The sequence below is a fragment of the Pseudoalteromonas sp. 1181_04 genome, from assembly GCF_052850545.1.
This window is the reverse complement of record NZ_VXCS01000013.1, coordinates 57672-115342: the sequence shown is the minus strand read 5'-3', so window position 1 is coordinate 115342 and position 57671 is coordinate 57672. Positions and strand designations below refer to the sequence as shown.

The 57671-nt window shown below is 41.1% G+C and carries 48 protein-coding genes and 1 pseudogene (2 of these 49 cut by a window edge); 35 read left to right on the top strand and 14 right to left on the bottom strand.

Features of this window, described 5'->3' with window-relative positions; all coding sequences use genetic code 11:
- Positions 1-2378: the 5' portion of an efflux RND transporter permease subunit gene (locus FW757_RS12435; RefSeq protein WP_182718581.1), read on the bottom strand. The gene continues 796 nt to the left of window position 1, outside the view; the window shows 2378 of its 3174 coding nt (coding positions 1-2378); its start codon is at positions 2376-2378; its stop codon lies beyond the left edge, outside the window.
- A 14-nt stretch (positions 2379-2392) separates the two neighbouring features.
- On the bottom strand, positions 2393-3589 hold the full coding sequence (locus FW757_RS12430; protein WP_446441270.1) for an efflux RND transporter periplasmic adaptor subunit: 1197 nt from the start codon (positions 3587-3589) through the stop codon (positions 2393-2395).
- 484 nt (positions 3590-4073) lie between these two features.
- Between FW757_RS12430 and FW757_RS12425 the strand changes: the two genes are divergently transcribed.
- Genes FW757_RS12425 through FW757_RS12415 form a run of 3 tightly spaced genes read left to right on the top strand, consistent with a single transcriptional unit; the run spans position 4074 to position 8744 of the window.
- On the top strand, positions 4074-4631 hold the full coding sequence (locus FW757_RS12425; protein WP_446441276.1) for an RNA polymerase sigma factor: 558 nt from the start codon (positions 4074-4076) through the stop codon (positions 4629-4631).
- Positions 4628-5704 carry a FecR family protein gene (locus FW757_RS12420; protein ID WP_145233555.1) on the top strand — a complete coding sequence of 359 codons (1077 nt, stop codon included), beginning with the start codon at positions 4628-4630 and terminating at the stop codon, positions 5702-5704. Before FW757_RS12425 ends, FW757_RS12420 begins: the two co-directional genes overlap by 4 nt.
- A 40-nt stretch (positions 5705-5744) precedes the next feature.
- Positions 5745-8744 (top strand): TonB-dependent receptor plug domain-containing protein, encoded by a 3000-nt coding sequence (locus FW757_RS12415; protein ID WP_404936438.1) that lies wholly within the window; start codon positions 5745-5747, stop codon positions 8742-8744.
- Between the two features lie 57 nt (positions 8745-8801).
- Here the strand turns inward: FW757_RS12415 and FW757_RS12410 are convergent, their stop codons facing one another.
- The 7 genes from FW757_RS12410 to FW757_RS12380 form a co-directional block, all read right to left on the bottom strand.
- Positions 8802-9197, bottom strand: a complete 396-nt coding sequence (locus tag FW757_RS12410) for an ExbD/TolR family protein (RefSeq protein ID WP_145233557.1) — start codon at positions 9195-9197, stop codon at positions 8802-8804.
- Positions 9198-9412: 215 nt separating this feature from the next.
- Positions 9413-9856 (bottom strand): ferritin-like domain-containing protein, encoded by a 444-nt coding sequence (locus FW757_RS12405; RefSeq protein ID WP_145233559.1) that lies wholly within the window; start codon positions 9854-9856, stop codon positions 9413-9415.
- Between the two features lie 167 nt (positions 9857-10023).
- A complete protein-coding gene (locus FW757_RS12400) occupies positions 10024-10962 on the bottom strand; it encodes a LysR family transcriptional regulator (RefSeq protein WP_145233562.1) in 939 nt (312 codons plus the stop codon).
- Positions 10963-10977: 15 nt separating this feature from the next.
- On the bottom strand, positions 10978-12696 hold the full coding sequence (gene aceK, locus FW757_RS12395; protein WP_446441269.1) for a bifunctional isocitrate dehydrogenase kinase/phosphatase: 1719 nt from the start codon (positions 12694-12696) through the stop codon (positions 10978-10980).
- A gap of 82 nt (positions 12697-12778) precedes the next feature.
- Complete coding sequence (locus FW757_RS12390; RefSeq protein WP_182740233.1) at positions 12779-13255, bottom strand: DUF4124 domain-containing protein; 477 nt, start codon at positions 13253-13255, stop codon at positions 12779-12781.
- 76 nt (positions 13256-13331) lie between these two features.
- The gene (locus tag FW757_RS12385; protein WP_446441268.1) at positions 13332-14828 is read right to left on the bottom strand and encodes a DUF3413 domain-containing protein; all 1497 of its coding nucleotides are present in this window, start codon (positions 14826-14828) and stop codon (positions 13332-13334) included.
- 5 nt (positions 14829-14833) lie between these two features.
- Positions 14834-15046 (bottom strand): DUF1414 domain-containing protein, encoded by a 213-nt coding sequence (locus tag FW757_RS12380; RefSeq protein ID WP_016707302.1) that lies wholly within the window; start codon positions 15044-15046, stop codon positions 14834-14836.
- Positions 15047-15108: 62 nt separating this feature from the next.
- Between FW757_RS12380 and yejK the strand changes: the two genes are divergently transcribed.
- From yejK to FW757_RS12345, 7 genes and pseudogenes are all read left to right on the top strand, one after another.
- Positions 15109-16122 (top strand): nucleoid-associated protein YejK, encoded by a 1014-nt coding sequence (yejK, locus tag FW757_RS12375; protein ID WP_149982371.1) that lies wholly within the window; start codon positions 15109-15111, stop codon positions 16120-16122.
- 298 nt (positions 16123-16420) lie between these two features.
- Positions 16421-17178, top strand: a pseudogene (locus tag FW757_RS12370) (alpha/beta fold hydrolase).
- Positions 17179-17553: 375 nt separating this feature from the next.
- A complete protein-coding gene (locus FW757_RS12365) occupies positions 17554-17895 on the top strand; it encodes a hypothetical protein (protein ID WP_446441267.1) in 342 nt (113 codons plus the stop codon).
- Between the two features lie 233 nt (positions 17896-18128).
- Complete coding sequence (locus FW757_RS12360; protein ID WP_182785077.1) at positions 18129-18431, top strand: hypothetical protein; 303 nt, start codon at positions 18129-18131, stop codon at positions 18429-18431.
- Positions 18432-18514: 83 nt separating this feature from the next.
- Positions 18515-18931 carry an SMI1/KNR4 family protein gene (locus tag FW757_RS12355; protein ID WP_182760807.1) on the top strand — a complete coding sequence of 139 codons (417 nt, stop codon included), beginning with the start codon at positions 18515-18517 and terminating at the stop codon, positions 18929-18931.
- 90 nt (positions 18932-19021) lie between these two features.
- Complete coding sequence (locus tag FW757_RS12350) at positions 19022-19780, top strand: alpha/beta fold hydrolase (protein ID WP_446441266.1); 759 nt, start codon at positions 19022-19024, stop codon at positions 19778-19780.
- Positions 19761-20219, top strand: coding sequence for a GFA family protein (locus FW757_RS12345; protein ID WP_145233578.1), 459 nt, complete (start codon positions 19761-19763; stop codon positions 20217-20219). Before FW757_RS12350 ends, FW757_RS12345 begins: the two co-directional genes overlap by 20 nt.
- Positions 20220-20434: 215 nt before the next feature.
- Here the strand turns inward: FW757_RS12345 and rne are convergent, their stop codons facing one another.
- Positions 20435-23821, bottom strand: coding sequence for a ribonuclease E (gene rne / locus FW757_RS12340; protein ID WP_446441265.1), 3387 nt, complete (start codon positions 23819-23821; stop codon positions 20435-20437).
- Positions 23822-24446: 625 nt separating this feature from the next.
- Between rne and rluC the strand changes: the two genes are divergently transcribed.
- Positions 24447-25406, top strand: coding sequence for a 23S rRNA pseudouridine(955/2504/2580) synthase RluC (gene rluC, locus FW757_RS12335; RefSeq protein ID WP_145233581.1), 960 nt, complete (start codon positions 24447-24449; stop codon positions 25404-25406).
- Entirely contained in the window at positions 25403-26047 is a 645-nt protein-coding gene (locus FW757_RS12330) for an HAD-IA family hydrolase (RefSeq protein ID WP_182718733.1), read from the top strand. Before rluC ends, FW757_RS12330 begins: the two co-directional genes overlap by 4 nt.
- An 18-nt stretch (positions 26048-26065) precedes the next feature.
- On the opposite strand, the gene FW757_RS12325 is transcribed toward FW757_RS12330, so the two are convergent.
- Entirely contained in the window at positions 26066-26659 is a 594-nt protein-coding gene (locus FW757_RS12325) for a Maf family protein (RefSeq protein WP_182718734.1), read from the bottom strand.
- Between the two features lie 142 nt (positions 26660-26801).
- Here FW757_RS12325 and yceD point away from each other — a divergent pair, with 142 nt between their 5' ends.
- The 14 genes from yceD (at position 26802) to FW757_RS12255 (ending at position 38600) form a co-directional block, all read left to right on the top strand.
- Positions 26802-27326 carry a 23S rRNA accumulation protein YceD gene (yceD, locus tag FW757_RS12320; RefSeq protein WP_145233584.1) on the top strand — a complete coding sequence of 175 codons (525 nt, stop codon included), beginning with the start codon at positions 26802-26804 and terminating at the stop codon, positions 27324-27326.
- A 9-nt stretch (positions 27327-27335) separates the two neighbouring features.
- The gene (rpmF, locus tag FW757_RS12315) at positions 27336-27506 is read left to right on the top strand and encodes a 50S ribosomal protein L32 (RefSeq protein ID WP_002962381.1); all 171 of its coding nucleotides are present in this window, start codon (positions 27336-27338) and stop codon (positions 27504-27506) included.
- 12 nt (positions 27507-27518) lie between these two features.
- Entirely contained in the window at positions 27519-28562 is a 1044-nt protein-coding gene (gene plsX, locus FW757_RS12310; protein WP_145233585.1) for a phosphate acyltransferase PlsX, read from the top strand.
- A 59-nt stretch (positions 28563-28621) separates the two neighbouring features.
- Positions 28622-29548, top strand: coding sequence for an ACP S-malonyltransferase (fabD, locus tag FW757_RS12305; RefSeq protein WP_145233586.1), 927 nt, complete (start codon positions 28622-28624; stop codon positions 29546-29548).
- Positions 29549-29560: 12 nt separating this feature from the next.
- On the top strand, positions 29561-30307 hold the full coding sequence (gene fabG / locus FW757_RS12300; RefSeq protein WP_145233587.1) for a 3-oxoacyl-ACP reductase FabG: 747 nt from the start codon (positions 29561-29563) through the stop codon (positions 30305-30307).
- 240 nt (positions 30308-30547) lie between these two features.
- Positions 30548-30784 carry an acyl carrier protein gene (gene acpP, locus FW757_RS12295; RefSeq protein WP_016707440.1) on the top strand — a complete coding sequence of 79 codons (237 nt, stop codon included), beginning with the start codon at positions 30548-30550 and terminating at the stop codon, positions 30782-30784.
- 118 nt (positions 30785-30902) lie between these two features.
- Positions 30903-32141 (top strand): beta-ketoacyl-ACP synthase II, encoded by a 1239-nt coding sequence (gene fabF / locus FW757_RS12290; RefSeq protein ID WP_149982366.1) that lies wholly within the window; start codon positions 30903-30905, stop codon positions 32139-32141.
- A gap of 53 nt (positions 32142-32194) precedes the next feature.
- The gene (pabC, locus tag FW757_RS12285; protein ID WP_259401903.1) at positions 32195-33037 is read left to right on the top strand and encodes an aminodeoxychorismate lyase; all 843 of its coding nucleotides are present in this window, start codon (positions 32195-32197) and stop codon (positions 33035-33037) included.
- Positions 33031-34032, top strand: a complete 1002-nt coding sequence (mltG, locus tag FW757_RS12280) for an endolytic transglycosylase MltG (RefSeq protein ID WP_446441264.1) — start codon at positions 33031-33033, stop codon at positions 34030-34032. Before pabC ends, mltG begins: the two co-directional genes overlap by 7 nt.
- A 54-nt stretch (positions 34033-34086) precedes the next feature.
- Positions 34087-34716, top strand: coding sequence for a dTMP kinase (gene tmk / locus FW757_RS12275; RefSeq protein ID WP_182793932.1), 630 nt, complete (start codon positions 34087-34089; stop codon positions 34714-34716).
- Between the two features lies 1 nt (position 34717).
- On the top strand, positions 34718-35614 hold the full coding sequence (gene holB / locus FW757_RS12270; RefSeq protein ID WP_149982363.1) for a DNA polymerase III subunit delta': 897 nt from the start codon (positions 34718-34720) through the stop codon (positions 35612-35614).
- 7 nt (positions 35615-35621) lie between these two features.
- Positions 35622-35948, top strand: a complete 327-nt coding sequence (locus tag FW757_RS12265; RefSeq protein WP_446441263.1) for a PilZ domain-containing protein — start codon at positions 35622-35624, stop codon at positions 35946-35948.
- A gap of 11 nt (positions 35949-35959) precedes the next feature.
- A complete protein-coding gene (locus FW757_RS12260) occupies positions 35960-36739 on the top strand; it encodes a TatD family hydrolase (protein WP_182739752.1) in 780 nt (259 codons plus the stop codon).
- 7 nt (positions 36740-36746) lie between these two features.
- The gene (locus FW757_RS12255; protein WP_149982362.1) at positions 36747-38600 is read left to right on the top strand and encodes a metallophosphatase; all 1854 of its coding nucleotides are present in this window, start codon (positions 36747-36749) and stop codon (positions 38598-38600) included.
- On the opposite strand, the gene FW757_RS12250 is transcribed toward FW757_RS12255, so the two are convergent.
- Both FW757_RS12250 and rsmF read right to left on the bottom strand, forming a co-directional pair.
- Positions 38597-39421: a polysaccharide deacetylase family protein gene (locus tag FW757_RS12250; RefSeq protein ID WP_446441262.1), complete on the bottom strand. Its 825-nt coding sequence runs from the start codon at positions 39419-39421 to the stop codon at positions 38597-38599. The genes FW757_RS12255 and FW757_RS12250 overlap by 4 nt on opposite strands.
- Positions 39422-39790: 369 nt before the next feature.
- Positions 39791-41227, bottom strand: coding sequence for a 16S rRNA (cytosine(1407)-C(5))-methyltransferase RsmF (gene rsmF, locus FW757_RS12245; RefSeq protein WP_182718766.1), 1437 nt, complete (start codon positions 41225-41227; stop codon positions 39791-39793).
- Between the two features lie 265 nt (positions 41228-41492).
- On the opposite strand from rsmF, the gene FW757_RS12240 reads away from it, so the two are divergent.
- The 8 genes from FW757_RS12240 (at position 41493) to FW757_RS12205 (ending at position 54782) form a co-directional block, all read left to right on the top strand.
- Complete coding sequence (locus FW757_RS12240; protein ID WP_145233596.1) at positions 41493-42197, top strand: GntR family transcriptional regulator; 705 nt, start codon at positions 41493-41495, stop codon at positions 42195-42197.
- Between the two features lie 71 nt (positions 42198-42268).
- Positions 42269-43147: a methylisocitrate lyase gene (prpB, locus tag FW757_RS12235; protein ID WP_145233598.1), complete on the top strand. Its 879-nt coding sequence runs from the start codon at positions 42269-42271 to the stop codon at positions 43145-43147.
- A gap of 25 nt (positions 43148-43172) precedes the next feature.
- Positions 43173-44297, top strand: coding sequence for a bifunctional 2-methylcitrate synthase/citrate synthase (prpC, locus tag FW757_RS12230; protein ID WP_145233600.1), 1125 nt, complete (start codon positions 43173-43175; stop codon positions 44295-44297).
- A gap of 146 nt (positions 44298-44443) precedes the next feature.
- A complete protein-coding gene (gene acnD, locus FW757_RS12225) occupies positions 44444-47050 on the top strand; it encodes a Fe/S-dependent 2-methylisocitrate dehydratase AcnD (RefSeq protein WP_182718740.1) in 2607 nt (868 codons plus the stop codon).
- An 11-nt stretch (positions 47051-47061) separates the two neighbouring features.
- Complete coding sequence (gene prpF, locus FW757_RS12220; protein ID WP_446441261.1) at positions 47062-48237, top strand: 2-methylaconitate cis-trans isomerase PrpF; 1176 nt, start codon at positions 47062-47064, stop codon at positions 48235-48237.
- 432 nt (positions 48238-48669) lie between these two features.
- Positions 48670-51738, top strand: a complete 3069-nt coding sequence (locus FW757_RS12215) for a hypothetical protein (RefSeq protein ID WP_446441260.1) — start codon at positions 48670-48672, stop codon at positions 51736-51738.
- Positions 51739-51800: 62 nt separating this feature from the next.
- A complete protein-coding gene (locus tag FW757_RS12210; RefSeq protein ID WP_182739757.1) occupies positions 51801-52892 on the top strand; it encodes a hypothetical protein in 1092 nt (363 codons plus the stop codon).
- Between the two features lie 9 nt (positions 52893-52901).
- Positions 52902-54782: a hypothetical protein gene (locus tag FW757_RS12205; RefSeq protein WP_446441259.1), complete on the top strand. Its 1881-nt coding sequence runs from the start codon at positions 52902-52904 to the stop codon at positions 54780-54782.
- A 43-nt stretch (positions 54783-54825) separates the two neighbouring features.
- Here FW757_RS12205 and FW757_RS12200 read toward each other — a convergent pair whose 3' ends face one another.
- The gene (locus FW757_RS12200) at positions 54826-55665 is read right to left on the bottom strand and encodes a substrate-binding periplasmic protein (protein WP_259398518.1); all 840 of its coding nucleotides are present in this window, start codon (positions 55663-55665) and stop codon (positions 54826-54828) included.
- A 542-nt stretch (positions 55666-56207) separates the two neighbouring features.
- Here FW757_RS12200 and FW757_RS12195 point away from each other — a divergent pair.
- Positions 56208-57671: the 5' portion of a SulP family inorganic anion transporter gene (locus FW757_RS12195; protein WP_182718745.1), read on the top strand. Its footprint extends 24 nt past the window's final position; the window shows 1464 of its 1488 coding nt (coding positions 1-1464); its start codon is at positions 56208-56210; its stop codon lies beyond the right edge, outside the window.

Here is a 57671-nt window from a genome sequence, read left to right as displayed (position 1 = left end):
ACCATAGTACCTTGACTGTTTTTTACATAAATTCGTCCAATGTCATCAGGCTTCATTCTAAATTCAGCTTCTGCTGACATGAGTACTTGCCAAGCTCGGCCAAACTTATTGAAGTCGTTCACATAATAAGTACCCAGTGTACCGGCAAGGGCTGTAAATGCATCGTCAATTTCAATGCCCATTGCGCGGGCTTGTTCACGATCTACATCAACTTTAAGTTGCGGTGCATTTGGTCGCCACAACGTTTGTAGGCCACTTAAAATAGGGCTTTTTTGTGCTTCAGCCATCATTAAACCCATGGCTTGTTGCAGTTTTTCTGGGCCACCTGCGCCTTTGTTTTGAATATAAAATTCAAATCCGCCAGTGCTCCCTAAACCAAAAATAGCAGGGGGGTTAAACGCTAAAACAAGTGCTTCGTTGATATGCGCAGTTTTCATAAACAGCTCATTAACCAAACTTTTAGTATCAACCTCTCGTTCATCCCAATGTTTTTGGGTGACGAATAAGGTGGCTGCACTGTTTTTATAACCGCCGCCAATAAAATCAAAGCCTGTAAATGCCACCACATTTTCATTGGCAGGATTAGATTGTACGGCGCTAATAACTTCAGCCACTACTTTTTCTGTACGCTCAAGGGATGAGCCGTCAGGTAAGAAAATAGCTGAAATATAGTAGCCTTGGTCTTCATCAGGCACTAATGAACCTGGAGTGCTTTTCCAAAGGCCAATGGTAATTGACACCATACCAATCATCAGCAATAAACCTAATGCTCCTCGGCGCACCATAAAACCAACAGCACCCACATACTTACTGGTTATTTTAGTAAATACACGGTTGAACCATAAAAAGAAGCTTGCGGTTTGTTTATGCTCTTGTTTTAAAATAAGCACACATAAAGCAGGGGTCATTGTTAGTGCAACTATGCCAGATAAGCTCACAGCAATTGAAATGGTGATCGCAAACTGACGGAATAGTTCGCCAGTTAAGCCACCTAGAAATGCAATTGGCACAAACACTGAGCAAAGTACTAGAACAATAGCAACAACAGGTCCTGATACTTCTTTCATCGCTTTTATTGCGGCTTCATGGGCGCTCACATGCTCTTCGTGCATGATACGCTCTACGTTTTCAAGTACCACTATGGCGTCATCCACTACGATACCAATAGACAGTACCATACCAAATAAAGTCAATGAGTTAATAGAATAACCAAGCATATACATGCCAGCAAACGTACCAAGTAATGACACCGGTACGGCAAGAGTTGGGATCAGTGTGGCGCGCCAATTTTGTAAAAATAAGAACACCACTAAGAAAACCAGTACCATTGCTTCAAGTAGTGTTTTCACTACTTCGCGGATCGAGACTTCAACAAAACGGGTGGTATCGTACGAATTTAAGTGAGCAAGTCCAGTGGGAAATTGCTGAGTTAACTCTGCTAATACGCCATTAACTTCTGCTGCTACATCAAGTGCATTGGCACCAGGTTGTAGGAAAATACCTAATAGTACAGCTTCTTTGCCGTTGATAGTGCCTCTGAAGTTATAATCTTTTGCACCAAGTTCAACACGGGCAATGTCTTTTAAACGTAAGCTACTGCCATCAAGGTTTGAACGAATAATGATTTCTTCAAATTGTTCAGGCTCTGATAAACGCCCTTGAGCGGTAACACTGTAAACCAGCTCTTGCGCTGATTGTGAAGTGGGGGTTGCACCAATCGAACCGGCTGCATATTGAGAGTTTTGGCTGCGAACTGCCCCTGCGACTTCTTCAACAGTAACACCGAGCTGACTCATTACATCAGGGCGCAGCCAAATACGCATGGCGTAATCTTTCGCACCAAAAATTTGTACACTCGTTGTACCAGGAACACGTTTAATACGGTCTAAAATATTCAGGGTGACATAGTTTGAAGTCCATAGACTATCACGAGTGCCGTCCGGTGAATAAAACGCATGAACTTGCAAAAAACTCGATGAACCTTTTTGCACCACCACGCCTTGGCGCCGTGTTTCTTCAGGTAAACGAGCTTCAACTTGCTTTACACGGTTATTGACGTTAACTGCTGCTTGGTCAATATCGGTGCCAATTTCAAACGTTATTTCAATGGTTGTTGCACCAGAGCTGGTCGAGGTTGAAGACATATACATCATGCCTTCAACACCGGTAATCGCATTTTCAATCGGCGCGGCTACGGTTTGTTCGAGTACTTCAGCCGACGCACCCGGATAGGCTGCTGTCACTTGCACAACGGGTGGGGCAATTTCAGGGTATTGGGCGATCGGCAAGCTGCGCATGGCAGCCAGGCCCGCCAGCACAATAACAATTGAGATCACAAACGCAAAAATAGGTCTGTCGATAAAATAACGAGAAAACATAAAACTCCCTGCGCCTATTCTGCGCTTACGTTGTTTGTTGCATTGTTAACGGCCACTGGCATGCCTGGAAAGAAAATCTTTGCCATACCATCGATGATCACTTCATCGCCTTGCTGTATGCCTGATTTAATCAACCAAAAGTTTTTATCACCTTGATTATCTGGCTTTTGGATCCACTCACCTACTTCAACGGGAGCTGGGCGCGCAATCGTGCCGCCTTGTTCATTTTTAGCGACTACATAAACAAATTTACCAGTGCCATTATCAAGTACCGCACGTTGTGGTATTACAAATGCATTTTTGCGTACCGCACCACTTAACATCACTCGCACAAATTGACCTGGGCGAAGTTCAAAATCAGTGTTGGGGATAATTGCTTGTAGTTCGCTGGTGCCGGTATTTGGATTAATACGTACATCAGAGAAGTTAACTTTGCCACTTTTATTGGAGAGTGAACCGTCTTGTAATTTAATGCTCGTGTGCCACTGACCTTTTTCTGGCAGCGTTAAAGAGCCATTTGCGACATCTTGACGCATTTGTAATTGTTCACGCTCAGAAATACCAAATCGTAAACGAATAGGATCAAACTGGGTAATTTGCGTTAATAATAGATCGGGACCTGATACAAAAGTACCTACCGACACAAATTCACGGCCCACCACCCCAGCGACAGGTGCTTTTACTTGCGCATATTCTAAATTCAGTTGGGCTTCTTTTAATGCAACTTTCGCGGCCTCTAACGTCGTGTTAGCAATATCTTGGGTGGAGCTGGCGTTATCATAATCCCGTTGTGAGACTGATTTCTCAGCACGTAGTTTGGCTAATCGTTTCACTTCACGTTCGGCTTGTACTAAAGATGCTTTTGCACCATTAAGAGCTGCTTGCGCGCTTTCAACCGCCAATTGATAGGGGGCTAAATCTATAGTGAAAAGTGACTGCCCTTGCTTAACTGTCTGGCCTTCATCAAAGTTACGAGATTCTAGGATCCCCGTTACTCTGGCACGTACTTGAACTTCTTTAGAGCCTGATAAGGTTGCCGGTAGTTCAATAGTGAATGGGGCATCCTCATAGGTTGCTATGGTTGTTGCAACAGCTGCTGGGTGCATTGCTGCTTGTTCGGCTTTAGGTGCTTCACTACAACCTTGTAGAAACAACGAAGCCGAGGTAAATAAGAATAAAGATAATTTTGATGGTGCGAAAGACAGACGCATGGTTACTCCACAGTTCCAATTGTTAAGTATAAATAATATGTAACATTTTATAAGCTAATAGCATGACATTCTGTTGATTTTATCATCAGCTTGACTTACGTGGTGCTTAATCCATTTAGCTTAGTTAAATACGAGTGTATACCTAAAATTTTTACAGGTATATGCTGGTGTTTATTTTTTTCATTGCATTTTAAATAGTGTAGAACATATTAGGGCTATATGAACCAAGTCGCAGCAACCGCGGTTTTTAAAGCGTAATTTAGTTTAATAACTGAATAATTGAGCGCTTTTATGCGCCCCGCAATAAAGCTGTTTATAAAGTAATGAAGTCATTATTTTGTATGACAATAGCTTAATTATGACGTGCTGTAAGTGCTTTGTTAGCGAAACGGCTTTAATAACCACAAAATTAACAAATTGCCTTGTAATTGGCGCTAAAACTCGTACCCTAGGCGTAATAATAATAGCAATGGTAAAGTTAATAATGACGCGCAAGCCGACATTATCTACAACATTTATTGATCTGTCTTCACAGTTGCGACGTTTTGTTTCGCGGATTGTACAACCAGATGACGTGGAAGATATCGTACAAGAAACCTTTGTTAAGAGCTATCAGGCTGATTTAAAACAAGATATTAAATATACACGCAGTTATATGCTAAAGACTGCTAAGCATTTGGCGCTTAACCACATTGCTAAATGGGATAATCAGCATTGCGATTCATTAGATACCTCTGATGATTATCAGCAGTCGTTGAGATCTATGCAGCTTGAGGATGAAGTGACCTCAAAAGAGCGCTTTTTATTGTTTTGCCGTGCTACTGAGCAACTAAGCCAGCCAGTGCGAAAATGTTTTATTTTAAAGAAAGTATATGGCATGAGCCAAAAAGAAATCGCAGCGCAAATGAAGTTAAGTGAAAGTACGGTTGAAAAACATATTGCCAAAGGTCTGTTACAATCTATGCGCTACATGCAGCAACATGAGCACTTAGGTGAGCACAGCAGTGCCACTATTGAACCTGCCAGGAGGGTGGGAAAATGAGTAATATTCATCAATTTTCGTCTAAAGATGCTATTCAAGCAGATGCCAGTCGTTGGATAAGTGCTATGGATAGGGGCTTATCAAAGCAAGAACGTATGCAATTTCAGCACTGGGTGCAACAAAATAAAGCTCATCAAGATGCGGTATTTGAGTTAGCCCAGTTATGGGATGAACTGAGCGTATTAAATGAGTTGAGTAGCTTATTTCCCAATAAAAATAGCATCAATAAGCCTGCCCGCAGAGAAATTAATTTTTCGATTGCGGCAAGTGTCTTTGCCGCATTGCTAGTTGCCAGCTTTATATTTGTTGGTATTGAACAGTGGCCAACAACACCACAAGAACAAGCCAAGTACAGTAAAATTTACCGTACTAAAGTCGGTGAGCAAGCAACGTTTGTGCTACCAGATAGTACGATAGTGCAATTAAATACCAATAGCTTATTAGAAGTTGCGTATACAAAAAACCGCCGACAACTGATTTTAAGTCGAGGCGAAGGGCGTTTTAATGTTGCTAAAGATGCCGCACGTCCATTTACGGTGATGGCGGGCGATAAGTCATTTACCGCACTGGGGACTGTTTTTAATGTCCAACGTAATGCAGCATCGGATCTTGAGTTGGTTGTTACTGAGGGTAAAGTGATGATCACGGATCCTTCGGTTGCAGTAAATGCTGATGATTTTGTTCAATTGCAAAGTGCTAGTAATGATACCGACAGTGTGAAAAAAATTAATGCTAGTATTGTTATCTCTGGCGAAAAAGCATTAATTAAAGAAAGCATTACTAAGCCAATCAAACGGTTAACACAAGATGATGTACAACGGGATCTGGCATGGCAACAAGGTATGCTAATTTTTAATGGCGAGTCGTTAAGCGAAGCACTGCAAGAAGTGAGTCGCTATACCGCAACGCGTTTTGAACTTGCTGATCCTGCATTAGCTTCTTTAAAAGTGGCTGGGGTGTTTAAAGCCGGTGATATTATCGGTTTACTTGATAGCCTGCGCATCAATTTAGCCATTGAGCATGAACGTTTAGGTGAACATATCGTAAGCCTAAAACACGGTGATCACAGCTAAGCTTATGCTTGCTCTTTGATTTAAAGTGTCAGAAGTTACAATGGTAAATATAAAAAGTAAAAAAATAATTAATAAAAAAATAGGATTGCATAGCGGATTATTCTTTCTCAACTGTTTGTATAAGTTGCGCAGTAACCAAACGTATCCAATTTGTGGGTTAATTGTATTAGCACCTTTAGTATTTAGCCTAAATGTTCAGGCTGAGGCTGCAAATCCACAGATGGTACAATTTGATATAAAAGCGCAGCGAGCAGATCAAGCATTGATAGAGTTTGCAAAACAAACAGAACAAACCGTGGTTTTTTCGTTTGACTTAGCAAAACAATACCAAGCTCAATCAGTGTATGGTTATTACACTCAGTTAGAAGCGCTTAGTACAATGCTGAAAAATACTGAACTCGATGCGGTTGTTGATCAAAATGGTTTACTGAGTATAAAACTCAAACAAATCAATAGGAATGATAACAACATGAGAAAGCTTTCAGGGGTCAGTGCTGCTGTAATACCACTTTTAATGGCAACCAATAGCCAAGTTGCTAATGCACAAGAACAAGCCGCTCAAGAAAATATTGAAAAAATCGCCATCGTTGGTAGCCGTGTAGCAGGGCGTTCGGTCGAAGACTTACCCGTACCTGTTGATATTTTAAGTGCTGAAGCGCTAGAAAATACCGGACAAACAGAAGTCGGCCGTATGTTACAAGCTATCGCACCGTCTTTTAACTTTTCAAGTTCATCGATCAGTGATGGTACTGATGCACTACGACCTGCCACTTTACGTGGCTTAGGGCCAGATCAAACATTAGTACTTATCAATGGTAAACGTCGTCACCAAGCCAGCATTATCCATATTAATACATCTGTAGGTCGTGGTACTGCAGGTACAGATATGAATGCGATCCCAGCTGCTGCAATTAAACGTATCGAAGTGCTACGTGATGGTGCGGCTGCACAATATGGTTCAGATGCGATTGCGGGTGTTATCAACATCGTATTAAAAGATGCTGATGAAGGCGGTAAAGCCGCGGTTAATTATGGCCAGTATTCTGAAGGTGATGGCGAAACCGTTACGATTGATTTTAATAAAGGCTTTGCCTTAGGCGATGATGGTTATTTAAATACCACTATCAACTACCGCGACCGTGCACCTACAAATCGTGCCGGTTTACATGGCTCTTGCCAGTTTTATGGTTGCACAGAGCTTGATGATGGCACGCTGTTAGCGGGCGATCCTCGTGAGCTGACTGCACCACGTGATACGTTTAGAATTGGTGATGCAGACTCGCAACAATTTGCTTTAACGGTGAATACCGGTTATGAACTTGCTGGTGGTGAGCTCTATGGCTTTATTACTTATTCAACCCGAGATAACGAATCAGCCGCGTTCTTCCGTCATAATGCCAATGCTGATGGCAACCCAGTTTTACAAGATGGTGATGCGGTGATCCCGATGGGCTTCTTGCCAATGATCAACACCACCATTGATGATATATCGTATAACTTTGGCTTTAAAAAAGAGTTTGATAATAGCTCTAGTCTTGACCTGTCATACACCTATGGTGAAAACAGCATCGATTATACCACTAGTGACACTATCAATGGTTCATACGCTAATTTATTACGTTATGATCAAGGTTTAAGTGCTGATGATATTCGTGCCACTATTCCTCGCCAAGCGTATGCGTATGGCATGGAGTTATCACTGCAAACAATCAATCTTGATTTTACACAAGACTATGATAATTTTTCACTGGCAATGGGTGCCGAGCTTCGCACCGATGAATATCGTATTTTAGAAGGCAGTGAATACGCTTACCGTGATTATGATACTAATAATGGTGTTAATATTTACGATGGTATGAGCGGTGGTATTGGCAGCGAAAATGCAGCAGGTGGTACTCAAGGTTTTGGTGGTTCATCGCCGGAATCTTCTGTGGATGAATCACGTGATGTGATTTCGTTTTACCTTGATGCTGAAACTTACATTATTGATGATGTAATTATCTCTGGCGCACTGCGTTACGATAACTACAAAGGCTTTGGTGATACGGTTAACTTTAAGTTAGCGGGTAACTGGTCGGTGACTGATGACGTTTCACTGCGCGGTGCGGTGAGTACTGGTTTTAGAGCACCATCAATGCAGCAATTGTATTTCAATAATATCAGTACCCAGTTTGTAGTTGGTCCTAATGGCGATCTAATTGCAGAAGAAGTTGGTACTTTTAGAAACGACAGCACACTTGCACAGAGTATTGGTATTCCAAAACTTAAAGAAGAAAAGTCACAAAACATGAGCTTAGGTATTGTGTATAACGTGACGGATAATATTAATGTTACCGTTGATTATTATTCAATTGATATTGACGACCGTATTGTGATCAGTAACCGTTTAGGTAAAGGGTTGTCATCAACGCTAGATGCTGCATTGGTTAGTTCTGGCGCAGGTGCAGGGCAGTTTTTCTTAAATGGTGCAGATACCGAAACGCAAGGTGTGGATTTTGTTGCGACATGGAACACGGAAGGCTTAGGTGGTACCCTAGATTTTACATTAGCGGCTAACTTTACTGAAACCGATGTGGTTGATTTATTTACTCCTGCGGGCAGTGGTTTGGAAACGATCCCTGTCGAAGATGTATTTTCTTCGCAAGAAACCTCAATCATCGAAGAATGGCAACCACAAGACAGAGTAAACTTAAGTGCATTATATCGCCTTGAAGATTGGACGGTAAACTTATCGCTCAATCGTTATGGCGAATACACGGTTGAAGATGGCGGTCGCCAGACTTACGGCGCTGAAATTCTTACCGATATAAAAGTAAATTATTTTGTCACAGACAACTTGTCACTAAATATTGGTGCAAACAATTTATTTGACGTTTACCCTGATAAAAATACCATAGGTAATTCTCGCTCAGGCACAATTGTTGATGCTTCTGGTAATACTATTATCAGTTCAACCGGTGTATTTGAGTACTCACGCCGTTCAGCACCATTTGGTTTTAACGGTGCTTACTACTATGTAGGTGCTGAATACCGATTCTAAAAATAACTTCTCCTACGTTATTTAGTTTTGAAGGGCCGTCTGGCCCTTTTTTTGCTTTTAGTGTGATGTGAGTGCAATGGGGTAGTTATCATACTCTTTGATATTATTCATTACTGTCATTAAAGTTTGATGCGTACTGTTTTCGTCAGCGGCTATTTGTACTGTGGCGATATTATACTTCGCAGCAAACATCGCAAGGTTAGTGGCAACTTGGTTTAAGTCAATTAATCGCCCCGCAAAATACACCGCATTGCTTTGGTCAATACTAAAATGAGCACTTTTAGTTTGTTTATCAATACTGGGTTTATCTACAGGCCGTTGCAGCTCTATTGCCACAGGTTTTACAAATGAAGTTGTAACAATAAAAAATATTAAAAGTATAAATACAATATCAAGCATCGGCGTCATATCAACGTCAGCGTTTTGTGGGTTTACATGTTGTTTATTTCTCATAATGGAACCTTGTTATTTTTGATAAAATGCTGCGGCGCCACAGCGGGATAGTAGGTACCTATTAATAAGCCTAGACGATTAAAATCATGCTGTGGTTAAATAAATATGCTATTTTTATTAATTATTTGCATTATTTTGTTATAAAAATCATTTAACTATAATTATGAGCATAAAAAAGCCCAGCGCGTGGCTGGGCTTTCATTTAAGCATTGTGGTTAATGCTTCTGCATACGGCTCATCTCCGTATGACAGCTTTGCATGGTCAGTAATACTTTAGCGAGGGCGGCTTCACAATCGTGCGGTTGTGGTTTTTTCATGGCAGCTTTAATTTCTTCAAGTGTTTTATCTTCCACTTCTTCAAGCTCTTTGACATAAATTTGGTCGTTGTTGGCACTAAATTTTGTGATCAGTGCGGTATATGCTCGGCGAGCTTCAACAGCAAAAGACGAACCATCTTCTCGTTCACCTTGCTGATTAATAGCGTAAGGCTGTAAGTTTTCAACGCTGACTTTACGTGCGTCTATCATACGCTGAAATAGCGCACCAATGGCTGGATCTTGTACTTTTTCCTGCGCCTTTTCATAAAAGTCGATGCCGCTGTTCATTACTTGGATAATGTCAGTGATATGATTTACTTCGTTTCCTTGCTGGGCATTCATAATATTGACCTCTTTAAGTTAAATGAATATTAAAGTTCAAGTAACTTAAAGCAATTGCCATTCCATTTTTAAATTATTTTAACATCATGATTATTAATACTTTTAAATTGATGTTTGCTTACTTGAAAATACCAGTAAGCAAATTTTACAGGGCTTTTGTAAGAGCGTTACTTTAATTCATCTGCAACTTCGGCTACTTTTTGGCGTAACCAAATATGACTGGCATCTCTGTGAAGTAATGGGCTCCAAATCATATCTAACTCAAATGGTGGTATAGGGAAGGGAGGCTCCAGAATTTGCAAACCGGGATCATCTAAATAAATATTAGCGGCTTTTGAAGGGAGTGTCGCAATCAGGTTCTTCTCTTTCGCTAGATGTATAGCAACGTGGTAATTACGGGTGAATGTGGCAATATTTCGGTGTTTACCAAAGTGGGCGAGCGCTTCATCAACCCAGCCAAGTTTTTGTACGTCTTTAGGATCCATACCAACCCCGACACCAAAACCTGTTTTACTTACCCAAATATGCCGAGCTTTTAAATAACTATCGAGGCTAAAATTTTCAATGATCGGGTTGTCAGCTTTTACTAAACAACAAAAGCTATCTTTCCAAATACGTTTGTGATGAAACGACTGCGGTAGGTTTTCGAAACGATTTATTGCCATATCAACTTTACCGTTTTCTACATCATGAAAAGTAACATCACTTGGAGTGAGAATATCGAGTGTGGTATCCGGCGCTTCATCGTGTAATTTACTCAGTAGCTTAGGTGCTAAGGTGCTGGCAGCATAGTCACTGGCCATAATCCTAAATACCCGTTTGCTTTGGCTGGCCTCAAATTCACGGTTTGGTGCAAGCGTTTCTTCTAATGTCATTAAGATGCCACGGATCACCGGCTGCAATTCAATAGCTCGTTCAGTGGGCACCATACCATCACTGGTGCGTACTAAGATCGGATCGTTAAACAGGTTACGTAAACGTTTTAAACCATTACTCATTGCCGGCTGTGTAATGCTAAGCTGGTTTGCGGCGCGAGTAACATTACATTCGCGTAATAATGTGTCGAGATAAACGAGTAAGTTTAAATCTATTTTACTGATATTCATTGTGTGTCCTTTCGTCTACCATTGATGGATAAAACGCTGCGCTGCTGGATAAGGGTAGATATGGCTAACGACCCCTGCTTTTATATTTCGTTGCGCTTGCTGCCAAAATGCGACGTCTAATAGTTCTGGATGTGTTTGGCTGAAAACTGCTTTGTATTGCGGGTTCGGCATTACAAAAGTGCATAACTGCTCTGGAAATACATCTTGTGGTGCCACAGAGTAACTTTGCTCATTGGTTAAGTAGTCATCATAACTTTTGGCTTTAGGCAGTGCTCTAAAGTTCATGTCTGTTAAATATTGCACTTCATCATAATCATAAAAAATAATGCGTTTGTGTTTACTGACACCAAAGTTTTTAAGCAACATATCGCCTGGGAAAATATTAACGGCGATCATTTCCTTGAGTGCTTGGCCATATTCTGCAATGGCAACAGCGGCATCTTCAGTATTAGCTTTTTCTAAATATAAATTCAGTGGCGTCATGCGTCGCTCAATATACATATGTTTGATGATCAGTAAGTCGCCTTCGATGATCATTGATGAACCAATAGTTTGTTTAAGCTGTGCAAGCAATGTAGCGTTAAAACGCGCAACAGGGAATACGACGTTAGAATACTCTATGGTATCTGCCATACGACCAACCCGATCATGGCTTTTAACTAATTGGTAGCGTTTGAGAACGGTATCGCGGCCAAATGGTTTACTTTCACCAAATTTGTCTTTAATTATTTTAAATACATAATCAAATGAAGGTAGGGTAAATACCATCATCACCATGCCCGGTGTGCCAGGGGCAATCACAAAATCATCACTGGAGCGTTGTAAATGGGTTAAAAACTCGCGATAGAACTCGGTTTTACCTTGTTTATGAAAGCCAATGGCATTGTAAAGCTCTGCTAAGGTTTTGTTGGGCATTAGTTGGTTTAAAAACCGAACTAATGCGGAAGGAGCGTGGGTTTCAACCATAAAATAAGCACGAGCAAAGCCAAAAATAACCCGCATTTGCGATGAGTTAGTCAGTAAAGCATCGAGATACAGACCTTGCTCTTGATGATGTAACACCGCAATAATAAATGGCTGCACACCACTTTGTGATACTACACGGCCGACAATATAGGCTGCTTTGTTGCGATAAAACGGCGTTTGTAATATGTCAAAGCGCATTTGCCACGCACGGTGATGGGTGTCGGGTGCTTGTTTATAAAACGCTTTTACTAAAAGTCGTATATCGCGATCTAAATTAACAAAATCGGCTTTAAAATCAAATTGATTAATTATTTTACGGATAGTGGGCTTTAAGCCGTCTACAACAGGAAAGTAGCTGCGGTATTCTGCTTCTACAGGAAGCGCAGGAGCATCTGCCAAGGTGGCTTTTACAAAAATAAAATCATTATTAAAATAACGTCGATGAAATAAGCGGCAAAACACAGAGTTATAAAATGTTTCGGCTAATTCTGCTTGTGGATGAAACGTTAAAAAATGCTGGTAGATTTGTTTTGTTTGCAGCCAGAGTGATTCATCCAATTGATTGGCTAATTGCTGATTTTGTAGTTGCTGGGTGGTTTCGTTAACCCGATCATCGTAATAAGTGATCCGCAAGCGACTAATGTCGTGCATTTTTGTCCAGTTTTTATTTGCAAATGCCAGAGGTGCTTGTGCGGTGATCTGCTGAAATAATTTATAATGCTTTTTAAAGCCATTTAAAATTAGCTCGGCAATGTTTTGTGGTTGCATGAACGGGTACTCCAAAATGACCTGTAGAGTATATGCTCTACACATGTTAAGAGTATGCTATATATTGGTAAAACCCAATAGTTTATTCATAACGTTTCAGTTTTTTTTCGAGTGCGGAGAGCTGTTTGGTGGTCGTTTTGGTGTTTTTGGCAAACGTTTTATTGATCACTTTTAGCTGCTTTTTTATCTCTTTACTCAGCTTTTTTTTATCATCATCACTCATTAAACGATTTAGCCTTTGCAGTTGCTCGTATTCAGCGCGATCACGGTCACGACTCAAAATGGCGAGTTTATATTTAACACTGCGTATCTCAGCGTTGAGATTACGAATAATTTGTTCACGCTCAAGGGAGTTAAGCGCTTTGACATGATTTACAGTAGCCGGAGTGACGTTGGGCGACACTGCTATTTTATGTTGCGTTGCCTGCCCGCCACAGGGGAATTGGCTAAATGTAGTGCCTCTGTCGGTTACGCACTTGTAATATTGATCTGCGGAAGCCGCCTGATCAGCAACAAATAGCAAACTAATAAAAATAACGAAAAGAGTACACAGTTTCATTACGCTAGCCTTCCCTAGTTAGGGCATAATCATATATGAAAACTATAACCTAACTTGGGTAAATTGCCAGTAGCAGTTATTCGGTAAAGGTTTTTAGCTTTTTAATGCTTTGTGCTAAAAACGGAATATCTAAACCTTGCTCTATTGAAAAGCCTTGTGCAGCAGAGATATTTTTATAATTACCATCAGAATCAATTAATGTAATACGGTCTTTCTTATAGGCAATAAATACGCCTTGCGAATAATTAACGCCCATATCGCCTTTTTTGTTATACAAATTAACGCCTAGCATGCTTTGCTTTGCGATATCAGCACAATTTAAATATTGGCCAACGCTTGTGGCAATTAAATCGCTTGGTTGGATCAAGCCTTCAGTACGGGTTACTTTTCTATCCGTGCTGTATAAAGATGAAGCACTCACAATACCGTGATCAACATCGGCTAAACTAAATGCAAATACTTGATTGACTCCCTCACGAAGCGCAGTGTTTTCATCGGCGTTAATGATACGAATTGCTGCATCACCCGCTGTTGTACTATTGATATAGTTAAAATCATCAAAGCCACTGACACTAATACTACGGCGATTACTTTGCCACACCGGCAATGTTTGCTCTGTCATTAAGGCTGGCTTGTAGTATGCAGGTAAACCGTAAATCAAGCTAAATAGCACATCTTGATGATGAACGGGTTGTAAAAGCTGCTCGGTTTTATTTAAATTTTTGTGATGTTTAGCAAAATTAGTTAACGCAGGCGCAGAGCTAAACACTAAAATATCGACTGTCGCAGCAGTAAATTCTTCACAGCGAGCAATTGGTGTTGGAGCCGTGTAATCTACATTTTGTGTATTAACCTTTACGTTATGTGCTTGCTCGTAGCTTTCAATATCAAGTAAATCATTTTTTGCCAATAAACTTTTTGCTGTCGTTGGGTAGGACAAGGGTAAGACATTATCTTGCTTAGTAATATCAAACTTCAAATTTGCATCAGCCCAAATATGAATACTGTGACTCATCGCAAAACAGACTAATAACAATGAGCTGGCGTAACGAGCAAATTTATATTGTTTTAAGCGGGCTAAATGGTGCCATGTATAGTTACTTGCTAATAATTGAAATGCAAAAATAAGCATCACAATTCCGCCAGCGAGCAGGGTTGTCAGCGCTGGAGAGCTGGTTAAACGATGCCATAATAAGGTAATAATTTCAGGTAATGCAGAGCTACTTAAATGGTAGCCTAAATTAAAATACACATAGGCATCAAGCGTCAGTAGTGATGCACCACAGGTGGCAAGTATTGCTGCCATACCGCGGATATGACGTGGGTAAGGAAATATTAAACTTAGCGGAAATACCGTCAGCACAAAGGCAATAAAGGTAATAAAACTAGTGTGACTAAGCCATGTCACTAGCATATAAAGCATACCCATAAAGCTGGTGGGAGGAGAGTCAGCAAATAAGTAACTTAAACTTATAAGCAACACTAAGCCGATATTGGCAAAAGTAAACAAATGCCCCCAACTTAATAATTGACTCGCTTTAGACGAAAACTGATTGTGCTGCGATAAATTCATAAAGTCTATTTAACCGATTGCGCAAGTGCTTTGGCAAAATTGTCTGCAACCGCTTGTCTTTTCCCTGTTGGTACATGCTCTTTTAAGATATGCGTGATAGAATTTCCTAAACACATAAGACTTAAATCAACCGGCGCATTGTGCTTAGTTAACACATCAATGAGCTGATCGACGATTTGTTCTACTTCATCATTAGAATATTTTGATAAGATTGGCATCAGTTGGTTCAATAAAAGAGTTATATTCTCACATTTTAACACCAGAGGCGTGAAAAACAAAGATGGCAATAGATGTTAAAAAGTTAGTCGTTCATTATGTAGACAAAAAAGACGACGATACGCAAATTCATTTGCGCAATGACGAAATGGCAGTGAATGATAAAGTCGCTGTATTCATCGAGCAACTTCATCACGCATACAACGGCAAACCAGGTAAAGGGTACTGTGCTTTTAGTGGTGATAAAAACTCTGTAGTTGCATCAGCCATGCAAAGTTACCGCAATAGCGAGCTTGGCTTTTGGCACATGACAGAGCAAGCTTCAGCTGTACTTAAAGAGGAACTTGATAAGTACGCGTTTAACGAAACTGGCTATTTAGTATTTTGTCATTATCAATACGTAGCAACCGATTATATGCTGATTGCAATGATCAACATCAAAGAGCATTACTCTATTACCTCTGAGCTTGATTTAGCCTCGTCACGCCATTTAGATATTTCCCGCATGCAACTAGCTGCACGCATCGATTTAACTGCGTGGGACACCCAAGCAGAAGACAATCGTTATATCTCATTTATTAAAGGCCGAGCAGGGCGCAAAGTCGCCGACTTTTTCTTAGACTTTTTAGGTTGCGAAGAAGGCATCGATCCAAAACAGCAAAGCCAAGTAATGCTCAATGCAGTTGAAGATTATTTATCAGAGCAACAATTTGATAAATCTGAAAAAGACGATCTGCGTAAACAAGTATTTGATTACTGTAATGACTGCGTTACTACTGGTGAAGATGCTAACGTCAGCGAGTTATCAGCAACGCTCACCAAAGGTGACGACAACCCATTTGAAAGCTTTTGCAAAGAGCAAAGCTATGATTTAGAAGAGTCATTCCCGGTCGATAAAAAAACCGTTACCAGTATGGTTAAATTCTCTGGCCTTGGCGGCGGCGTGAGCATCAGTTTTGAGCGCAAACACTTAGGCGAACGGGTAATGTACAACGAGGCCACTGATACGTTAGTTATTAAAGGCATACCGCCGAACCTTAAAGACCAATTGCAACGGTTTATGGAAAGTGAAGACTAGCGCTTTAAGCCATAAGCCATAAGCGGTAAGTTTTAAGCAGATTTGAATTAGTTGAAAGCGTGGTGTTTACACCGCGCTTTCTTGTTTTTGCTGTGTGCCGAAGCATAGTTACAGTCGATACTAAATTAATTAAGCTGTCTGAAAAAACCACCGCGAATAAGATTATTACTCTAGCTTTTATACAATAAATAATTCGACCAAAATAGTAACTTGGCTATGGTTCATTAATAAAAGTGAATTTAAAACGAGTTTATCTACAGGTTTAGTCTTTAAGGAGAAAAAAGTGAAATTTGGATTGATGCTTTGCTATTTTTTTGTCACAGCAAGTGTGTTTGCCAAGCCTAATTTTATTAAGGTTAATGGCTATGATGTTGAGTACGAAATCGCGGGGAGTGGCAAGCATACTGTATTTTTAGAGGCTGGTGGCTCTGCGGGGGTATTTGATTGGGAGCCGGTTTTTGAAAAGCTTGCAAAGGAAGCCCGCTTCATTCGTTATTCAAGAATTGGTAACGGCGGTTCTACGCAATTGAGAAAAAACTACAGCTTGGAAGAGTATGCAAACGAAGCTCTCATGCTATTTGAAGGGTTACACGTTGAAAAACCAATCGTCTATATTGCTCATTCATATGGTGCTTATATCGCAAGACGATTCGCTGCAACTTACCTTGAGTGGGTTTCAGCCCTCATGCTGATTGAGCCTGCTTCGGAGCATGATGTTGATATCATGCGCCAAATTGATCTTGCCAAAGCTGAGCAAGAAATAGCACAAGTGAAACTGGATGATATGGCTAATGGTATATCCAACCAGTATCTGGATTTTTGGTCGAAAAGACCATTGCCAGATTATCCACAGATCCCAGATATTTCAGTAACCGTCATTGCATCCGTGAAAAAGTATAAAAATCCGCCATTACTCTTTTTTACCGATGAAAGCCGAAAATGTTGGGCGAATTGCATTCCGCTTGGGCTGAGTCTTTTCCACAAGGCAAAGCTGTATTAACAGATAAGAGCTATCATTACCCTCAAAATGATGAACCAGATAGGGTGGTGCAATAAGTAATCGAACTGTTAGGCAGAATTAAAGACTAACTTTGATCCATGAGTAAACATTAATTTAAAACAATGAATTATGAGTATTGAGTTACTTCAGACAATGTAATGGTCATAGTTATATTTGGCGCAAAGCTTTGAAAAATTAACGCCTATAAATTCGTTTTACCTAAAACAGGCCAGGTGTATTCGGTTAGTTTTGATAAAAATGAAGGGATAATTGAGGTTCAGGGGTTTCGAATTGAAATGGCAGAAGTGTCTTGCCATAGTTTGGTAGAGTTTGGGAATAATAGGCTCTATTTATTGTAAATTCACTTAATGAGCGCATATTACCTGACTGATTTGCCATGGGTTCTGATCAGATAAAAATAGGGTATTAAAATGGAAGTTTTAGAATTTCGTCAACGACTACAAACTATACTGGTAAACGAACTAAAAATGTGGAGACATCGGCTGTGCAATCAAACAATGTTAGTTTTCGATTTTGGATGTTTTGCAGGCTATTTTGAATTGAGCTTTTTAACGAACGATGAACCAGAGATGGAAATGTTTTCACGAGACGTAGACTTTATGGCACAGTGGAGACTATACGATTTCACATCTACGTACCTCTCCAAGTGGCCTCAAGCTACTGAACTGGCAATTGAAATGCAACAAAGTTATGAGTCTGCAAGCGAGCCATCTGCTAAAGCAGACGAATTCTTTCTGCATGTGCTGCTGTAGTTAAATCTAGAGAAGTCAAAGAAGTGTTGGCAACATACTCGCTAGCGAACGATTTTGAAATGCGCGTGTTAAATTCAGATGATACTTCAAATAAGAACTATTGTAACTTTAATACCTAAGAAGGCCCTGTATAATCCTTCTAAGGTTGTTATACCAAAGAGTAGGATGCTATGAGGATCACTGAGCACGCTAGAGTGCTAAAAATTGCTGAGCTCAATTTGACGAGTGGCTTAATGAAGCTCACTCTAGGCGATTTTGTGCACGAAGACCTTGAGTTTAGGTGCAATAAACCAAAGTATTATCTTGAACCAGACGGGTTTTCATCACCTGGTTTAGACGTAATTCCGCTGTGGGAATCAGACGACATGATAACAGGTTTTTATTTTGAGGGAGCGACGCCTGTTTTCATCGTATATTATATCGATAGCCCAAGTGCAGTTAGAGAAATTGGCCGCAGTGTCGACGAGCTGATTAATTATCTTGTAGACGAATATGCCGAGAATGAAGAACAAGTGCGAAATGTGTTATCAAACTAAAGATTACATAAAATCGACTTTTGTGCTGTTTTGTTGTTTAAAGCTACCGCGTTTGATAGGCATTTATAAGTCAGGAAAATACAATGCAAATTGAAGAAGTCATAGCACTATTAAAAGAAAAGAATGAACCGGTCCCAAAGCCTTTATTATTACCAACGGAAGACGAAGTGTCTTGTGCTGAAAAAGACTTATCTTTTAAATTCCCAGCTCAATATCGCAAGTTCATGCTTGAAGCTAGTTGCGTTACTTTCGGTGTAAGAGAGCCTGGTTTAGTACTACCAGATTTACAACCGTATTGTTGCCTAAGAAGAATGACAAAAGATGGTCGTCAATCTGGAGTTCCTAAGGATTTTATTGTTTTCTGCGAAGAGAATGGAAATTATTTCACCATAAATGAAAAAGGTAATATTGGATACTACGATCATGATGATCTTACACACAATCTACACAATGGTGATTTCAAAGATTGGGTGATAGAAAATTGGTTAGAGTTAGAGTAAGTGCCTGCTGCCGTTTTAGCGTTTCATATTTTTTGCTCATGATTTTTGTGCACAAAAGCACTTGGCCAAAATCAAAGTTCAAGTATTTGAATGCTAACGTTGGGTGTTGAATTTAAATATGAAATTATACTGCTTCCTGGCCTTGACGGGACTGGCCGCCTGTTTGCTAAATTGACAAAAAACTTGCCTGAAAATATAAATACTGAAGTGATCTCATATGAATCACTTGAAGGCGTAACTTATGCTAAACAAGCGGCAGAAATAGCAAAGCGTTTTAAAGATACTGATATTTATATTGTCGCGGAGTCTTATTCTGGGCCGGTGGCTTATGAGCTTTATAAGCTACTTGGCAGTCGTGTGAAAGGCATCGTATTTTTGGCCAGCTTTATCTCAGCGCCTTCTTTGTTATCTAAGTTGGCAGGCTTTTTACCCGTTAGCTTACTGTCAGCAAATTATTTAAGTAAAAAGCTACTTTATCTGTTTGGTTTTAGTTTAACGGGTGGCCAAACGTTGGTTTATCCCGTATTTGCTTCGCTGCAAACAGCGAATAAACGTAAACTCAAATTAAGATTAGGCAACATAGCTGGCCTTTCAAAACAACAGTGCGAGTTAGATTGCCCAGTGACTTATATTCGCCCTAGTAGAGATTTACTGGTAAGCGCGAGTGCGGTGAAGTACTTAGCGTCAATGTGTTCCAGCTTCAGCCAAGTTGAGATTGAAGGCGGACATTTTATAGCGCAATCAAACCCTGTAGCATGTGCTAAGGTTATTTGTGATACATTCAACGTAGCATCGGCGTTGATAAAATTGAACTTAAAGGAAAATTATAATGGACAGTACATCTCATAAAACAAAAGGCCATTGTCGTTGTGGACAGGTAAAGTTTGAAGTTAGCGCAAAGCCAATGATCACTATGGCTTGTCATTGCACTGGCTGTCAGAAAATGACGTCTAGCGCATTTAGCTTAAGCTCATTATTCCAACGAGCTGCCTTTTCTATTACATCTGGAGCGCCTGTTATTGGCGGGCTGCATGACAGTAGTACGCAGCACTTTTTTTGTGGACATTGTATGAGCTGGTTATTTACCCACCTAGAAGGTTTGGATGATTTTGTAAATGTTCGCTCAACAATGCTAGATGACTCTCGCACCTACAAACCATTCATTGAAACTTACACTGATGAAAAACTTGAGTGGGCGAGTACGGGGGCAAAGCACAGTTTTTGTAAGTTTCCACCGCAGGAAAAGTTTCCTGAATTGCTTCATGAGTATGCGCAAAAACAAGGATAAATACAGCGTTATCTTTCATGCGCTTTTTATAAATAACAAGTGCAATGTGCTGTTTGTTTTCCATCACTATTTATCTAATATCTTTGCTTAGGCTAGTCTGCTTTAGCTAGAACCTAGTAAATCGTTCTCTTTAACCTTATAACTGCTATTAAAAAAGCCGCGTTAATTTTCATTAACGCGGCTTTTTAGTGTGCTTTTAAGCTAAACCAAAAGTGTTAGTCAACACTCATGGTTTTAGTCATTGCAGCATTCGCGCGACCAGCTGGTTTGATAGAACCGGCACGTAAGCCGCTATCTGGAATAGCGTCACGTTTGTCGTGTGCCATCGCTTTTGGCGTATGGGCGACTTCGCTATCTGCAACGGCAGTAGGTTGTGCCATTGGCGCACTTGCTTTACCTGATGTGATCACTGTTTTAGTGTGCGCGACAGGTTTTGTAGTCGGCTTAGTCTCTGCCATTGGTGCTTCCTCAACAACCACTTCTTCAGTTGGTTCAGCAGCAACAGGCGCTTGTTCAACCACTTCTTCAGTTGCTTCAGCAGCAACTGGCGCTTGTTCAACCACTTCTTCAGTCGGTTCAGCAGCAACTGGTGCTTGTTCAACGACTTCTTCAGTTGCTTCAGCAGCAACTGGCGCTTGTTCAACCACTTCTTCAGTTGCTTCAGCAGCAACTGGCGCTTGTTCAACCACTTCTTCAGTAGGTTCAGCAGCAACTGGCGCTTGTTCAACCACTTCTTCAGTTGCTTCAGCAGCAACAGGCGCTTGTTCAACCACTTCTTCAGTTGCTTCAGCAGCAACAGGCGCTTGTTCAACCACTTCTTCAGTTGCTTCAGCAGCAACAGGTGCTTGTTCAACCACTTCTGGAGTAGGTTCAGCAGCAACAGGTGCTTGTTCAACCGCTTCTGGAGTCGGTTCAGCAGCAACAGGTGCTTGTTCAACCACTTCTTCAGTTGCTTCAGCAGCAACAGGCGCTTGTTCAACCACTTCTGGAGTAGGTTCTGCAGCAACGGCAGGTTTTTCTTCAACTACTTCTGCAGCTTGCTTATTTTGCTTGGCTTTTAACTCAGCTTCATATTCAGCAGCGGCTTGATCTGCAACTGGAATAAATGCTGGTGGTTGTGTACCTTGCGTTGGCGTAGCTTCTTCACCCTCAGGGCGACGACGGCGTTGCCCAGCAGCACGTAAATGACGTGGAGAACGGCGTGAACGCGTACGCGTTTGGCCTTGCTCTTCATCAGTCGATGTTACTGTCTCTTGCTCGTTTGGTGCCGTCTGTTCAGCTTTTTGCTCAGGCGCTTCAACAGCAGTTGTTTCAACAGCAGTAGCCTCAACCGGTGCTTTAACTTCTTCAGTTTGAGTTACAACTGGCTTAGCCGGCTTGTCATCAACAACAGGCGTAGCTTGTTGCTCTGCGTCATTGTTGGTTGTAGCCGGTTGTGCATTTTCATCTTGCAGGCGAACTTTTTTACGTAAGTTACGGCGCTGACGACGAACCTTAGGTTTTTGCTCCGTTGCTTCAACAACGACATCTTGGCTTGGTGCAACGTCTTTTACGTCAGCTTTTGCTTCGGTTTTTTCTGCTACTACTTTGCTGTCATCGTTACGGTTATCGTTACGCTTACGTGAGTTAGGATTGCGACGACGTTTGTTACGGTTATCGTTTCTTTCCTGTTGCTCGTTGTTTTGCGTGTTTCCAACTGCTGGCGTTTCTTCAGCTACGCTCTCTGTACGCTCGCTTTGCGGTTTAGTGCGTGAATTATTGTTACGACGACGTTGGTTATTACGACGACGTGTATCACCGTCATTGTTACGACGTGGATTATTACGAGATTCACTCGCTGTTTTTTGCTGCTGTTGCTCTTTACTTTCTATTTGCTCAGCAGGCGTTGCAAATAAAGCCTTAAACCAATTGCTGATGGTAGTAAATAAACTTACCTGCGGCTGGGCTGCAACACTTTGTGGTGCCGCTGCTGGGGCTGTTTGAGCCTGAGCTTGTGGTGCGGGTGTTGATGGCATAACTACGCCTTTTAACACCGGCTCTTCACGTACCGCGACCGTTGGTGTTTTTGATGTTTCATACACTTCTTGTTCTGGTAATGTGATTTGCTCGTAGCTTGCTGCTTCAATTGTTTCATCTTTACGCAAACGCATTACTTCATAATGTGGTGTATCCATATGTTGATTTGGAATGATCACCACATCACAGTTATGACGTTTTTCGATGCGATGCACGCTACGGCGTTGCTCATTTAACAGATATGAGGCAACCGCTACAGGTACTTGGGCATTAACTTGTGAGGTATTGTCTTTAATCGCTTCTTCTTCGATTAAACGTAGGATTGACAATGCAATCGACTCGTTTGAACGAATAGTACCTTGACCACTACAACGTGGGCATGGGCCTTGGCTCGCTTCACCTAATGAAGGGCGTAGGCGCTGACGCGACATTTCAAGTAAGCCAAAACGCGAAATTTTACCAATTTGTACACGGGCACGATCTGGACGAACAGCATCTTTTAAGCGATTTTCTACTTCACGTTGATGGCGCGGTGGTGTCATATCAATGAAGTCGATAACGATTAAGCCACCTAAGTCGCGTAAACGTAATTGGCGAGCAATTTCGTCTGCAGCTTCTAAGTTGGTATTAAGCGCAGTTTCTTCGATATCGCCGCCTTTAGTGGCTTTAGATGAGTTGATATCGATAGAAGTAAGTGCTTCAGTTGGGTCAATAACAATTGAACCACCAGAAGGTAAGCGTACTTCACGTTGAAACGCAGACTCAATTTGGCTTTCGATTTGATAATGAGTAAAAAGAGGCACTTCACCTTGATAAAGTTTTACACGGCTCATGAAGTCAGGGCGAAAACGCTCAATGTGCGCTTTAGCTTCTTCAAATACACGGGCTTTATCAATTAGGATCTCACCGATGTCACGGCGTAAATAATCGCGAATCGCACGGAAAATCACGTTGCTTTCTTGATGAATTAAGAACGGTGCTTTACCGCCATCAGAGGCTTGCTGAATCGCATCCCAATGAACAAGCAGCGCTTTTAAATCGTAGTTTAGTTCTTCAAACGATTTACCAACACCGGCAGTACGCACGATTAAACCCATGCCTTTAGGCAGTTCTAAACGGCTTAAAGCTTCTTTAAGTTCAGTGCGTTCATCACCTTCGATGCGACGAGAAATACCGCCAGCACGAGGGTTATTAGGCATTAAGACTAAGTAGCTACCTGCAACACTAATAAAAGTGGTGAGGGCTGCGCCTTTTTGGCCGCGTTCTTCTTTGTCTACTTGGACAATAACTTCTTGACCTTCTTTGATCACGTCACGAATATTCGGACGACCATGGAAAGTATAACCTTGTGGGAAGTAAGTACGGGCTATTTCTTTTAAAGGAAGGAATCCGTGACGATCAGCGCCGTAATCAACAAAGGCGGCTTCTAATGACGGTTCTATACGAGTGATTTTGCCTTTATAAATATTGGCTTTTTTTTGTTCGTGACCCGGGCTTTCGATATCTAAATCATACAGGCGCTGGCCATCAACCAGTGCTACGCGCATTTCTTCTTGCTGCGTCGCATTGATTAGCATACGTTTCATATTGTTACTCTACTGTGTTATGTCTCTGACATGACGAAACTTTTCGCCTGTTCAGTTGCTCCCATCGCTTCTTTTTGTACAATCTCACGACTGGGTCTGTGGGGGAGCTTGGTACTGTATCCGTACTCTAAGTATCTTTATGGTGCTGGCTGACAATAACGTGTTGTCACGTTATTAAATTCTATTATGGTGCCAAAACTATCGGCTGTTTTTTTACAGTGACGTATTCGAGTTCTGTCCAGAGTCGACCATTAATTAAATTAACTTGTACGGTTACAACACATCTGCTGAACGGCGTATTGTACGCCGTCACGATCAGACAAATTATCTGTTCAAATTGCTTTTTTCATCAACATTAAATAACACTTCATGCTCAAACTTAACTGGCGATATATTACACGCATCGGAGTTAATTGAAGGCACGTGTAAACTGGGTATGTATAAAAGCTTTGGAAAACTTATCTCGGATCTGTATGATCAATTACCCAGAATGTGCATCACGAATGTTTTAATGTGTTAAAAAGCACCGTTGTTATTTGCAAATATATATTTGCGACGGTGATTATCCCATTATTATAACTGTGTTAGCAACTAAAATTATTTTACTTAAATCAGTGATTAGGCAATGTCAGAAAAAACCGGCTTACAAGTATCTTTCGTCACGATTACCGAAGACCATTTAGGTCAACGGATTGATAACTTTCTTATTACTCATTTAAAAGGGGTGCCTAAAAGCGCTGTGTATCGAATTCTTCGCAAAGGGGAAGTGCGGGTTAATAAAAAACGCATCAAACCTGTGTATAAATTACAACTCGATGACATCGTTCGTATTCCACCAATCCAAATAGCTGAACGTGAAGAGTTTGTGCCTAAAAACCTCGATGTAGTGACCAAACTTGAAGAGGCTATTTTATTTGAAGATAAATACCTTATCGTCATTAACAAACCATCAGGCATGGCTGTGCATGGCGGCAGTGGGCTCAGTTATGGTTTAATTGAAGCATTGCGCGTATTGCGCCCAGATGAGCGCAGTTTAGAGCTTGTACATCGTTTAGACCGTGATACATCAGGCTGTTTGTTAATCTCGAAACGTCGTTCAGTGTTGACCAGCTTGCATGAACAGTTACGTGAAAAAACCATGGAAAAGAATTACTGGGCATTGGTTGATGGGCAATGGGATTCTAAAACTAAAAATGTCACCGAAGGGCTGCGTAAAAACACCCTACAATCAGGTGAACGAGTAGTACGTGTGGATAACGTTGAAGGTAAACCTTCACATACTCGTTTTAAAGTATTGGAGCGCTTTGCTGAATGTTCGTTAGTACAGGCATCACCAGTAACAGGTCGTACTCACCAAATTCGTGTGCATACACAATGTAAAGGTCATGCAATTGCTTGTGATGATAAATATGGCAACCAAGCATTTGATGCGGCGATGCGTAAAGTGGGATTAGGGCGATTATTTTTACATGCGCACGATTTGAGTTTTTATCATCCAAAAAATGAAACTACTATGCGAGTGGAAGCGCCGCTTGATAAAGCGCTGGCTAATTGTATTAAAACGTTACGTGCCGCAAAACCGTGAAACCCTATAAATTAGTTATATTTGATTGGGATGGCACGGTGATGGATTCAGTTGCTAAAATAGTTAACTGTATGCATCAATCAGCGAGAGTCTGTGGTGTAGTTTGCCCCAGTGACGAGGCGGTTAAAAATATCATTGGTTTATCACTTGAGCAGGCCGTGACGGTGTTATTTCCTCAGCAGAGCCATTTACACGCTGATTTAATCGCCGGTTATAAGCATCAGTATAAACATCTTGATAACACGCCTACGCCTTTATTTGCTGATGTAGAACAGACTTTAGCGGCATTAAAAAACCGTGGCGTATTGTTAGCTGTTGCTACCGGCAAAAGCCGAGTCGGCCTTGAACGCTTGCTGGATGAAACACAGTTACGGGATTACTTTGTAGCGACCCGCACCAGTGATGATGCATTGTCAAAACCAGCTCCTGATATGTTGTTGCAACTGCTGGATGAACTCAATATTAGCCATGATGATGCGCTGATGATTGGCGACACTAAAATAGATATGGCGATGGCAAAAGCGGCCAATATTGACCGTTTAGGTGTAACTATGGGGGTGCATAACGCCCAGCAGCTAAACGAGTTTACACCGATTGCGACAGTTGATTCGTATCAGCAACTAGCTGCGCGTTTAGTTTAAGTCGTAGTGAATAAATAGTTAGTCTTGATTACTTAACACATCCAGATCAAACTCAGTCAATAATTGGCTGAGTTTGATAAGTGGTAAACCAATCAAGCTATTAGGGTCATCACCGCTAAGCTTTTCAAATAAACAAATACCTAAGCCTTCGCTTTTAAAGCTGCCTGCACAATTGTAGGGTTGCTCTGCGTCGCAGTAAGCAGATATTTGTGCTTGTGTCAGTGTTCTAAATGTAACATTAAAGGGTTCAACTAGGGTTTTTGTTTTATTGCTTTGAATATCATAAACACATAAGCCAGTTAGAAATGTGACTGTATTACCGCTAAATAAACTCAGTTGTTTAATGGCATTTTCTTTGTTGTGTGGTTTGCCTAAGATTTGTTGCTCAAATACGGCAACTTGATCAGAGCCAATTACTAAGCCTTGTTTAAAAAGTGTAGTGGCTGCGCGTGCTTTGAGTTCACTTAAGCGTTTTACAAGTTCAACTGGGGCTTCATCGGGTAGTGCTGATTCGTCAATACCAGGTGAAAAACTGTCGAACGGCAGATTAAATTTTTGCAATAAAGACTGACGAAAGGGTGAACTTGAGGCTAAAATAAGCGGGTGCTGCATGGATTGTTTTCCTAATGAAAATTAGATTGAGTTAGGATAAATCAGATCCGTTGGCAAAACAAAGAAATGAATCGCGAAAAACCAGCTAAAATTGGTTTTTTACTTTGACTAACCAAGTAACTATCTATATGATGCAGCCCCTATGCAAAAGGTGAAAATTCCCATCACTCTTCATCCAGGCAAGGCAGCGCAACACCGTTTAAAGTATGACGGCATTGTACCGCTTGAAAAACTTACCCGTTTACGGGAAGTTGTGCAGGAAGAAGTAGGTGAAATAGCGGTAAAAATTCATTGCAAAAACGATGATCAAGGTTTCGCTGTGATTAGAGGCAATTTGTCCACACATGTTACTGTCACTTGTCAACGTTGTAATGGTGATTTAGGGTTGGATTTGGTTCAAGACTTTGTTTATTCACCAGTCGGTGAGGATACAGAGTTAGAGATTTTTCCAGAAGACTACGATGAAGTAGCGCTTGATGAAAATGGTGAAGTTAACGTTTTTGATTTAATCGAAGACGAACTAATTTTAGCCGTGCCATTAGTTGCTACCCACAACGAAGCTTCATGCAGTTATTCAGCAAAGCCTGCCAGCTTTGGTGTTTTAAAAGCGGAAGATGATAAACCAAATCCATTTGATATTTTGAAACAACTTAAGAAAGATTCTTAGGAGAAGACTATGGCTGTACAAAAAAGCAAAAAGTCTCGTGCAAGACGCGGCATGCGCCGTTCACACGATGCGATCAGTGGTCCAACTTTAACTGTAGACCAAACATCTGGTGAGACTCATCGTCGTCACCATGTGACTGCAGATGGTTACTACAAAGGCGTTCAAGTAATTTCTAAATAAGAGATTGCTTTTATGCTGACCAATCTAACAATTGCGTTAGATATGATGGGGGGCGATTATGGCCCCCGTTCATCTATCCCCGCAGCCGTTAACGCGGTAAATGCAAATGCCAATCTAAGATTGATCTTATGTGGCAACGAACAAGTAATATCTAAAGAACTTGAGTCTCTCGATTCTCTATCTCATCCTCGTTTAATAATTCGTCATTGTAGTCAAGTAGTCACCAATAGCTGTGAACCGTCTTCTGCTGTGCGATCTAAAAAAGATTCCTCAATGCGCGTTGCCCTTGATTTAGTTAAATCAGGTGAGGCACAAGCGTGCGTTAGTGCCGGAAATACCGGTGCATTATTATTTATGGCTCACTATGTGCTGAAAATGTTGCCAGGCGTAAAACGTCCTGCATTGATCTCGGCTGTGCCAACTGAGCGAAAAAATCCGGTTTACTTACTTGATTTAGGTGCGAACGTGCATTGTGATGCACAAACCTTATATCAATTTGGCATTATGGGTTCGGTTGTCGCAGGGCAAGCACTGGGCTGTGATAGTCCAAAAGTGAGTTTATTAAATATTGGCTCCGAAGACATTAAGGGCCATGAAGATATCAAACAAGCTGCACAACTGATGCAACAATGTAGCTACCTTAATTATACTGGTTACAGCGAAGGTAGTGATATTTTTACTGGTAAATCAGATGTGATCGTCTGTGAAGGTTTTGTGGGCAATGTGGCTTTGAAAACCTGTGAAGGGATTGCCAAGCTGATTATGTTTAAGCTTACCAAAGCACTGCAAAAGCACTTTTTCTATAAATGTTTAGCATTTATGTTACAGCCAGTAATAAAAAAACTCTATAAACGGGTGAACCCCGACCAGTATAACGGCGCTTCTCTGGTAGGATTGCGCGGTATTGTCGTAAAAAGCCATGGAAATGCCTCAGCTAAAGCATTTCATGCTGCTATCGACGAAGCTGCTAGAGAGGTGGAACGTCAACTTCCTGAAAAAATTGCAGCTATCTTCGAGCAAACACATTCAACTAAAAAAGTCGCAACTGACGATTAATTACTATGTCAGGTGTGTACTTAAACATTTATTTATTTGTTTAATTAAAAGAGCAAAGTATGGCACAAAAAATTGCACTTGTTTTTCCGGGTCAAGGCTCACAATCTGTGGGTATGTTAAGTGAACTATTAGAGCAATCTGATATTGTTAAAGCGACGTTTGCGCAAGCATCAGCGGCACTTGGTTATGATTTGGCTGCATTAGTACTTAATGGTCCTGAACAAGAATTAAATCAAACCCATCGTACGCAACCGGCATTATTAACAGCATCAGTGGCAATTTACCGCCAATGGCTTGCTGCAAATCCAGATGCAGACGTAACGATGGCAGGTCACAGTTTAGGTGAATACTCAGCGCTGGTATGTGCTGATGTGTTGAGCTTAGGCGAAGCTGTAAAATTGGTTGAAAACCGTGGTTTATATATGCAAGAAGCTGTGCCAGCAGGCGTGGGTTCAATGGCTGCGATCATTGGTTTAGGTGATGACGAAATTAAAGCCGCGTGCTTGGCATCAGCACAAGGTGAAGTGGTTGCACCAGTAAACTATAACTCACCGGGTCAAGTTGTGATTGCAGGTCATAAAGCCGCAGTAGACAGAGCATCAGAAGCGTGTAAAGAAGCCGGTGCAAAACGTGCATTGCCTTTATCGGTAAGCGTACCTTCACATTGTGAACTAATGAAACCAGCGGCAGAAAAATTAGCAAAAGATTTAGCTGCTTTAACATTTAATACACCTAAGTGTGATGTAATTAATAATGTTGATGTAACAGCTGCAAGTTCAGCGGATGCTATTAAAGATGCATTAGTACGTCAACTATACAGTCCAGTACGATGGACAGAAACAGTACAAGCATTGGTAGCGCAGGGCATTACCCAAAGCTACGAGTTTGGTCCTGGGAAGGTGTTAACGGGTCTTGCTAAACGCATTGATAAAGCAATGGTATGTGGTTCGGTGAATAGCCAAACTGCCATTGACGAAGCAAAATAAGAGTAGGAAAAAATGGCAAATTTATTTTCGTTAGAGGGCAAAGTTGTCCTAATTACAGGCGCTAGTCGCGGTATTGGTAAAGCAATCGCCACTACATTGGTAGCACAAGGTGCTAAAGTTGCCGGTACTGCAACCAGCGAGTCTGGTGCTGCAAATATCAGCGAATACTTAGGCGAGAATGGTAAAGGTTATGCGTTAAACGTAACTGATCCTGCGTCGATCGAGGCGACACTTGCTGCGATAAAAGCAGATTTAGGCGATATCGACGTATTAGTAAATAATGCTGGAATTACCCGCGATAACTTACTTATGCGTATGAAAGATGCAGAGTGGGACGATATCATTGATACTAACTTGAGCTCAGTTTTTCGTTTATCTAAAGCAGTGTTACGCCCGATGATGAAAAAGAAAAACGGTCGAATTATCAATATAGGTTCAGTTGTTGGTACAATGGGTAATGCAGGGCAAGCTAACTACGCAGCAGCTAAAGCGGGTGTAATTGGTTTTTCTAAGTCGTTAGCGCGTGAAGTTGCTTCTCGTGGTATTACAGTCAACGTAGTTGCTCCTGGTTTTATTCAAACAGATATGACCGACAGCTTAACTGACGAGCAAAAAGCAGCTACGCTTGCTAATGTTCCTGCTGGGCGTTTAGGCCAACCGGATGAAATTGCCGCCGCAGTATGTTACTTAGCATCTGATGCAGCAGCGTATGTTTCAGGCGAAACTTTGCACGTAAATGGTGCGATGTACATGGTGTAAGGAACTTTGTTCCTATTTTGTTTTGAGGCGGCTTGTCGAAAAATGTTGAATTTTTTGTTAACTTGCTTTAAACATACTTGAATTCGTGCTGAAAATAAGCGATAAAAGACACAAATAACCGTCAAGAGGTTTGACCAGATAAAAAATTATCAGCAAATCCTTGAATCACAGAATTATGCGCCGTAAACTACGCCGCAATCTGAAAATAACGCATTGGCGTTTTTAATAAAGGAAAGAAGAATGAGCGACATCCAAGAACGCGTAAAGAAAATCATCATTGAGCAACTAGGTGTTAAAGAAGAAGAAGTAAAGCATGAAGCTTCTTTCGTTGATGACTTAGGCGCAGATTCACTTGATACTGTTGAATTAGTAATGGCTCTTGAAGAAGAGTTCGATACTGAGATCCCAGATGAAGAAGCTGAAAAGATCACTACAGTACAAGCTGCAATCGATTACGTAACGGCTCACGCTGAGTAATCAATCGCATATTAAGGGCAGCGTTCGCTGCCCTTAATCTATCTATACCCTGTATTTCCACGCATTTGGGTATTAATACCCACCAGAAAAATAATAATTCCCTTATTGGAGGCAAACCGTGGCTAAACGTCGAGTCGTCGTAACTGGCTTAGGAATGTTGACGCCGCTAGGTAATGATGTTGAATCAACCTGGCAAGGCTTGTTAAATGGCAAAAGTGGTATCCAAACTATCACTCATTTTGATACATCTAGTTTTGGCACCAAGTTCGCTGGTTTGCTGAATGATTTTGATGCGTCAGCCTATATGCCGGCAAAAGATGCTAAAAAAATGGATTTGTTCATCCAGTATGGCATTGCAGCAGGTGTACAAGCACTACAAGATTCTGGCCTTGAGATCACAGAGCAAAACGCAGCCCGCGTTGGTGTTGCTGTGGGTTCGGGCATTGGTGGTTTAACGCTTATTGAAGAAAACCACATAAAGTTATTAAACAGTGGCCCACGTAAGCTTTCTCCTTTTTACGTGCCGTCGACCATTATCAATATGATCTCTGGTCATTTATCGATTATGCACGGTCTACGTGGTCCAAATATCTCTATCGTGACAGCCTGTACAACAGGTTTACACAACATTGGTCACGCTGCGCGCATGATTGCTTATGGTGATGCTGATGCGATGGTTGCCGGTGGTGCAGAGAAAGCCTCAACGCCAATTGGTATGGGTGGTTTTAACGCTGCACGTGCGTTATCAACCCGAAACGACGATCCGCAAGCTGCATCACGTCCATGGGACAAAGACCGTGATGGCTTTGTACTTGCTGATGGTGCAGGTGTTATCGTACTTGAAGAATACGAGCATGCGAAAGCCCGAGGTGCAAAAATCTATTCTGAGTTGGTTGGTTTTGGTATGAGCGGTGACGCTTATCACATGACGTCGCCACCAGAAGATGGTGCCGGTGCAGCCTTGGCAATGGAAAATGCTTTAAACGATGCGCAAATCAATGCAGATCAAGTGGGTTATATTAATGCTCACGGTACATCGACTAACGCTGGCGATAAAGCAGAAACCTCTGCAGTTAAGTCAATTTTTGGTAATGCTGCCAAAGATGTGATGGTGAGTTCATCAAAATCTATGATGGGTCATTTACTCGGTGCAGCAGGCTCTGTTGAATCAATTATCACTATTTTGTCGTTACAAGATCAAAAAGTAACACCAACAATTAATCTTGATAACCCTGATGAAGGCTGTGATCTGGACTACGTTCCACACACGGCTCGTGATGCGAAACTTGATTACGCATTATGTAACTCATTTGGTTTTGGTGGTACTAATGGCTCGTTGGTATTTAAAAAGGTATAATCTTTTTAACAACGAGACAAAATAAGAGCCCAGTTGTTACTGGGCTTTTTTATATGCAAAATATGCCTAAACAAAAAACTCACATAGCGCAAACAATAAAATTAGTCACGCCACAGCAAGGCGTTAGTATAAGTAGCAATGATCGCGGCTTTAATTATGGCGATGGCTTTTTTACAACCGCAAAAATAGTTGATGCTCAAGTAGAGCATTGGCCACTTCACAGGGCACGATTAGTTGAATGCGCGCAGCGACTTAGTTTTGGTGAGCTGGATTTATCGGCACTGCAGCAAGCAATCGCTGAGTATATTAAGACGGTTTCGCTGGGGGTGTTAAAAATAGTGGTTACACGTGGTGAAGGAGGGCGTGGTTATGGCCTTCCTGAACAAAGCAATTTATTGATTGTACTGTCGCTATTACCGTTTCCTTCACACTACGCTCAATTAGCACAACAAGGTATTAAACTCGCTATTAGTCCTGTGCAACTTGCATCGCAACCACTGCTTGCTGGTTTGAAAACGTTAAATCGTTTAGAGCAAGTAATGATCAAACGCGCCATGCAAGGGCAAGATTGTGATGATGCACTGGTGTGTGATTATCACAATAATGTGATTGAAACCTCTGCGGCAAATATTTTTGCTATTAAAAATGGTCGAGTTTTTAGTCCAAGTTTGCAAAACTGTGGCATTCAAGGGGTTTATCTGCAATCACTGTGTGATAAGTTAACCATTGAATTTACTGATATTAAGCTAGAACAATTGCTGCAAATGGAGGCAGTATTTAGTTGTAATAGCTTAATGGGAATTGTGCCTGTTACAGCGATTGATGGTATGCAATTTGAGTTAGCAAATAGTTTAGTATTATTGCATGGTTTATTTACCAAGGAGTCTGCGTGTTAAGAGTGATTATATCGATTGTGTTGCTAGCATTATTGGTAACTGGAGTTGGTTATCAACAGTTGCAAGCTACTATTAACAGTAGTTTAAAAGCGCCAGCGAATACGTTGTTTGAAGTTAAAAAAGGCACGGGGTTTAATCAACTCTGCCAACAGTGGCAAGCTAAAAAATGGTTAGATGGGTGCTTACGTTATCAGATACTCGCGAAACTCGATCCGACACTGACGGATTTAAAAGCTGGTTTATATCAACTTAATAACGCCACGGTGCTTGATAACATTCGGCAAATCAATCAAGGTAAACAAGTAAGCTTTAGTTTTACAATTATTGAAGGTCAGTCACTTCGTGACGTGTTAGCGGCAATAAGTAAAGCCCAGTACCTTCGTCAAGATTTAAGTCTTGGTGAGTTATCTCAGCAAATAGTCGGCTCTGATCAGCATTTAGAAGGGTGGTTATTTCCTGATACCTATTATTATCATGCTAATGATACGACAAGCTCAGTGCTCAAACGAGCGCATAAAATAATGCAAAATGTACTTGATGAGGCTTGGCAAAACAGGGCTGCTGATTTACCGTTTAAAACGGCCTACGAAGCATTGATTATGGCCTCAATTATTGAAAAAGAAACAGGCCTTGCCAGCGAACGGCCATTAATAGCCTCTGTATTTACTAATCGACTAAATACAAAAATGCGCTTGCAAACTGATCCAACCGTGATTTATGGCATTGGTGCTGACTTTGATGGTGATATAAAACGTAAAGATTTAACTAATCATACTCCGTATAATACATATAAAATTAATGGCTTACCGCCTACGCCGATTGCTATGCCGTCAAAAGCGGCAATACTTGCAGCAGTCAATCCACCTGAGTCTGAGTACCTTTATTTTGTTGCCAAAGGCGATGGTAGCCATCAATTTTCTAAAACCTTAAAAGAACATAACAAAGCAGTACAAGATTACTTACGTTATCAAAAACAGTTTAGCAAATCAGAGTAAAAAATATAAAACGAGAAAGCCGATTAATGCTTTCTCAAACTAAAAAGAGAGATCATGACAGCAGCAAAATTTATTGTGATTGAAGGCTTAGAAGGGGCCGGTAAATCGACAGCTATAGCAATTTGCCAACAGTTTTTAGAGCAGCACAAAGTTGATTTTATTAATGTACGCGAGCCCGGCGGGACACCCATCGCTGAAGCACTGCGCACTATTGTAAAAGATAACCATGTCGAACAGATTGCCAGCGAAACAGAATTACTGCTGATGTATGCAGCCCGTTCGCAACTGCTACATAATGTTATTCGTCCAGCACTTGCTAAAGGACAATGGGTATTAGGCGATCGTCACGATCTATCATCGCAGGCTTACCAAGGCGGCGGACGTGAAATTGCCGCTACTACGTTAGATTCTCTCGCCAATATTGTATTAAAAGGTTTAAAACCAGATCTGACCATTTATTTGGACATTGAACCTGCGGTGGGCCTTGCCCGTGCGAAAGGACGCGGTGAACTGGATCGTATAGAACAACAAGCATTGAGTTTTTTTGAACGTACCCGCGCACGCTATTTAGAACTCGCATATAGTGATGACACTATTAAAACAGTTAATGCAGGTCAAAGTATGCAATTAGTACATCAAGATATTATTACCGTGCTTGAACAATTTATGAAAAGTAACAATTAACATGATTTATCCTTGGCTTAGCAATGTTGAGCAGCAATTAGCAGCCAGTTTTAATGCTGGGCGTTTTCACCATGGACAATTATTTAATGGTCAACAAGGTGTTGGTAAGCGCGCCTTAGTGGAGCAGCTGGCTAATGCATTATTGTGCTTGTCTGCAACTAACTTAGTCCCTTGTGGGCATTGTAAGAGCTGCCATTTAAATCAAGCAGTTACTCATCCTGACAAATATGTAGTGCAAGCTGATGGACAAAGCATTGGTGTGGATGATATTCGCAGTGTCAGCGATTTCATGCATCAATCAGCGGCGCAAAATGCCAATAAAGTGGTGGTGATCAATGATTGCCATAAAATGACCACAGCGGCGGCCAATGCCTTACTTAAAACGTTAGAAGAGCCCAGCCCGCAGCGATTTTTGTTACTAACAACGAGTGCGACAACGCAATTACCGGCCACTATTTTAAGTCGCTGCGCGCTTACACAAGTAAAAGTGAATGACGCCAATGTTGCTATGAATTGGATTTCCCAACTGCACGTTCCTGCATATCCATGGTTAAAAATGTTTACCCAGCAGCCATTATTGATTGCCCGTTGGCAACAAGATGAGCAGCTGGAAGTAATCGATGAATTGTATAAGTTTGCAACTGAGCTAAAACAAGGCCATAATTTCAGTGCGTTAGTTGATATTATCAGTAAAGATACAGAGCGTGTTCGCGTCTTTTGTTTATTTTTAAGCGAACAATTAAAACAACAACTCATTGCTGGAATGGATTTTGATTCATATCAGAGTGCGCAAAATGCATTGGCCGAATTTGTGCAAAACAGTACACAGATATTAGGATTGAACTTGCCGTTGGCAGTGTCTCGTTTAGCGTATCGTTTACGTAAAAGCTATAAGTAGGATTATTGTGCAAGAATTATTAGTCGATTTAGATGATCTAGATGAATTATACCGCTGCTATATGCCGTATTTAAAAAATGGTGGACTATTTGTGCGCACTAATATGCGTTATGAGATGGGTCATTCATTGGCATTAAAAGTGACATTACCGGATGCGCTTGAAGATGATGTAATAACCGGAAAAGTTACATGGGTCACGCCACAAGGCGCGCAAAGTTCTAATCCACCGGGCATTGGTATTAGTTTTATCGATGATAAAACGAACCTAAATGTGAAGATCGAAAAACTACTAGGGACTATGTTAAACTCTGGTAATCCAACTTATACCATGTAGTAAGCAGTAACATGATTGTAGATTCTCATTGCCATTTAGACCGACTCGATTTTGATAAACTCGATTTAAACTTAGACCAAGTACTTGATAGTGCACGGGCTAAACAAGTTGAACACTTTTTATGTGTGAGTGTCACACTTGATCAATTCCCTAGTATGCTAGAAAAAATTCAAGGCTATAGTGATGTCTCTGCCTCGTGTGGTGTTCACCCGCTTGATCAAAAAGACGCACTTGATAAACAACGCTTAATTGATTTAGCAAGCCACGATAAAGTAGTAGCAATTGGCGAAACAGGGCTTGATTACTATTATTCGAAAGACACCCATGCCGTGCAACAAGCAAGTTTTGTGGGTCATATTGAAGTGGCGAACGAGTTACAAAAACCACTTATAATTCATACTCGCGATGCGCGCGACGACACCATAAACTTAATGCGTGAACATAACGCACAAAAGTGTGGTGGTGTATTGCATTGCTTTACTGAAGATTGGGATATGGCTAAAAAAGCCATCGACTTAGGCTTTTATATTTCTATCTCTGGCATTGTGACCTTTAAAAATGCCGTAGAGCTTAAAGATGTTGTTAAACAAATTCCACTTGATAGATTATTAATCGAAACAGACTCGCCTTATCTAGCGCCAGTACCGTATCGTGGGAAAACTAATCAGCCCGCTTATGTGCAAGATGTTGCTTATTACATTGCTGATTTAAAAGGTATTAGCTACAAAGAGCTTGCCAACGCGACTACGGAAAACTTCTACTCATTGTTCAACTTAGTGAACAAAGGTTAATTAGCATATGAGCACAGCATCACTTCCTCTATTAATAATGGGGCCGATGGTGCGCCGAGCTGATGCTGCAGAGGTTTGCATACAGTTTGCAACGTCTGTAGCATCACAATTTAGTATTGAATTTGATGATATAGACGTTTTTAGTGAGCAACAGAGCATTGCTTTAGGTACTCATCTTTACTTGCACTTTGTGATCGTAAAACCGATTGCCGCAACATTGCCTGTTAATCAGCTGATCAGCTACCGCCTATTAAACAGCAACTTAGACGTTGATTTAAGTGATTTTTGTTATCAAGGAAAAGCCACCCCTGAATTTGTGATCCCGCAAAAACTTGAGCAGATTTTACATGGCTCATGCCGTAACCCACATCATCCTGCAAAAGATAGCTTAGTGGCTGCGAATGATTTTCAACAGCAAAATCGCAGTGTAAATAAAACCGGGGCGGATGTTTTACTGCTCTCTGGTGATCAAGTGTATGCCGATGATGTTGCTGGTGCGATGTTATTAGCAATTGAACGACTGATCAGCGTATTAGGAATATACCAAGAGCAACCACTGGCAATTGATTTACCTGCACAGTTAAGTGAACAACTTTATCAGCGCCACTTATATTTACCGACGGTCCCTTGGCAAAAACGCAATAAAATAGGGGTTGGCTATTGGCTAAAAAAAGATGAGCCACATTTTTCAAGCTTAAAAGCTGCAAATCACTTGATCTTTTTTGAAGAGTTTATAGCCCTTTATTTACTCAATTTTAGCCCGTTACTGTGGGACTTAATTGACTTTGATAGTATTAGCTATCAAGCAAGCTCGCCCAAATGCCAGCAAGTTTTTGATAATGAAAAAGCAGCTTTAACGGATTTTAAAAATGGCTTAGTACACGTTCAGGTGCTACTGGCAAATATTTCAACGTTAATGATGTTTGACGATCATGATGTTACCGATGATTGGAACTTGACGGCTGGTTGGGAGCAGGTTATTTACCAACATCCAGTTAGCCGCCGTATTGTTAATAATGGCTTGATCAGTTATTGGCTGATGCAAGGCTTTGGCAATGATGCAGGTCATAAAACAGCCGCTTTACTTGATGCGTTTAAGACGAGTTTTTCTGAGCAAAAACAATGGCAATTTAAAGCGTTTGATAAAACCATTCTCGAGTTTAATCATTGGCATTATGAGCTGAATACTGTGCCTAAAGTGGTCGTGCTGGATACCCGCACTCATCGTTGGCGTAATGAGCAAAACTTTAATGAGCCCTCTGGTCTACTTGATTGGGAGCGTCTCACTGAGCTCGAAGAAAGTTTAGTGACTCATGAACAAGTGATCATTGTCTCACCCGCACCGGTGTTTGGCGTTAAATCAATTGAAGCTATTCAGTCATTGTTTAATATTTGCGGACAGCCACTATTAGTTGATGTTGAAAACTGGATGGCCCACGAAGGCTCAGCTAAAAAGTTACTGGATACCTTTCGCCGTGACGATACCCCTAAAGAAACGCTTATTTTATCGGGTGATGTACATTACTCATTCTGTTTTTCCGTACAGAAACGCTTTGGTAAGCACCCCAATAGAATTTGGCAACTTACTGCCAGTGGTATTAAAAATGAGTTTCCGCGTAAATTAATTAACGTGCTGGATAAGTTAGACTCGATTTTATACGCGCCGAAAAGCCCGTTAAACTTTTTTACAAAGCGTTGGCAGATGGAAGTCGATAAACATCAAACCATCGGGGAGGGGCAAAAATACTTGGTGAGTGATTCAGCGATTAGTTTGATTGAATTACAACAAGGAAAGCTGGCGCGTTATCAGTTACTCCATCCCGATAATCGCACCACAGAGTTTGATTTAAGCAATGATTAATTTAATGGTTTGCGCTGTTGTCTTACATAGTCGCTCACGTTACTTACTGTATCTAACCAATAACCTTTAGCAGGATCTTTCAGATAAACAAGCAATTGCTCGAGTACTTTTGCGTCAGTGGTATATTGATCTCCGTTACCAATTTCATGGCCCGCTAAAATCAACCAAGCATTATTTTCCCGTAATTGATCCAGCATAGTAATGATTTCATCAAAACTCATTCCGTCGATCCTAAGTCCTGTTAGCTGTGCAAAATCAGTAAAATTAGGATTATTAGCTGACTCATCTAACCAAGTTCGGCCGCTGTCAAAATGTTTAGCGATTAAAGGCACGTAGCTCTTAGTATCAATGCCCCGGCCAACAAATGTATTGCCGCACGGATAAGCAAAGGCGCGAGGGGTCACTCCTAAATGATCTTTTAGGTATTGCTGCGCTGATAAAATATCATTTTCAAGCCACTTGAGTGTAATGTGTTCAAGTGATAAGTCTTGTGCTCTTAACCATTCAAAATTCCCTGTACATACGTGGCTGCTAGTATGATTTGCAATTTCATGGCCCGATTTTACCGCGTCTTGCCACTGAGTTAGGCGCTGCTTGACGTTAAAAGGGGAAACATAAAAAGTTGCTTTGACTTGGTACCTGTTCAAAATCGCAGCGCCAACATCGACTTGGCTGTGACGGGCATCATCAAACGTGATACTCACAGCATTTTGCGCTTTATGCGGGTAATTAAAACCAAGGTATTTTTGCGACTCAGGATTGGCAATAACAGAGAATGACAGTACTGAAATAGTCATGATCAATGAAGATATTTTTAACATGGTAGTCCTTACACTTTCTTAGTCTATATATAGAAACAAGTTATGTGTAATAAAGCAATGATTACCTAAGTGACTGAATAAATTTAAAGATAATAGCTTATTTATAGACAAAAAAACGCCCAGAACGAATCCGCATTGTTCTGGGCTTAGGGGATGGCTCTAATGAGCCTGCGCTAACTTTAAAAACACCTTCTAAGTTCATTAAGGGAGAAGTAGAAAGTAATATTAAGTGTAGTTAACATATGTAAAAAAAACCAATAAATGATGATTTTTTATACTGCTTATAAAACAACTGTTTGTCTTAAAACGAAGCGCAAAGCTTAAATTTTATACATTGATTGTTGCCAACTTATCCACACCTTATTATTATCACCAGCTGATCAGTTGAGTGTTTTGTACTAAATCTCGAGGTAAGGAGTTTTTAATTTTATTTTTTTGCCATTTTCCAAGCCCTATCGGACAGCCACAAAGGGTTAAAACCACTTCGCCAAGTGCGTTGCTAGGTTCGCTTAAACGAATATCTTTACCTTGAAAGTAGTCATTGGCCTGCTCGTTACTTAGCGCAATTACATTAGCCTTACATTGGCCACCAAATACGGTGGCAAATTCGTGGTTAAGACGCACCCCATTTTTGTGGATCATGCCCAGGTGGATACCAAGTCGCGCGTATTTTATTTTGTTTTCAATGGCGGCAAACTGCTCAGGGAATAGCCACAGTTCTTTATCGCGCTGCATTAGTGAGCCGCTGAGTGATGTCAGGTCAAATTGTTTTTTTAGCTCAGTGTAAAATGCTTGGCTGGATTTTTTGTCAAACGGCTGAAAAGGGAATGCACCTTTTTTTACTTTTTGATTTGGATTATCGCAGCTAGCAAGCTTTTTAAACTTAGCAATAAAAAAGCCTTCGCTGTCGAATGTTTGCGGCCAGACATGCAAATAGCCTTCGCTGGTTGTGGCTCGCTCTGCACCTGCAAACAAATGATCTAATGGTTGTATTTCAAGATGTTCTGTAAACTCAGTGAGAAGATATTCGCACACTTGCTGATTTTCGAGCGGGGTTAAAGTACAGGTTGAATAGACTAATGTACCGCCTGGTTTTAATGCATAGAAAGCGCTTTTTATTAAGTTTTTTTGCACTTTGGCAATATCAATGTTTGACTCAATCGACCAATTCTTTAAGGCATCAGCATCTTTTCGAACCGTACCTTCGCCAGAGCATGGGGCATCGAGTAAAATACTGTCAAAGCATTCATACATATAATCGCCAAAAATAGCCCCATCAAAATGCGACAATGCACAATTGCCAACTCCCATACGCTTTAATGTTGCGCTGAGTACTTTTAAACGAGATGACGACAATTCATTGGCAACCAATACCCCGTGATTATTCATTAATGCTGCTAATTGTGAAGTTTTAGAGCCAGGAGCGGATGCCATGTCGAGCACATGAGTTGCATCAGTTAATGCGTCTTTGAGTGCTATTGGTGGCAGCATCGAACTGGCTTCTTGTACATACATAGCGCCACTTAAATGTAGATCCGTGTTACCCAGTGCCAGAGCTTGCTCTTCATGTTCACTGCGCTCTAACCAAAAACCTTCGCTACACCATGGGATTGGGCTTAATGTCCAGCCTCTATCAAGGGCATACTGCTGAAAATCCTCAACCGACATTTTAAGCGTATTGACACGTACAGATTTACGAAGCGGTCTGCGACAGGCATTGAGAAAGTCATCCAATGTTAGGTGTGCAGGTAAATAGGTCTTTACGTCATCTATAAAATGCTGGGGAATATAGGTATTGGCGTCCAAGGTCGTGCTCACAGAGAATTTTAAAGTTGTATTCTAGCATTATTAGTGGCTCAGAGCAGTGCCTTAAATAATCTTTTAAAGTATGCAAACCTGTCGACACTTGGTGCATAAATGTGTGTTTTAAGTGTTTTTAAACATTATTTATTATACTTATGTCGACAATAGCCGTTTTAAAACGCAGTTTTTACTGATTTAGGGTTGACACATTTACAGCTAAAGACCATAGTGTATCCGTAAATTGTCGACAATCTTAGAAAGGTGAACAATGACGCAAGATGCTTTTAGTGAAACACCTATTACTACCGCCTCAGATCAGGTATTTGTGGATATGCGTCGAGAAATTGTCGAAGGCAGTATTGTTCAAGGTAGCAAGATATCCGAGCCAGAACTGGCAAAGCGTTATGGTGTAAGCCGTGCAACGCTTCGTGAAGCGCTTAACCGCCTTGAAAGTTGTTATTTAGTTGAGCGTAAAGCGAATGTGGGTTGTCGTGTTGTGGCACTTACAGCTGAACGTTTAATAGAAGTATATCAAGTTCGCAGTGCGCTTGAAGGTTTAGCGTGTCGTTTAGCTGCCGACAATATGGCACCCGATGAAGTACAAAGTTTAAAGCAATTACTTAATCAGCATCTGAAAACACAACGTGTAAAAGAGGGTGAATCTTACTATCAAGAAGCCGGCGATCTGGATTTTCATTATCGCATTATTAAAGGCAGTAAAAACGACCACCTTATTCACTTATTGAGTAACGGACTTTATCAGTTAATTCGCATGTATCGTGTGCAAATGGGTATGGTTGGGCCTCGCGTATCAAAAGCGTTTGATGAGCACTTAGCCATTATTAATGCGATTGAAAACCATGATGGGGAATTAGCTGAGTTATTGATGAAGCGCCATATCAGTGCATCGCAAGCCAATATACAAACGAAGTTTAATTTACATGCCGCGCAAAATGAGCGCGCGGAGCAGTAAAAACGTCATATTAAACCATTAAAAAATATAAGTTGTCATAAAGCAACCCCGTTCAAAGTTAGGAGAATGTAATGTCAGCAGGATTAAAATTTAAACAGGCGATTGCCAATAATCATCCATTACAAGTCGTCGGCACAATCAACGCTTACACGGCGATGATGGCTGAAAAAATGGGTCATCAAGCAATTTACCTTTCAGGTGCAGGTGTCGCGAATGCTTCATTTGGTATGCCTGATTTGGGGATGACCAGTCTTGATAATGTTTTGGAAGATATTCGCCGCATCACAGGTGCCAGCGATTTACCATTACTTGTTGATGCCGATACTGGTTGGGGTGGAGCATTTAATATTGCTCGCACAGTCAAAGAGATGACCAAAGCTGGCGCGGCGGGGTTTCATATTGAAGACCAAGTAGCGCAAAAGCGGTGCGGCCATCGCCCGAACAAAGAAATTGTCTCGCAAAGCGAGATGGTTGACCGTATTAAAGCAGCTGTTGATGCTAAAACTGACAGTGACTTTTACATTATGGCGCGTACTGATGCGTTTCAAAAAGAAGGCTTAAATGCCGCGATTGAACGTGCAGCAGCCTGTGTTGAAGCCGGCGCCGATGCGATTTTTGCAGAAGCCGTACACGATCTTGCCGACTATCAAGCCTTTACCAAAGCGATTAATGTGCCTATTTTGGCCAACATTACTGAGTTTGGCCAAACGCCAATTTATACTAAAGAGCAACTAAGTGATGTAGGCGTAGAAATGGTGCTTTACCCACTCAGCGCGTTCAGAGCAATGAATAAAGCGGCACTTAACGTCTATTCAGCAATTTTAAATGAAGGGTCTCAACAGAGCCAAATTGAAAATATGCAAACACGTGCTGAGCTTTATGACTTTTTAGATTATCACTCGTATGAAAATACACTCGATAACCTTTTTTCAGCAAAATCTGATAAATAATAATAAATTCAACAGGAGACACATCATGGTAGATAAAGCATTAGGCGGCGCAGGACTTCGCGGACAAGTAGCAGGCCAAACAGCACTTTGTACAGTAGGGCAAACCGGTTCAGGCTTAACGTATTGTGGTTACGACATTGCAGAGCTTGCTGAAAAAGCGCAGTTTGAAGAAGTATCTTTCCTGCTTTCGCGCGGTGAATTACCGACCTCTGCAGAGCTTAGCGAATACAAAGCTAAACTAAAAAGTTTACGTGGTTTACCACCGGCACTGAAAACTGTACTTGAAAACATTCCAAAAGACGCGCACCCAATGGATGTTATGCGTACAGGTTGCTCTATGCTAGGTAACCTTGAAATGGAGCATGACTTTAGTCAGGCTAATGATGCCATTGACCGTATGGTTGCGGTATTCCCAAGCATTATTTGTTACTGGTATCGTTTTACTCACGACGGTGTGCGTATTGAAACACAAACTGATGATGACTCAGTTGGCGCGCATTTTTTAACGCTACTACATGATAAAGCGCCATCAGAGTTATTTGCTCAAGTGATGAATGTATCGCTGATTTTATATGCAGAGCATGAATTTAATGCCTCAACCTTTACTGGTCGCGTTTGTGCATCGACATTATCTGACATTCACTCTTGTGTAACAGGTGCCATTGGCACGTTACGTGGTCCATTACATGGCGGCGCGAATGAAGCGGCAATGGATATGATTGAAGGCTTTAAAGATGCAGACCATGCAGAGCAAGAAATCATGGGCATGCTGGAGCGTAAAGATAAAATTATGGGCTTTGGTCACGCAATCTATCGCGAATCAGATCCACGTAATGTGATCATTAAAAAGTGGTCTGAAAAACTCGCTGCAGAGCTAGGCGACGAGGTACTTTATCCAGTATCAGTGCGCTGTGAAGAAATTATGTGGCGTGAGAAGAAGTTATTTTGTAACGCAGACTTTTTCCATGCATCGGCGTATCACTTTATGGGCATTCCAACTAAGTTATTCACCCCTATTTTTGTTATGAGCCGTGTAACAGGCTGGACCGCACACGTAAAAGAGCAACGCGCTAATAACCGTATTATTCGTCCAAGTGCAGATTACACTGGGCCAGAAGCGCGTAGTTATACGCCAATCGAATCACGTTAAGACTATTAAAGGTGGGCGAAAATACGCTCACCTTTTATTTTTTGCACATTGCCACTAGCGCATAGTTTTTAAGGCCTCTTTTTTCATACATCCCTTAAACACGCTATACGTGTGCGACCACCGTCACCAAATTAGCGAGTCTTGTAATGACTATCATAAACAATACTAAATACAGAAAACCCTTACCTAACTCTAATGTCGATTATTTTGACACCCAAGCTGCAATTGATGAAATTAAGGCTGGTGCGTACGCAGCCTTACCCTATACATCACGTGTTTTAGCAGAGAATTTAGTACGCCGCTGTGAGCCGCAAATGCTAACCGCAGCACTGTCGCAGCTTATCGAACGCAAACAAGATTTAGATTTCCCTTGGTATCCCGCGCGCGTAGTCTGTCACGATATTTTGGGACAAACAGCGCTGGTTGATTTAGCTGGCTTGCGTGATGCCATTGCAGCCAAAGGCGGCGATCCAGCTAAAGTTAACCCAGTAGTACCAACACAGCTGATTGTTGATCACTCATTAGCCGTTGAATACGCAGGGTTTGATCCTGATGCTTTTGAAAAAAACCGCGCTATTGAAGATAGACGTAACGATGACCGTTTCCACTTTATTAATTGGACTAAAACTGCGTTTAAAAATATTGATGTGATCCCTCCGGGTAACGGCATTATGCATCAAATCAACCTTGAGAAAATGTCGCCGGTGATCCAAAGCCGCGATGGGATTGCTTTTCCTGATACCTTAGTCGGTACTGATAGCCACACACCGCATGTTGATGCGTTAGGTGTCATTGCAGTAGGTGTTGGCGGCCTTGAAGCCGAAAGCGTGATGCTTGGCCGCGCCTCTTATATGCGTTTGCCTGATATTATTGGTGTTGAACTCAGTGGCAAACGTCAACCGGGTATTACAGCAACGGATATCGTGCTTGCGATCACTGAGTTTTTACGTGGCCAGCGTGTCGTATCAAGCTATTTAGAGTTTTATGGTGAAGGCGCAGATGCATTGACATTAGGCGATCGCGCTACTATCTCAAATATGACACCAGAATTTGGTGCCACCGCAGCGATGTTTTATATCGACCAGATGACCATTGATTACTTACGCCTAACAGGACGTGAAGAAGAGCAAATTGCCTTAGTTGAAAATTACGCAAAAACTACCGGTCTGTGGAGCGACAGCCTAAAAACAGCGCAGTACGATCGGGTATTAAAATTTGATCTATCAAGCGTTGGCCGCAATATTGCTGGACCGTCAAATCCGCATCGCCGTGTTTCAACCAGTGATTTGGCAGTGCAGGGGATCTCTGGGGTTGTTGAAAATGAAGACGGTTTAATGCCGGACGGTGCCTGTATTATTGCTGCTATCACTAGTTGTACGAATACCAGTAATCCACGTAACGTCATTGCAGCTGGTCTTATTGCGCGTAATGCAAATGCGAAGGGCTTAACTCGCAAGCCATGGGTTAAAACCTCATTAGCACCGGGTTCAAAAACAGTGCAATCGTATCTTGAAGATGCCAAATTACTGTCAGAATTAGAGCAACTTGGTTTTGGTATTGTTGGCTTTGCGTGCACTACCTGCAACGGTATGAGTGGCGCGCTTGATCCCGTTATTCAACAAGAAGTGATTGATCGCGACCTATACGCCACGGCAGTGCTCTCTGGTAATCGTAATTTTGATGGCCGTATTCACCCATACGCTAAGCAAGCATTTTTAGCGTCTCCGCCATTAGTAGTTGCCTATGCCATTGCAGGAACTATTCGTTTTGATATTGAAAAAGACGTACTCGGACAAGACCTGCAGGGCAATGACGTAACCTTAAAAGATATTTGGCCATCAGATGAAGAGATTGATGCAGTGATTAAACAAAGCGTAAAACCTGAGCAGTATAAGAAGGTTTACGAGCCGATGTTTAATTTAACCGTTGATTACGGTGAAGATAACGACCCACTTTACGATTGGCGCCCACAAAGTACTTATATTCGCCGCCCGCCATATTGGGAAGGCGCACTCGCTGGTGAGCGTACCATGAAAGGTATGCGCGCATTAGCGGTACTTGGCGATAACATCACAACTGATCATTTATCACCGTCAAATGCAATTATGGCCAGTAGTGCAGCAGGTGAGTACTTAACGCATATGGGTGTGCCAGAAGAAGACTTTAACTCGTATGCAACGCACCGCGGCGACCATTTAACTGCACAACGTGCAACCTTTGCTAATCCTAAATTACTTAATGAAATGGTGATTGAAAATGGCGAAGTGAAACAAGGCTCATATGCCCGTATTGAGCCTGAGGGCACAGTTACTCGGATGTGGGAAGCAATCGAAACCTATATGCAGCGCAAACAACCATTAATTATTGTTGCAGGAGCTGACTATGGCCAAGGTTCTTCTCGTGATTGGGCAGCCAAAGGCGTGCGTTTAGCAGGCGTTGAAGTTATTGCTGCAGAAGGTTTTGAGCGTATACACCGTACTAACTTAATTGGTATGGGGGTATTACCGCTGGAATTTAAAGCGGGCACCACCCGTAAAACGCTTAAGCTAGATGGTAGTGAAAGTTACGATGTAACTGGTGAATTAACACCAGGTGCGAGCGTTAATTTAACGATTACCCGCACTGATGGTGAAGTATTAAATGTGCCAACAAAGTGCCGTATTGATACTCAAGAAGAACTATCCATTTATGCTGCAGGTGGCGTATTACAACGCTTTGCTCAAGACTTTTTAGAAGCCACGCAAAGTGTATAAGGAAAACAGCTATGACATTTAAACCACAAATTAAAGTACCTGCCACCTACATGCGCGGTGGCACTAGTAAAGGGGTATTCTTTAATCTCAGCGATTTACCAGAGGCTGCACAAGTGGCAGGTTCTGTGCGAGATAATTTATTGCTGCGAGTGATTGGTAGCCCAGATCCATATGGCAAACAAACCGATGGTATGGGGGGGGCTACTTCTAGTACCAGTAAAACCGTTATTTTAAGTAAAAGTGAGCAAGCTGATCACGATGTTGATTACTTATTTGGCCAAGTTGCTATTGATAAAGCGTTTGTTGATTGGAGCGGAAACTGCGGCAATTTAACTTCTGCAGTTGGCGCATTTGCAATTAGTAATGGTCTTGTTGATGCTAGCCGTATTCCAGAAAACGGTGTGGCTATAGTGCGAGTTTGGCAAGCTAATATTAAAAAAAGCATTTTAGTGCATGTGCCAATGACCAACGGTGAAGTACAAGAAACGGGTGACTTTGAACTCGACGGGGTGACATTTCCCGCCGCTGAGGTGAAATTAGAGTTCATTGAGCCAGCGGATGGCGATGGAGCGCTATTTCCAACAGGCAATGTGGTCGATGAACTAGCAGTCCCTGAGTTTGGTGTACTTAGAGCCACTATGATCAACGCGGGTATCCCTACTATTTTTGTTAATGCAGCAGATATCGGCTATACCGGCACTGAACTTCAAGATGATATAAATAATGACGAACAAGCATTAGCTAAGCTTGAGTCTATTAGAGCGCATGGAGCAGTAAAAATGGGCTTGATCGCTCATATTAGTGAGGCGGCAGCGCGTCAACATACACCAAAAGTGGCATTTATTAATAAACCAATGAAATATCTAGCTTCAAGCGGTAAAGAAATTCACAGTGATAATATCAACCTACTGGTACGTGCCATGTCGATGGGGAAACTTCATCATGCCATGATGGGGACTGCCGCTGTTGCAATCGGCACCGCAGCTGCGATAGCAGGATCGCTCGTTAATCTTGCAGCTGGTGGCGGTCAGTTGAGCGAAGTTAATTTTGGCCATCCGTCAGGTACATTAACTGTAGGCGCGCAAGCGATACTTCAAAACGGTAAGTGGCAGGTAACCAAGGCCAGTATGAGTCGCAGTGCTCGTGTGCTAATGGAAGGCGTTGTCCGAGTACCTGAGGCGAATTAATTAATGTAAGAAAACGAAAAGTGACTGCTAAGTTACTTTTCCTCTCTTATTTATGTGAATGAATGTAAATGGATTTGCATTATTTTATATCTTTCGGTTAACATTTCATCTCTTATCTGTTCCCCAATCAATTAAAAAACAAATGAAAAATAATTAAGAACTTGTTTTTAAATGTTTTTATTTTTTATTTTCTTACTGGATATATAAATTCTTTGAGCCTGTCAGTTGATTATTTACAGGTGTAATTAAAATTACATTTTTCCATAAATTGTCATATATTGGTGGTAAGTTGATAACATGTAATAACAAAGTAGCTTATTGCGTTAACTTGATACGGTTTGATACATAATTTTAACTTAAATGACTGTTGATATTAATATAGGCTACGATTTCAGTAATGCTATTTGCTAACAAGCACTCTAGGAGATTTTCATGGCGAAAAGAATAATTAAATTTACCCCAATTGCAGCCTCGGTTGCATTGACTCTCGGCCTAACTGGTTGTGGTTCAGATAATGATAATAACTATAACAAGCCTGACCCAGTTACAGTATATAAAGGCGAAGTCAGCACTAATTTTAATACCCAAGTATCTGGGAAAGCGGTAAAAGGTTCGTTAAAAAATGCTGTAGTGACAGTATCTACAGTCGATGACTCGGGTGAACCTGTTCCCGTTGCGTATCGTTTAGAGGCTGCGTCTGATGCAAGCTATACTGCAGAATCGACGACTTCTCAAGCTGATGCTGATGCCAAAGCACAGGCAATGGTTGCGGCAGCTAATCCAACTGAGACAATGACATCAATCACGGGTGCATATAATATTTACCTTGAAGACGGCTTTACGGGAGCACTTTATATTACGGTGAGTACGTCGAAAGAAGATGATAACAGTATGGTTAAATGTGATTCATTTACTGGTTGTGGCAGCTATGATGAAGCCCCAGCAGCATCTGAAGACGCTGGGATGATAAATAATGGTGATACTGCGATTGATTTTGGCGAATGGTACAAAGACGATCTTGAACTACAGGTTGTTAAGTTTATTAAAGCGCCAGTAGCGCCTGCAAGTGCTCGTGGTATTAATTTTGCGGAAGGTGATGGGAGTGGTGCACAGCAGTACTTTGCTAATGTGACTCTTTATACAAGTATTGCAGCAAAAATATTGTTAGATGGCGCTAAAGATGGTTCAACAGTCTCCGATGAAGCAGTTGCAGCGGCAAGTTTAAAAACATTAATTCAAATATTAGGCCCTGATACCGCAATTAAAGCAGCTTCTTTACTTGGTGATATTTCTCTTGGTGGTGCGGTTGACTTCAGTGATATTGGCGAAGGTGATTCACTGGATGCAGGTACTTTGGCATTAGTTCAAACTGCCGTTTCATTGCAGTCTGTTGCTGGGGCGGGTGCCAATGGCTCATTAAAAGACCTGATTGCAAGTTTGTCTGCCGCGGTTAAAGAAGGCAAAGTAAGCAACAGTGACAATGAAATTGTCCAAAAGATTGCAGCTGAACTACAAAAAGCCGTTGAGAATACTAGCCTTATTTTTGCCGCAGTAGTAACAGGTGAAGGCATTGATGAAGCATTTACTAAAGTTGCTGAAAACTTAGGTATTACCGATCCTGATGAGATTGCAAAACTCAAAGATAAAGCCACTAAAGCTGTTGAAGATGTGCAAGCAAAAGCAAAAGAAAAAGGCTTAGATAAAGATTTAAATGAAACCGCAAAAGAAGTAAAAAAAGCATTAGAGAAGATTGGCTGTGAAGATAACTGTGATGCTGGTGATGACTTTGTAGCTAAAGTAGCTGCAGAATTAGAATCACAAATAACAACTATCACTAGCGCATTAGCAACTGCTACAACTTCCGTTTCTAAGGGCGTGACTGAACTCAATACAGTTAAAGAATTGGGGGATGCAGGTTTAGATACAACGGATAAAGTACTCGCTTATAGTTCAGCAGTATTCACTTTATCGGGTAATAAAGTAGCGTATAGCCAGTTGCAAGTAGAGCTTTCTGCTGCGCTTAATTCAGCCACTTCAATTGCCAGCACTGCCGCAGGTTTAGGGGATGAATATCAGCAACTAACAGATAAATCAGATGTGTTAGTCAATGCCATAACAGCACAACTTTCTGCCGTTGTTACGTTAATTAAAGGTATTGCAGAAGAAGAAGCACGTTCTAATGAGGCTGTAGCAGCATTTGAATTAGCACTAGATGTTGCCAAAAATAATGCTAGTGTTGCCAATGCCTCACTAGGTTCAGCTGATTCAGCTGCAATGGTTGCTCAAGCCGATTTATCGACGGCTATGATGGCTGTTGATGCAGCAATGCTTGATACAAAAGAAAATGCTGTAGCTGCTCTTGCATCAGCACAATCTGCAATTATCCAGGCTATGGCTCTTAGTACTAAAGCAGATGAACTTGCCAGTGCTGCTGACCAAGCTGAAACTGCTGCTGCATCGTTAGCGGCGATTGCTTCCGAAGAAATTGATAAAACAATGGCCGCTGAATTATCAGCAGCTGCAAAATTAAGTACTGCGTTTGCAACTGAACTTGCAGATAAAGCCGCTACTGCTCTTACAACAGCTACAACTCTTGAAACAAATGCTAAATCCACAATTGCTAAGTTTGAGCTGTTAGTTAAGGTAAAAGCAGGAACAGAACAAGCGCGTAGTGCTACGCTTATAACTAAAACTGGTGGCCAAGCTTTATTTGATATTTCAGAAGTAATCTACGACGTATTGACTGAAGCATGGGATTATGGCGATGAAGGAGTTGATGTGGTTTCAACTCGCTATCCAGCTTGGACTTATAGTTTTGATAAAGATGATTTAGAGCTGGATCTTATGAATACAGTAACAGGCGAAAAGGTTACTGTGAATGGCTCCATCAACAACAAAGCACTTATTTTTGCTTTTGGTGGTATGATAAAAAGCGAAGATGGTGCGGTTATTAAAATCGAAACACTAGCTAACATGAGTGATGCTTTAGAAGATTGTGTTGATGCTTACTATGGCGTAATCTCAACAGAGCAATCTGACTCATGTTTAGCAATTGACTTTGAGGAAGAAGTTAACTCAGATACGGCGATTGATGGAACTGTATTGGCTGTAAATGGTTGGAGCAGAGTCGAAATAATTGATGGTGATTCTGGTTTTGTGGGGACACTTTCATTAGCAGGAACCGACTCTTCTAGTATAGCTGCAATTACGGCTTCAGGATTAACTTCAGGCCTTAACTTTACCGCAACTATTTCTATTGATGGTAACTATCAAGAAGACCTTTACGGATTAGAAATTCAATTACATAATGGGTTTGGTTACGAGTTGTTCATTGGCGCTCGAGATGGTGAAGATTTCTCTGGGTCTGTTAATGCCAATTTCAATAATATGATTACGGAATTCGGACAGGTTACAGAAATAACAAATGGTATATCTGTTAAATATTATGATGGCGAAGTCATCGATTACACAGATATTACTTTCTTAGATTCGTCTAAGTAAAAGTAACTTTAAGAGGGAGAGTACTCTCCCTCTTAGCTAAAATAATAACAAGTGAAATAAGTATGAAAAAAAAAATTCTCACGTTAGGATTTTCCGCTTTTTTAATTACCCCTATTAGTTACGCTGCAGAGCAGTTTCAAGTCTTTACCACATTCGATTCAGAAGTGTACACAGAGACCCAACCAGTTAAAGCATTTATAGATGATTTTGATGCTCCATTAACATCCGGTGATAGCGCCTTTACTTATAATGTTTTTGAGTTTGGTGTTGGCTATGGAAATTTTAAAGTCGGTTATCAAAGCCGCTTTGATTATGTTTTAAGCTTTGATGCGGATACCGCGCGTTATTTGCATACTGAAAAAAATGACCTGCCTTTTGAAGATAGAAATTATGTTTATTACCTAGACGGTAAGCAATCAACCACCAATGGGTTGTTTGTTTCATATGATTTCAAATTTTTAGACTCTGACGCATTAACAATAACGCCTAAATTAACGGTTTTTGCTAGTACGCATTTTCAAGATCTGAAAGTCGAAGGCACAGTCTATAGTGATGAGATCCAAGGCGCATTAACAGTCGACTCTTATTTTTCGAAAGATATTTTATTTAAGCGATTTACTCCAGATGAGAACCCATCCGGCTTAGGGTACAGCGTTGATTTAGCGGTTAATTGGAAAATAAACCATGATTTAAGCGTTGGGCTACTTGCACAAGACTTACTGTATGAAACTGAGTATGAAAAAAGCGGTTTTGCAAATGGTTATACAACAGAGGTCCCGTTTACTGAAAACGATGATGGGGATATTGTCACTGAGCCAACAGTACGCTTAGCAACGTCTGAGTATGGCAACGAAGTCACGCATAAATTTGATATGCCGGTGCGTATCAAAGTTTATGCAGATTATCGCATTAACGATTTGTTTTCTACTGAGCTGATGGTTAAACAATTTGATCAAGATACGTTTTCTCAATTAAAAGCACGCATGCACTTTTGGGATCATTGGGCAGTAATTGGTGGTTATGAAATAAAAAGTGAAGCATTTTTGCTTGGTATCGAGAACGATTATTTTGGTTTCAATATACAGACTGATAATCTCGATATTGATAAAGCGTATTATGCCAATGTAAATTGGTACCTGAAGTTAGCGTTTTAAGGACTTGTGATGTTTAAAAAACTTATATCAGTTAGTTTACTTATGTCATTAGTTGGTTGTGGTGGCTCATCAGATAATGGCACAGCAGACACTTTACCGGCCATGCTGGAAACGTCTTCTACGGTAAGCTTTTATATTGCTCCTTGGCAATCCACTGCGGGTACATTAACGATCATAAATGATAACACGGGCTCTATAGAAAATATTGACGTTGCAGATATTAACGATGTTACTTTATCAGCCACAACTTTAAATTTTCATCATGTTGAATTTACCTCAAATGCAACGACGTTAACATGTCCAAGTTTTGCAGGTTGTGGTCGCACAGTGAGAAATAATCCGAATGATGGGAATGCCAATCGTCGTATTGATTATCAAGAAGTGATGGATATGACATTAAGTTATCGTGCTGATTTTTTTGCAGCTCCGGGCGAAAATAAGGTCTATTTATCACCGATCAGCTCAGTGATTAGCGACAATAACTTAGACATAAGCATAACCACGCAGAGCTTGAGTGCGACACCTTTTTATCACCTTACTCACAGCCAACTAAATGACAACCTTGAAGCTGAGGTACTTACTAATGCACTGACTTTTGGTGTGATCTTAAAAAGAGCTGCGGATATCGAGGCGAGCTTAAATACAGCCAATAATACGGTGGTAGAACAACAGGCCCAGTTAGCAAGTTTGCCACTTTATCGTACTTTTGCAGATCGCTATGTGTCAGAGAATTTACTTAATGAAGATGGTAATCAATTATTGCAATCCGTCGTTGGAGAGGTCAAACAACAGCTCATTATGATTGGGAGTGCTAGCAATATTTCGCCACAAGAACGAGATGAAGAGCAATTACACTCTCGTGAGTTACTCGAAGATGTGCGTAATATAATAGGTGTGGCACGCTTACAAGAGCAAACGTACAGTGATGAGCTCAAACAAAAGCTGACTGAATTTGAAACAATATTAGGCGAAGATTCGCAACAAACTATTATCGTTTTAGGGAATGTGCTTTATGACGTGCTCTATAATTTTTCGCCATTAAATAATACCGACGCGGGAGTTTATAATTTACAGGGACTGACAATAAACTACCAACAATCCCCTTATTCTTGGGCTATTAGTGGCCAGTATGATGATCATGACGTACAACTAGATTTGAATATTCCACAATGGCAAGTAAGTGGACTGTTGGGTAATAAAGTCTCCGGTATTATGAGTGCTAAAGTGATAGGCCAAGATACTCAACTAAACGCCGATGTGAGTGATTTAGTGCTGTCGTTTGATGGTACTGACGATCCATTTTCAAATGATCAAAGTGAAACAACCGGGCAGCTGAATATAGAGACAACGGTATCATTAGAAAACGCCAATAGCGGTGTGTTAACAGGTGACATAAAGCTAAACGCCGATCGCTTCGTTACTCCTTTTGAAGAGCTTGTGACAGTGGTATCTGGTTTTGACTTTAAAGGTCAGCTTGTTAGTGAAAATCAAACGACACAGTTTAACTTACAAGCAATCGAAGCAACGCCATTTATAAATGAAGCTACACAGAATCTTGCATTTGCTGTGCAATTGATAACGCCATTAAATGGCGCACCGGATTTTCAGTTTGCTTATGTTGGTCGTTTGAATCGTTTAGCTGATATTACCAATGCAGAGATTGCCTTACGGCTAAAGAATAGAGCACTTGAAATTAACTTACGTACAGTAGGCAATAATATTAATGCTGTGATCCACGGTGCTCAAGGTCGCTGGTTAGATGTTAAGCAAAAAGGTCGCAACTACAGTGGTGGATTATATTTTGGCGATACACAAATCGCAGATGTAACAGCGGTAAGAGGGGTGCCTGGTATATTATTTCCTGATGGGACATTTGAGTCGTTGTTTTAGTAGTATAAAGGCGCTTATTTGCTAATATTTAAGCGCTTTACTATTATCGGCTACACTGTTGCTTATTTTTTTCGATATAGGCTAAAAGTGTTCTTTGCTCTTTCATTTTACTTATCTCGTTATTGAGATCGGCTAAAATTTCCTGCCACTGTGGATTTGCTTTACTTACCATGTAATACAATGGTTTGTAAGCGAGAGCAGGGGATAATGGAACCAGAGCGTTTTTCATTTGTTGCTTTTCTTTTGCTGAAGCGACAGATTTTTCAATACTGGCAATTAACACATCATAATCGGCTACAATCAGGTTGACTCTCAGGCTCATTAGTAAATGAATTAGCTGATACTCATTATTGGCAATAATGGTATTAATTTTTTTTGAATCAATCAGCTCATCGAGTTCAGGGGTGTTTTTATATGATCGGACCACACCAATAATTTGATCTTTTATTGACTCTAAACTGCCGTTATAGTTTGAGTTATTACCTCTGAGTGCGATCAGTGACAAATTACCACCAGGAACTGCTGAGGATAAAGCCAGTAAATCATTGCGTGTTTTACTCGGCCTATTATCTGACATAATGGCATCATCAATAAAATACTCGGGAAATAAAATATCCGCTTTTCCTAACTCGGCTGCTCTAACCGCTCTCGCCCATGGAAAAAATTCAATATGCACACCATAGCCTTTTTGCAGCAACAGTTTAACGGTTAATTGAAACAGCCAGCCATTGTTGCACAATGATTCATCGATATAAGGAGCCCAATTTAACGTGACTAGTTTTAAAAGCCTTTTGCCACCAATGTTATAGGCATAACCATATTCATATCGTACTGCTGGCGCAATGATTGTTTGCTTACCCACTTGGTAACTAACAGGGGTCATAGTTGCCTGTGTGAACCCGCAAAATAACAATAAAAAGACTAAGTACTTTTTCATTTATTTGATAAGTTTTCGTAATTATTACTAAAGCTTAGTCGCATATATGCATTTAACAACTTAAAAAGACGATAACTAAAATGCATTGGCAATGTTTATCGTTGCAGCCGTTTGAAAAGGAACGGGTAAATGATGGCATGTTTTTTATGTGTTTTTATTGGCAAGGTAAGGAGTAACAGCAGCTATCAGCGCCTACACAAAAGTTACTTGGCTTGCTTAAAAATACGTTAGATGCAAGAATAAAGACGATAATTTATTCATTCTACATAAGGAACAATGTTTTGCGTTTAACGCCGCCCTAAGTTATTCCTCCTCTAAATCACCGCTGCGTGATACCTATATACCAAACATTGGTAGGCATTTATGTGCCGTTTTAATAAATAAAAAAACATTAATGAAAATGCGGTTGTCATCGTTTAGTAAAGCATTGTCGGTGTTTTATTGACTGCTGTATGCGCGTTAATGTTAACTACATGACAAGGTTTTTTATGTTAGAAAAAATAAAACGAGATTGGCTTTTTAACATCCGAGGGGACTTATTAGCAGGTACTGTGGTGGCGCTTGCGCTAATACCAGAAGCGATTGCTTTTTCTATTATAGCGGGCGTGGATCCTAAAGTCGGTTTGTATGCTTCATTTTGTATTGCCGTGGTTATTTCGATAGTGGGTGGACGACCAGGGATGATTTCTGCTGCTACTGGCGCTATGGCTTTACTGATGGTTACCTTAGTTAAAGAGCATGGTTTAGAATACCTTTTGGCGGCGACATTACTCACCGGTGTGATACAAATTATTGCAGGCTATTTAAAACTGGGGAGTTTAATGCGCTTTGTGTCTCGCTCCGTGGTTACAGGCTTTGTAAATGCGTTGGCAATTCTTATCTTTATGGCACAGCTGCCGGAGCTGACGAATGTAACATGGCATGTCTATGCGATGACGGCTGCGGGTCTTGGGATCATTTATTTATTCCCTTACTTACCGGTGATAGGCAGAACAATTCCATCACCACTAGTGTGTATCGTGGTTTTAACTTTGGTTGCAATGTTGGTAGGACTTGAGATTCGAACTGTTGGCGATATGGGCCAGTTACCAGATACCTTACCAATATTTTTATGGCCTGATGTGCCTTTCAACCTCGACACACTGCTAATAATTCTTCCTTATTCATTTGGCCTTGCTGTCGTTGGTTTATTGGAGTCGATGATGACAGCGACAATTGTTGACGACTTAACCGATACCGCTAGTGATAAAAATCGTGAATGTAAAGGTCAAGGGATCGCGAACATAGGTTCAGGTTTAATGGGAGGAATGGCCGGCTGTGCGATGATTGGCCAGTCGATCATTAATGTAAAATCAGGGGGCCGTGGCCGCTTATCAAGTTTTACCGCGGGTACTTTTCTGCTGCTTATGGTGGTGTTTTTAGATGAATGGCTAAAGCAAATCCCAATGGCGGCATTGGTTGCCGTGATGATAATGGTGTCGATTGGCACCTTTTCTTGGAGTTCACTGCGAGATTTAAAGAAAAACCCATTATCAAGTAACATCGTAATGGTTGCCACGGTCGTTGTTGTTGTCGCAACGCATAACTTGGCCATGGGAGTATTGGTCGGTGTGCTATTGGCGACACTATTCTTCGCCAATAAAATTGGTCGTTTTATGGTTGTAAAGCCAGCGCAATCATCTGCTAATGAACGAGTATATCAGGTTGTTGGACAGGTGTTTTTTGCATCCTCAGAGCAGTTTCTTGAGTCGTTTGACTTTAAAGAGGTCGTTGCTAAAGTAGTGATTGACTTAACCCATTCGCATTTTTGGGATATTACGGCAGTGTCGTCGCTTGATAAAGTTGTGATTAAATTTAGACGCGAAGGTGCAGAGGTCGAGATTATTGGTATGAGCGACGCGACAGCAACGATTGTTGACAAATTTGGCGTTCACAATGACCCTGAAGAAGTT

What these genes read in the sequence shown, in the direction of transcription:
- FW757_RS12430 (WP_446441270.1), bottom strand. Translation starts at nt 3,589, where the DNA reads ATGCGTCTGTCTTTCGCACCATCAAAATTATCTTTATTCTTATTTACC.
- FW757_RS12425 (WP_446441276.1), top strand. Translation starts at nt 4,074, where the DNA reads ATGACGCGCAAGCCGACATTATCTACAACATTTATTGATCTGTCTTCA.
- FW757_RS12420 (WP_145233555.1), top strand. Translation starts at nt 4,628, where the DNA reads ATGAGTAATATTCATCAATTTTCGTCTAAAGATGCTATTCAAGCAGAT.
- FW757_RS12415 (WP_404936438.1), top strand. Translation starts at nt 5,745, where the DNA reads ATGGTAAATATAAAAAGTAAAAAAATAATTAATAAAAAAATAGGATTG.
- FW757_RS12410 (WP_145233557.1), bottom strand. Translation starts at nt 9,197, where the DNA reads ATGAGAAATAAACAACATGTAAACCCACAAAACGCTGACGTTGATATG.
- FW757_RS12405 (WP_145233559.1), bottom strand. Translation starts at nt 9,856, where the DNA reads ATGAATGCCCAGCAAGGAAACGAAGTAAATCATATCACTGACATTATC.
- FW757_RS12400 (WP_145233562.1), bottom strand. Translation starts at nt 10,962, where the DNA reads ATGAATATCAGTAAAATAGATTTAAACTTACTCGTTTATCTCGACACA.
- aceK (WP_446441269.1), bottom strand. Translation starts at nt 12,696, where the DNA reads ATGCAACCACAAAACATTGCCGAGCTAATTTTAAATGGCTTTAAAAAG.
- FW757_RS12390 (WP_182740233.1), bottom strand. Translation starts at nt 13,255, where the DNA reads ATGAAACTGTGTACTCTTTTCGTTATTTTTATTAGTTTGCTATTTGTT.
- FW757_RS12385 (WP_446441268.1), bottom strand. Translation starts at nt 14,828, where the DNA reads ATGAATTTATCGCAGCACAATCAGTTTTCGTCTAAAGCGAGTCAATTA.
- FW757_RS12380 (WP_016707302.1), bottom strand. Translation starts at nt 15,046, where the DNA reads ATGCCAATCTTATCAAAATATTCTAATGATGAAGTAGAACAAATCGTC.
- yejK (WP_149982371.1), top strand. Translation starts at nt 15,109, where the DNA reads ATGGCAATAGATGTTAAAAAGTTAGTCGTTCATTATGTAGACAAAAAA.
- FW757_RS12365 (WP_446441267.1), top strand. Translation starts at nt 17,554, where the DNA reads ATGGAAGTTTTAGAATTTCGTCAACGACTACAAACTATACTGGTAAAC.
- FW757_RS12360 (WP_182785077.1), top strand. Translation starts at nt 18,129, where the DNA reads ATGAAGCTCACTCTAGGCGATTTTGTGCACGAAGACCTTGAGTTTAGG.
- FW757_RS12355 (WP_182760807.1), top strand. Translation starts at nt 18,515, where the DNA reads ATGCAAATTGAAGAAGTCATAGCACTATTAAAAGAAAAGAATGAACCG.
- FW757_RS12350 (WP_446441266.1), top strand. Translation starts at nt 19,022, where the DNA reads ATGCTAACGTTGGGTGTTGAATTTAAATATGAAATTATACTGCTTCCT.
- FW757_RS12345 (WP_145233578.1), top strand. Translation starts at nt 19,761, where the DNA reads ATGGACAGTACATCTCATAAAACAAAAGGCCATTGTCGTTGTGGACAG.
- rne (WP_446441265.1), bottom strand. Translation starts at nt 23,821, where the DNA reads ATGAAACGTATGCTAATCAATGCGACGCAGCAAGAAGAAATGCGCGTA.
- rluC (WP_145233581.1), top strand. Translation starts at nt 24,447, where the DNA reads ATGTCAGAAAAAACCGGCTTACAAGTATCTTTCGTCACGATTACCGAA.
- FW757_RS12325 (WP_182718734.1), bottom strand. Translation starts at nt 26,659, where the DNA reads ATGCAGCACCCGCTTATTTTAGCCTCAAGTTCACCCTTTCGTCAGTCT.
- yceD (WP_145233584.1), top strand. Translation starts at nt 26,802, where the DNA reads ATGCAAAAGGTGAAAATTCCCATCACTCTTCATCCAGGCAAGGCAGCG.
- rpmF (WP_002962381.1), top strand. Translation starts at nt 27,336, where the DNA reads ATGGCTGTACAAAAAAGCAAAAAGTCTCGTGCAAGACGCGGCATGCGC.
- plsX (WP_145233585.1), top strand. Translation starts at nt 27,519, where the DNA reads ATGCTGACCAATCTAACAATTGCGTTAGATATGATGGGGGGCGATTAT.
- fabD (WP_145233586.1), top strand. Translation starts at nt 28,622, where the DNA reads ATGGCACAAAAAATTGCACTTGTTTTTCCGGGTCAAGGCTCACAATCT.
- fabG (WP_145233587.1), top strand. Translation starts at nt 29,561, where the DNA reads ATGGCAAATTTATTTTCGTTAGAGGGCAAAGTTGTCCTAATTACAGGC.
- acpP (WP_016707440.1), top strand. Translation starts at nt 30,548, where the DNA reads ATGAGCGACATCCAAGAACGCGTAAAGAAAATCATCATTGAGCAACTA.
- pabC (WP_259401903.1), top strand. Translation starts at nt 32,195, where the DNA reads ATGCAAAATATGCCTAAACAAAAAACTCACATAGCGCAAACAATAAAA.
- tmk (WP_182793932.1), top strand. Translation starts at nt 34,087, where the DNA reads ATGACAGCAGCAAAATTTATTGTGATTGAAGGCTTAGAAGGGGCCGGT.
- holB (WP_149982363.1), top strand. Translation starts at nt 34,718, where the DNA reads ATGATTTATCCTTGGCTTAGCAATGTTGAGCAGCAATTAGCAGCCAGT.
- FW757_RS12260 (WP_182739752.1), top strand. Translation starts at nt 35,960, where the DNA reads ATGATTGTAGATTCTCATTGCCATTTAGACCGACTCGATTTTGATAAA.
- FW757_RS12255 (WP_149982362.1), top strand. Translation starts at nt 36,747, where the DNA reads ATGAGCACAGCATCACTTCCTCTATTAATAATGGGGCCGATGGTGCGC.
- FW757_RS12250 (WP_446441262.1), bottom strand. Translation starts at nt 39,421, where the DNA reads ATGTTAAAAATATCTTCATTGATCATGACTATTTCAGTACTGTCATTC.
- FW757_RS12240 (WP_145233596.1), top strand. Translation starts at nt 41,493, where the DNA reads ATGACGCAAGATGCTTTTAGTGAAACACCTATTACTACCGCCTCAGAT.
- prpB (WP_145233598.1), top strand. Translation starts at nt 42,269, where the DNA reads ATGTCAGCAGGATTAAAATTTAAACAGGCGATTGCCAATAATCATCCA.
- prpC (WP_145233600.1), top strand. Translation starts at nt 43,173, where the DNA reads ATGGTAGATAAAGCATTAGGCGGCGCAGGACTTCGCGGACAAGTAGCA.
- acnD (WP_182718740.1), top strand. Translation starts at nt 44,444, where the DNA reads ATGACTATCATAAACAATACTAAATACAGAAAACCCTTACCTAACTCT.
- prpF (WP_446441261.1), top strand. Translation starts at nt 47,062, where the DNA reads ATGACATTTAAACCACAAATTAAAGTACCTGCCACCTACATGCGCGGT.
- FW757_RS12215 (WP_446441260.1), top strand. Translation starts at nt 48,670, where the DNA reads ATGGCGAAAAGAATAATTAAATTTACCCCAATTGCAGCCTCGGTTGCA.
- FW757_RS12210 (WP_182739757.1), top strand. Translation starts at nt 51,801, where the DNA reads ATGAAAAAAAAAATTCTCACGTTAGGATTTTCCGCTTTTTTAATTACC.
- FW757_RS12205 (WP_446441259.1), top strand. Translation starts at nt 52,902, where the DNA reads ATGTTTAAAAAACTTATATCAGTTAGTTTACTTATGTCATTAGTTGGT.
- FW757_RS12200 (WP_259398518.1), bottom strand. Translation starts at nt 55,665, where the DNA reads ATGACCCCTGTTAGTTACCAAGTGGGTAAGCAAACAATCATTGCGCCA.